The sequence below is a fragment of the Larkinella sp. genome (genome assembly GCF_965227735.1).
GTDB lineage: Bacteria > Bacteroidota > Bacteroidia > Cytophagales > Spirosomataceae > Larkinella.
Window position 1 is genome coordinate 2,652,632 of sequence record NZ_OZ245776.1, and the last position, 57,671, is coordinate 2,710,302.

Below are 57,671 nucleotides of genomic sequence, written 5' to 3' on the forward strand. Positions count from 1 at the left end.
CAATAGGAAAGCTATGATCAGGGATTTGGTGAGCGTTTTCATGGCGTGAGAAGTTTAGTTTGGTTGTCCGTTTTGGATAAACCAAAGGTCCGCTTCCAGGCAAAAAAAACCTGTCCCAGATGAGTCAATCCCTGCTACTTTTGGGAAATGTCCTATAAATCGGTTGATCGGCTTCCTGTTCGAGCGAGTTGGCCAGATTGGCAGAAGCGTTCAGCATCCCCAGAAGTGTGTCGTAAAACCAGACGGTGTAGGCTTTGACCGTGCGGAAATACAAATCGAAGTTGCCTTTGTTTAAGAAAAGCACAAACCGATCAAAGGGAACAGCTTCGCCCTGGTCAATAGCGTAGCGAACCACGGCTTCAACAACCGGGATAAACCGGGCAGGATCGGCGGTGGCAAACCGCTCATTCCAGTAGATCAGGTGATTCCCCTGGATAAACCCGAAGTCGGTGAAGGTTTTCAGGAATTCGTTTAACGCGTCTTCAACTGGTAACTGAATCATGATTTGGTAAAGCCGTTGTAGGTTGCTACGCCCCTGAAAGTTTGCAAAATGCCCGGAAAGCGAAGCCCGGTGAATTTGCAGATGCCTTCGTCAAAGCCCGTGTTGGCACTTAATCGAGAAATTCAAATTATTACAAAAAAAGTGCCAAAAATGGCGACTTGAAAAAACCGCCTGGTGGAGAGAATACGCTAGAACCCTACCCTTTTTGCCGGTCGGAACCGGGCAAGGGCGGTTTTCGTTCAAATCGCTACTCCGCACGCTGAGGTGAGAAGTGTCCGGAAATGATCGTTGCCACAAAATCGTCGTCGTTCAGGTGCGGATAGGCCGCGTATACCCGGTCGATTTCGGCCATCTGCCCCGGCGACAGTTCCTCCGCCGGATTCAGACACCAGCGCCCTTCGAGCAGTCCCTGCCGACGCAGCACCTCGTGAATACCGGCAATGCAGCCGTGAAAACCGTGGGCCGGATCGAAGAAAGCCGCGTTGCTGTCGGTGACTTCGACGTTGCGCGTCAGCAGTTCCGCCAGCCCGTCGTTGCCGTTGTTGAGGCAGGTTTTGATTTCGTCCAGCAGTTCGACGGCCTTTTTCGTCCACACGGCCCAATGCCCCAGCAAACCGCCCACGAACCGCTTTTCAACGGTTTTGCCGTCAACCGTAAACCGGTACGTCGTCAACAAATCCGCCACAATATTGTCGTCGTTGCCGGTATACAACGCAATCGCATCCCGGCGGCTGGAATGACAAACCGCCCGAACCACATCCAGGGTCTGGTAGCGGTTGAAACTGGCGACTTTAATGGCCTGAATGTTGGGAATTTCGGCGAACCGCTGCCAGAAATCGTAGCTAAAAATGCGCCCGCCGACCGATGGCTGTAAGTAAAAACCGAAGACCGGAATCACTTCGGCAACCGCCCGAACCCGGTCCAGAATGGCCGCTTCGGTCCAGTTTTGCAAACCGCCCATGCTCAGCAGTCCCAGATCGTACCCGTATTTCAGGGCGAGTTCGGCTTCCTTCAGCGCCTGTTCGGTGGGGCCGACCATACCGGCGACTTTGATAAACGGACGGTTCAGTTGCGTATGCTCGATTTCTTCAGCAGCTACCTTTAAAACCGTTTCGTAGAGATTGATTTTCGGATCGCGGATTTCGAACTGGGTAGTGTGAACGCCGACGGCCACCCCACCGGCTCCGCTGGCCATATAGTAACGGGTTAAACCCCGTTGCCGGTTTTCGTCAAACTGCCGGTTTTGGTTCAAGGCCAGTGGATGCGCCGGAATAACCGTCCCCGCGTGCAATAACTGCTGAATATCAGAACGTAATGCCATGTGCTGTGGGTTAGAATTTGCCGTCCCGTTCCTGAAAATGAGTCGGTTTGTTCAGAATTGTGCCGCCACCCTGCAACCACGCGACGGTCAGTTCCATCATCTGCCGCAGCGTCACGCGCGGGTAGCCGAACAGCCTGTTTGCCTGCGACGAATTGCTCAGCAAAGCCGTTGGCTGGGCTTCGTTGACAAAAACCGGGGCCTTGCCGAGCATCTTGCCGTACTCCTGCGCCAGCCACTGGATCGAGACGGTTTCGGGGCCGGTGACGTTGAGAATTTTGGCCGGCACATCGCAATGCCGCAGCGACCGGAGGGCCATTTCGTTGGCGTCGCCCTGCCAGATGACGTTGGCGTTGCCCATCGCCAGGTTGATTGGTTTTTCGGCGATGACGGATTTGGCAATTTCCAGCAACACGCCGTAGCGGAGATCGATGGCGTAGTTCAGGCGGTAAATCAGCGTCGGCGTGTTGTTTTTCTCCGCGAAATACTGAAAAATCCGTTCGCGGCCCAGACACGATTGACCGTATTCGCCAACGGGTTCGGGGGCGGTTTCTTCCGTTGCGCCCCCGGACGTTACCGGCGTAAACGGGTAGACATTGCCGGTGGAAAACGCCACAATCCGGGAGTTGCGGTATTTCTCCGCCACCCGACCGGGCAAATACGCGTTCATTGCCCAGGTGAAGGCTTCTTTGCCCGTCGTACCGAATTTGGTTCCGGCCAGATAGAGCACATTTTTTACGGACGGCAAAGCCGCCAGATCACTTTCGTTGAGTAAATCCGCCGAGATGGTTTCGATGCCGTCGGCTTCGAGTTCGCCCTGGAGCTGCGGGTCCGAAAACCGGGAGACGCCGATGACGCGTTTCTGAATACCGGCCTGCTCAATGGCCTGTTTGGCCAGCCGCGCCAGACTCGGCCCCATTTTTCCGCCGACCCCCAGAATGAGAATATCGCCCTCCAGCTCGTGTAAATCAGAAACCAAAGCCGCCGAGGGCCTGACCAGTTCCTGTTCCAACGCGTGTAAATCGTTCATGTCTGTTACTTAAAAAACAATTGGTTGACATTACTCAGCGCCAGCCCGAAAATGACCAGCAAGCCCAACGCGCCAGCCACTTTGACGGCGGTCGAATTCGCGTAGCGGCCCATGATCCGGCCGTCGTTGGCAATCGTATACATCGCCACCCCGATAAAAGGCACCACCAGAATGGTGATGCTTTGGGCAAAAATGATCAGGTCGAGCGGCAACTTTCCGAAAATCATGGCGATCGAAGCCCCAAACACCATGACCAGCGCAATCAGGTATTTGACCCGTTTGGAACCCAACTGACTGCCATAGCCCAGCGCATCGCCGAGGAGCGTTCCGCCGACGGTGGCGTTGCCGACCAGTGACGAAAACGAAGCACCGAACAAACCGATCAGGAACAGCACCGAGGCATATTGCCCGAAAATCGGTTCCAGGGCTTTTCCCATGTCGGAGGCACTGGTCACCTTGATGCCCTTCGGATGCAACACGGCCGCAGCACAAACCAAAACCGTCGCGCTCATCAACCCCATCAGCGTCATGCCGGTGACGGTATCCACCTTTTCATCCCGCACTTTTGGATTGACCCGCACCCGCTCCTGCACCAGATACGACTGGTAAAACGCACCGACAATCGAAAAACAGGAGGCCGTAAACGCAATGACCAACCCCAGCGAACCCGCGGGCAATGACGGCACGAAACCAGTCACGACCTCGCCATAATCCGGCCCCGAAAAGGTCAGCGTGGCGATGAAAGCCACCAGCATCACGCCAACCAGCATGATCATGAGCCGTTCGAGCACTTTATAAAACGACTTCAAAAAAAGCAGACTGATTCCCAGAACCGTGAAAAGGCCAATCCAGATGTTCACCGGGGTATGCGTGGCTTCGGCGATGGAAATCCCGACCCCGACGGAGTTGCCCGCCTGGAACGAGGTGGCTACCAGAAAGACCCCAATGCCCACCGCCACCGCTACCGGATTGCCCCACTTCTGCCGGATCGTCGCCAGCAGGGATTGGTTCGTTGCCAGACCGATCCGGGCGGCCATGGCCGTGAAAACGATCATGAAGAAGATAGCCATCACAATGATCCAGAGCAGTGAATACCCGTATTCGGCCCCCATTTTCGAGGTAATCGTCATTTTGCTGGGGCCAAAAACCAGCGCGGCTGTGATGATACTGGGACCCAGCGACGACAGCCAGGCTTTGACCGTCCGGGGCGATGTGCGGCCCGGCCCCGGTTGCGTGGGCATTTCATTCGGTGAATCAGCGGTTTCAGGGTGCATGCGTTTCAGGAAAGCAAGGTTTTTCGAAGATATACTTCCTGCGTCAATATCCTTCATCTGGCGTCAAAATACCGGGGGTCAACTTTTTGCCCGGCCGAATATCCACTACTTTTGGGGATGGATTACTTTAAAAATCTTCTCGACGTCTTAAAAATTGAACGGGAAGAAGATCGCAATCAATACCGCCGACAGACCGAAAGCACTTCCGTTGCCGAACGCCGGGCCAACGGCCTGACCTGGTATCCCATCGCCATCCGGGGTTCCGAGATGAGCCGGGGCGACTATTTGACGGTGGAAGTGGAACGAACCACGCACCAGGATGTTTCGCACCAATTCCGGTCGGGCATGCCCGCCGTATTTTTCAGCAACCACGATCCGAAAAACGACCGGGTCGAAGGGACGGTTTCTCACCAGAGCGGCAATCGGCTCAAAATCACCCTGCTGACCGACGAACTGCCCGACTGGTCGCGGGATGGAAAACTGGGCGTTGAACTGCTTTTCGACGACAAGAGCTACGACGAAATGCAGGATGCGCTCAAGCTGGCGAATTCGCTGAGCGAGGGGACGCAACACCGGCTGGTGAAGATCCTGACCGGCCAGTCGTCGCCCACCTTTCAGACCGATTTGCCGCCACTGCCGATTCCGCAACTGAATGAAAGCCAGAACCGGGCGGTTGAAAAAATCCGGGCCGCCAACGAACTGGCGATTGTTCACGGTCCTCCCGGAACCGGCAAAACCACCACGCTGGTGCAAGCCATCAAAGCCCTGCTGAAACAGGATAACCGGAAAATCCTGGTGGTTGCGCCCAGCAACACGGCGGTCGATCTGTTGAGTGAAAAATTGCACGAACAGGGGCTGAACGTCCTGCGGGTGGGCAATCCGGCGCGCGTTTCGGAGCGGCTGATGGCGCTCACGCTGGACCACAAAATGGCGGACCACCACCTGATGAAAGAGGCCAAAAAGCTAAAAAAGCAAGCGAATGAGTTTAAAAATATGGCTCATAAGTACAAGCGGAATTTTGGCAAAGCCGAGCGCGATCAACGAAAAGCACTGTTCGATGAGGCCCACCGGATTATGAAGGAGGTGGGGAACACGGAGCAGTACATCATCGACGATCTGGTGGCCAAAGCGCAGGTGATTACGGCCACGCTCGTCGGTTCCAACCAGTACATGATCCGGAACCTGACGTTCCATACCGTGGTCATCGACGAGGCCGGGCAGGCCCTGGAACCCGCCTGCTGGATTCCGATTCTGAAAGCGCAAAAGGTGGTGCTGGCCGGTGATCACTGCCAGTTGTCGCCGACGATCAAATCGAACGAAGCCGCCCGGAAAGGCCTGAGCACGACTTTGCTCGAAAAATGCGTGGCGCTGCACCCCGAAGCGGTCAGTGTGCTGGAAGAGCAATACCGGATGCATACGCACATCATGGGCTATTCGTCGCAGGTTTTTTATGCCAATCTCCTCAAAGCGCACGCGTCGGTGGCGGCTCATTCGCTGTTTCCCGGCGACAGCGCGCTGCGGTTTATCGACACGGCGGGCTGCGGTTTTGACGAAAAACTGGAAGGCACCAGTTCCACCAATCCGGAGGAAGCCGCTTTGCTGATGAAGCATTTAACGCAGTTGGTAGCCGAGCTGGGGCCGTTTTACAGTCCGCAGAATTTCCCCAGCATTGCGATCATCTCGCCCTATAAACAACAGCTCGCCGTTCTGAACGAGCAACTGGCCCACGCCCCGGATTTACAGCAGTATGTGGGAAAAATTGCGGTCAACACCATCGACAGCTTTCAGGGGCAGGAGCGCGATATTGTCTACATTTCCATGACCCGGAGCAATACCGAGGGCGAAATCGGTTTTCTGGCCGACATTCGCCGGATGAACGTCGCCATGACGCGGGCACGGAAGAAATTAGTCATTGTGGGCGACAGTGCCACGCTGGCAAGTCTGCCGTTTTATGCCGACTTCATTGCCTATTCCGAAAAACTCGATGCGTATCAGAGTGCCTGGGAGTGGCTGTGAGGGTCGGTTTTCAAGATTGGTAAATTTTTGGTATGCCGGGCTATCTCCCTGTTTACGGAACAGACACAACCCGAAAGCCTACGCTGTAACTGCCAGCATCGGGCTGCAGGAAGGAGCGAGACGCCACTCTGGCTGAGTGCGGATCATTGGTATTGCCGCCAATGCTACCGCCACGCACGATACGCCACTTATAATCCGTAGCCGGGGGGCCTGTGGGATTACTGCCAGGACTGATGGCATAGTAGCCTTTCTCAAAAAAATCGCTGCACCATTCTGATACATTCCAACTCATATCATGTAAACCCAATTCATTGGGCTTCGTTTGACCCACGGCACGCGTACCGGTTCGCGGGGTTCTATCGGAAATCCACCCCACCTCCTTAAAGTCATTACTGCCAGCGTAGATGGTTCCCCGACTTTGCTGCCCCCCACGGGCCGCATATTCCCATTCGGCCTCGGTCGGTAACCGATACGTTATGCCCGTCTTCAGCGTCAGCCATTCGCAATACGCCACCGCATCGTTCCAGCTCACATGCATGACCGGATGATTATACTCCGAACGAGGACGAATTTTGCCATACGCGTCGCATCGCCAATTCACTCCGGATTGTGTTTTAGCATCACCATATTGCAATCCGGAGGATGGTATAGTAAGACCAGCATTAATAGTATAGCTTCCCTTACCCTTCTCGGCCTCGGTCTTGTATTCGGTCGCTTCCACAAATCGCTCAAACTCGGCCACGGTTGTTTCATACTTGGCCATCCGAAAACTACTGAGCGTCACGCGATGAATGGGCTTCTCAAAATCACTTTTATTGCTACCCATCAAAAAACTTCCTTCGGCTATGCTCACCATCGCTATTGGCTCTAGGTCCACAACAGGCTTGGTGGGCGGTGCAGGTGTCGGAGTATCAGTCCGTTTAAAATAAAAATCATCCGTAATAAAACCGGCCTGATAGGGGGTTTGGCGGGTGTTTTTCACTTTCACCGCCCGGGCGGTGTTTTTAAACATACTGATCAACTCTAAATTGGGTTGACGCAGTTGCTTGAGCAATTCCTGCGTAAAAAGACCGTTCCGCTGCCCCGCGTTTTCGCTGGCGGTCTGGCCGGGCGAGGCCGCAAAAAAGGCAATCGTGCCGCTGGGCGCATTGACAGCTCCCAGGCCGGAAGCCGTATTCCGATCCCACCCCCGGAAGGGATTGTTCCGGCAGGCGTCGACCAGCAGAATATTGGTATGGCTATTGGCCTCTTTCATGCTGCTCATCACGTCGTTGAGACAGAGGGACTTTCGCTTGGCCAGCGTCTCATTGAGGTCGCTTCGCACCTCGACCGACATGAGATAATTCAGGTTGTCGCCAGCTTCAAAACCGTGTCCCGCAAAATAAAACAGGCCCACTTCGTACTTTTTCAGCCGTTGGGTAAACGCGGACACCACGTCCTCCAGTTCGGTTTGGTTGAGATTCAGTTTGAGGATCACCTCAAAGCCCAACTGCCGCAATGTGGCGGCCATGTCCTGGGCGTCGTTGGCGGCATTGGGGAGTGCCTGTCCGGGGTAAGTTGAGTTGCCAATCACCAGGGCCAGGCGACCCTTTTGCGGTTGGCTGGTACTTGCAATGGGCTTAAAAGCCCGTTGGGCCTGCAAGGAAGAAAAACACAACAAAAAAAGGAATAGACAGTATTTCATTGGCGGGTAGAATAACGAATTAGGAGCCTGAAAATAGCCATTTCAAAAATAATCATTGAACGCCACAAACAAAGTAAAAATCGAAGTTGCCCAGCGCATTAGCTCTCTTAGTTTACCAGGACTCATAGGGCCAATTGGGATTATATTTTGCCGTGTATTCGTTAACGACGATTTTAAGGCGTTGCTGGAGTTGAACAAGGTCATAATTCGGATCGTAATCGACGGATACCCAATCGTCGCCCCCGATGTAAGCACCTGTAACCCCTTCGACTTTTTCGATTTCATCGAGTATTCCTTCGGAGAATTTTACCCAAAAACCAGTGTGTAACGCAAAAGAATGATACTTAGCGGAAGAGTTGTGAATGCTCATGCTTATTTTTTTTGAAAGAACCATACTAATTCCCTTTGCTCAATTCATCAGCCGCCACGTTGATCAGCGTGCCGATCATCAACCCCTGCAAATCGTGGCCCAGCGCACAGTCGTTCACGCGTTCCATTCTAAACTGGGGCTGGGTGCCATCGTCGTTAACGTAGAGATAACCCCGGGCTTCCACCTGGCACTCATCGCAAATCCAGCACCCCCGCCCGACCCAGGTCGAGGTCATGTCGATGGTGTAGCGACGGGTATCCGGGTCGTAATTCCACTGGTTGGTGATCCCCTGATAATCGCGGCCCGTGTTCGGATAATACTGGTTCATCAATAGCCCGGCATACTGGCCGACGAACGCATTGGCTTCCTGGTAACTGCCCTGATAAACCGGTTCTCGCGACGTGTTGCAGGAGAATAACGTAAGCAGACCGGCGAAACAGGCGACCGTGATTCCGGTCCGATTGCGAAAGGCGATGAGTGACTTCATACAGAAAAATAGTTTGTGGTTTTCCGCCCCGTCCGAAGCGTTTGACCATCTATTCTGTCTACGGTTTCAAGGTTATCGGTTCCTTTAAATTTTTTTTTAACTACGGGAAAAGCTTCCTTTCAAAAAATACCCACTTTCTGCTATTTGTACTCAAGCCTGCCATGATTTTACAGCATTTAGTTGCAGTGAATGGGTAATTCTGCGTAAACTTCTGGCATTCACAGACGTAGAATCCTCTTTTCAGCCTGATCGTATGCCTTTCCGGTTCTTCCTGCTCCTCCTGTTCCTCGGCATTTGTGCGGCAGACGGCTACGCCAGCCTTCCCGTTCTGCTGTCGGCATCGCAACCGAAATACAGCCTGGGACGGCGGGTGGATTTTCTGGCCGACACGATGGATCATCTGACGATCAACGACGTACGCAAACCGGCGCTGGCCCGCCTTTTTCAACCCAGTTTGCAGGAAACCCCCAACCTGGTTTTTGCCAACAGCAGCTACTGGTTCCGCTTTCAACTTTTGAATCAGGACGTTCGGCCCGAAAGCCGCTACCTGTTCGAAGTGGGCTTTGGTAACATCAGGGAAATCGATCTTTACCTGATCGACCGTACCGGCAAAATGACCCGCTTCCGGGCGGGCGATGCCCTGGGGCGCAACAGCCGGCCGATGTCGTCAAACACCTACGTCTTTCCCCTGCCGCTCCGGCCCGGAGAACCGTATACCGTTTATGTCCACATCGATAACCGCCAGCTTCACAGCTACTTCCCGCTCATCGTCTGGGAAGAAAAGGGATTTCAGGCCCATGCCCAACTGGCCGCCCTGCTGTGGGGATTTTACTGGGGAACGCTGTGTCTGATGCTGCTGTATCACCTCGTTATCTGGCTCTTCACCCGGATTGTCAGCTACCTCTACCTGGCGTTTTACCTGCTTTCCTACCTTTTTTACGAAGCCTGCCGGGGGAGTAACATCGGCATCCGCTACCTCTGGCCCAGTTCGACCTGGCTGGCCGAACACGGTTTGGGGCTGTTTTCGCTGGGCGTGTTCTTTACGTTTATCATTTTTTATTCCCGGGCGCTGAACCTGCGGCAAACGATTCCCCGCCTGTATTACACGCTCTGGATTCTGTGCGGTATTAGCGTGGTTCTGGTTGGCATCAATCTGCTCGAATTGCTACCCTTGTCACTCCAGTTTGTGGCCCTGATGAGTTCCTGTCCGCTGGTTATCGGCATGTTTGTGGCGGGGGTGCTAACGTGGCGGCAGGGGCAGACGTCCTCGAAATTTTACGTCATTGCGTCCATGTGTTACTCCCTCGGTTTTGCGGTTTTTGTGCTCAACCGGGTCGGCATCATTCCCGGAACCGGTCTTCTGATTCACTATTCCCAGAACATTGGTTCGCTGCTGGAATTTACGTTCATGTCGGTGGGGCTGGCCGACTACATCCGGAACGAACGGCGGTCGGTCCGGCAGATGAAACGCCAACGCGAAATCGCCGAACTGGCCGCTTACGAACAGGAGATTCGCAAAAAAATAGAAATGGAAGAAGCCCTCATTGCCGGACAAATTCAGGAACGACGCCGGGTGGCCGACGAATTACACGACCAGTTGGGCAGCGTCTTGTTTAGCATTCGCACCCGCCTGAGCGAACTAAATAACCCTGACAAACAGCCCATTATCGACCGTTCGGCCCTGCATTCGCTGTTGCAATCCGTACAGGACGCCTACGACGGTATCCGGCTGATCGCCCATAATTTCTGGCCCGACGAACTTGATGAACGCGGGCTGGGCAGCAGCCTGCAACAACTGACCAACAGCCTGAACCGCGCGGGCAAAACCAGTTTTGTTCTCCAGTTGAGTGGTGTGGAAGAGCAACTGAACCGGATTGCCAAGTTTCATCTCTACTGCGTTTGCCTCGAACTGGTCACCAACATTCTAAAACACGCCCAAGCCAGTGAAGCCACCATCCGGTTTATGGTCGACGAAAACCGGAAGTTCCTGAAACTGAGCGTCCGCGACGACGGTTTGGGTTTCGACCCTGACCAGTTTCCGCAGGGGAAAGGACTGCGAAGCATCAACGAACGGGCGGGCCTGATGAGCGGCACCATCAACGTATCGAACCTGCCGGACGGCGGAGGCACCTGGGTTCAGATTCGGATTCCGTTGATCGAGATCAATCTGCCAAAACCGCCCATCCATCAACAGCTCAACGAGCCGTTGGTGAGTCCGGCCCGTTAAAATTGGGCTTCCGGCCACCCGGTTTCTACACCAGTCCGTTCCGGATGGCAAAATTGGCCAGTCCGACAATGCTCTTCACTTTCAGTTTCTGGATCATATTCCGGCGGTGCGTATCAACGGTCGCTTCGCTGATGTTCAGCTTGTCGGCAATTTCGGCGGTGGTAAACTCCTGGGCGATCAGCCGCAGCACTTCAATTTCCCGGGCCGTAAGCTGGCGGATTTGCTCGGGTTGTTTTTCTTCCTGCGAATCGACAAACGTTCGCAATACTTCCTGGCTCATGTAAGGCCGGTCGTCGCGAATCACCTCATAAATGGCTTTCCGAACCAGGTCGACGTCCTGGCTTTTGAACAGATACCCGGATACGCCCAGCCGAACGGCAGCATGGATGTCTTTCGGGTCTTCGGACATGCTCAGAATAATAACCCGGGTTCGGGGCGACACAGAGCGAAGCTGCACCACAAATTCCAGCCCGCTGATTCCCCGGCGCATGCGCAAATCGGCTATGACCACATCGACCAGCGGTTCTTTGCCCGTTCCATTCTTAAAAAACTGCAGGGCTTCCTCGCCATTGGTAAACACCTCTTCGATCTCAATTTGCGGGTCATCACGGAGTAAACTCAGAAGACCGTCGATCACCACTTTATGGTCGTCGAGGAGCAACACTTTGATTTTGCCTTTCACGATAGGGAGGAATAATAGATATTCAAAATTAGTCAAACGAGATGATAACTTCTTGTCATAACCGCCATAGATGGATGAAAAATCAAACCATCTGCGATCATGTTACAGACATTTTTGCTCCAGAGCACAACGGATCTTTACCGGTTTATCGACACGTATCGACAACGGAGTCAGGGCATTAGCGTTGACCCGGAGTTCCTGAAACACACCACCGTGCGGGTTTTTCAGGATAGCGATCAACCCGGCGAATGGACAGCCGGTTATTTTGTCAACGCCCGCCCACCGCATCGGTATTTCGATGTGCTGCCGGCCGCCATCAAAGCCCAGATGCTGGAAGACAGCCAAATTCGGGAAGAAGACGTGGCCGAAATCGGCGCCATCTGGATGGACGTCAAAGCCCTCGGACGGCTCGGACGCTGGCAGGTGTATCTGTTCATGCTGGCCGATGCCTACGCCACCAACCAGCCCTTCATCGTCGGCGGAACCGTTCACGCCCAGATCCGGGACTTTCAGATGCAGGTGGTCAAACACCCGCTGTTCGAGGGCGAGGTGGAACTGGCGGGCCAGGTGCAGCGGATTTGGGAATACTACGCCAACCGCGAAGAAATGTGGTTCGACTTCCTCAATTTCACCGTGCCGGAAATGCGCCGACATATCTCACGCGACACCATAAGCCTTCGTCCGGCACCGTACCGCCAAAGTGCCTGATCTGAAAATTTAGTTAACTACAAATGGTCAGATGGAGAGATTTTAGTAGTTTTAACTGCTACTTGGCCTCCATTTGACCCGTTTGTATGTATGTTTAAATTTCTACAGAAATCTTCCTCCTCTGTCCCGACTAACCCCTGCCTTCACCTTGAGAACAATCCCGATCTGTTTTGCCGAACACTGGTTCAGGAAGATCCGCGCAACGAAACGGCCTGGATGTGTCTGACGAAGCGTTTGTATAAATTTTTCTTTCATTACGCCCAAAAATACGGCACCAGTGAAGACGACATTCAGGATTTGATTCAGGATACACTGGTCCAGTTTATGGATGATATTTATTCCGGAAAATTTGTTTGTCAGGGCTATAAACCCATCAGTTATGTCGGTCGGATCTGTATTAATAAATGGCGGGGCTGGTGGAAAAAACAAAAAAAAGAAATGTCCCTCAAAGTCGATTGGGATTCGCTTTTCCGGGAATTCGACGACCGGCCGCTGGGCCCCGAACCTGCCACGGATGAGGCTGCCGAAGAAGATGACTGCCTGCGGATTGCGGCCCGCAAGGCCTATGAAAAACTAACACCCGTTCAGCAGAAACTGATGTGGGAGCATTATGTCAATGGAATGAAATTGAATGACTTTGAAACAATGGAAGAAAAATCAGATGGATACGGAAAATTACTCCATCACCGCGCCAAAAAAGAATTCGTCAGACTGTTCAAACAATACCTTTCCGATTGTCAATCATGGAAGAACTGACGGAGCAACAGCACGACGATCTTGCGGCTTATCTGTCAGACCAGATGACGCCCGGCGAAAAAACCGCCTTTGAAGAACAACTCCGCCAAAACGAAGCCCTGCAAAGGGAACTGCAAGTTCAGCAACGGGTTCGGCGGGGCATGAGGCTTCTGTCTTTCGAGCAGGAAGCTGCGGCCTTCTACGCCAAAGCAAAGGAGGAACTGGCCACGGAAAAAGAAGCCCAACCCGCCGAAGTGACCGTCCGCCCGCTCTGGGAACGCCCTGCCGTCTGGCTGGCCGCAGCCACGGTGCTGCTGACCCTCGGGCTGTTCTGGCGATTCTACAAAACCGGCGGTTTGGACGGCCCGGAAACCCCGATTGCCCAAAAAGACACCAACGCTACGCAACCCCGACCCGCCGACACCCTTCGGTCATTACCCCCCGCGCCAACGCCCGCTCCTCCCGCCGATCCGGGTCTGCTGCTGGCCGACGCGCTTTTCAAACCCACGCCCAAAGCCGCCCCGTTGCCCATCGAACCGCCCGATGAAACCGATGCCGCCGGTACGGCCGACACAGCCGCCGTGGCACAGGATTCGCTGGCCGTCTGGCAGGGCGCCCGGCTATTGCAGCAACGGCAACTCCGCGAAGCCATCCCGATTTTGCAGAAAACCGTGCTGGAAGGCTATCCCGGCCACTGGCGGGCCTGCGCCGAGTGGTATCTCAGTCTGGCGTATTTACGAAACCGGCAGCGCCGGGAAGCCCGGTCGATCCTGACGCGCATTGCCCGAACGGATGGACACCCGTATCAGGAAGAAGCCCGAAAACTACGCAGCCGTTTAAACGAATAACCCGTTCCCTGCCATGAAAAGGTTCTTTTGGTTGATCAGCCTGCTGGCCCTGCCCGGTTTGGCTCAGGTCACGGATTTGTCCAAATCTCCGCTGGCGGGGCATGTAAACGAAATAACCACCTTGGCCTATCATCCCAATGGAGATTTGATAGCGTCTGGCAGTCAAGACAATATCATTAAACTGTGGGACATTAAAAGTGGCAAAGTAATACGAACGTTAACCGGACATGCTGGAGCTATCGCTTCTGTGCGGTTTACTGCCAGCGGAAAATTTCTGGTGTCTGGATCGGCTGTTACTTCCACAAAATCTGTCATTATATGGGATGCGCAAACAGGACAATTGATTCGTAAGATATCGGCATACCCAACTAGTTACGTGGAAGTAGTTGACCAGGATCGACTACTTGCCTTGGTATCTCCCGCCAAACCGATACAATTGATTGACATGCAGACTGGAAAGCTGCGGTTTCTTCTTGATCAGGTTAAAGTGTTTGGAACGAGACACAGTACATGCACCTCTATAAGTTACAACTCAAAAATGAACCGACTAGCGGTGGGATACGGAAATAATACCATCGGAATCTGGGATGTAGCGACCGGAAAACTTCTTCGCATCATCAATAAAAAAGAAAATGAATATACCCCTGTCGAGTCGGTTTCATTCAATGAAGATGGGCAGAAGATAGCCTCCAGCCACAAAAATGTTATTCATCTATGGGAAATCGCTACTGGTAAAATCCTGCAAACCCAAGTATATTCTGAAAAAAACACGATCAGCCAACTATGTTTCGCCAACAATGATCAATATCTGCTATTCAGTAGCAAAATAAATAAGAACAGCGCAGGTACGGTTGATTCATTAAACATCTGGAATCTTCAGACGGGGACCCTGCACCAACGGTTGCCTATAAACATTAACTATCAAAAATCTTCCTTTATAGTTAATTCAAATGGAAGCCAGATCGCGGCAATCGACAGCAAAAAGCAAACAGACATCAACATTTGGGACATAGCATCAGGACAACTTCAGCAAACCGTTTATGGACTGGGCCAAATCGGGGATCAGGATGCGAGTGACTTTAACACCGATGGAAAGCAGATTGCGATAGCCGGACGATTCGACGTAACTTGCTGGAATACCCAAACCGGGCAATTCCAGCAACACTTTTATGATCAGAAAGTTGGAAACTTTGAATCTATCGCGTTCAGCCCATCAGGAAACCAGTTCATATCGGCCATCGATCGAAAGAACGATAAAGGAGGACCTGCGTTAGCACTATGGGAGATAAACGCAGACAAGTTCCATAAACGATTTGAAAAACCGTACGCAGGCAACTCGATTACCTTTTCGAACGATGGGCTTCACATTATAGCGGGACACGCCAGAGGCTTTATCATTTGGGATAATCAGTTGAGTAAAGTAACCTATTCATCACCAACACTTCCTTCAGTAATGGCAATTGGTATGGGTACCAATTCCAATCAGCTTGTTTTCGCAACGTGGTGGAAAGAATCGCTCCAGTTATGGGATATAGCCCTAAATAAATCCGTTGTTACAATTCCAATTACTAGCAATGTCTGCAAGATCACCTACACCCCCAACGACCGCTACGTGCTGGTTCAAGGTTTCGACAACCTGATCGAAATTCGCGATGCCAAAACCCTGAAACTGATTCAGACGCTTGACCAGGTCGGTTTTTTCACGGATGCGAACTTCAAAGCGCCCAAAACACCCGACGGTCTTTACGAGATTTATCCCTATTTCCGGTCGGTTTTCCTGAAAAAAGTGGCCGGGTCACCCGTGGTGGCCGCTCTGCCCAAAACCGCTCAGCCCCCGACGATTTCCTGGGAACTGCCGGGCCGGTCGGACGAAACCGTTGCCAGCAATGCCTTCGGGGTGAAGGCCTGTATCACCGGCGACGGCATAACCGCCCACCAGCTTTACCTCAATGGCGAACCGGTCAGCCTCCGGGGTTTCAAACGGCTCGGCTGCCCCCTGGGCATTGACCAGGTGCTTACGCTCCGCATCGGGCCGAACGAATTGTATCTCACCGCCACCACAGCCGCCGGCACGGTTTCGTCCGAACGTCGGTATGTTACCTACCAGCCGCCTGCGCCATCGCCCCTGACGGTGCAAACCGCTCCACAGCAAAAGCGGCTGGCGCTGGTGATCGGAAATGCCCGGTATCAACACGCCGGGTCGCTCGCCAATCCGGTCAACGACGCCCTGGCCCTGAAAGCGGTTCTGGAAGAATGCGGTTTTACGGTGCTTTATTACGCTGATCTGGACAAAAAAGGCATGGTTACTGCCTTTCAGGAATTTGGCCTGAAGCTGAAGGCGTACAATGTCGGGCTGGTATTTTACGCCGGTCACGGCCTGAGCATTCGGGGCATGAATTACTTTCTGCCCACCGACGCCAATCCGCAAAGCGAGGACGAGGTGGAGTTCGAAGGCATTCCAACCACCCGGCTCATCCGCAAGATGGAAGAAGCCAACCGCCTGACCAACATCATTTTGTTCGATGCCTGCCGCGACAATCCGTTTGCCCGCACCTGGGGCCGGGGCCTCGGTGATTCGGGCGGTTTTGCCCTGCTGCCTCCGCCCAAAGGCACGCTGATTGCCTACGCGGCCTCGGATGGCGAAGCCGCCCGCGACCGGGCCAAAACCGGCACCAATAGCCCGTTTACCAAAGCCCTCGTCAAATACATCCGCCAGGGCGGACTGTCGCTGTCGCAGATTTTGCAACGGGTTCGAACCGAGGTTGAGAATGAAACCGCCGAACGCCAGACGACGCAGGATGTGAATATGATGCGCGATGATTTTTATTTCCGATAACTTCTTCTGTCCATGAAACAACTCCCTGTTCTGTTCTTCCTCCTGCTAACGCGGTCCCTTTTTGCTCAGGATGCGTTTAATTACGGACTCATCATGGACGATGACAGCTACCTTCGGATTCCGGCCAAACCGCCGGTTATTCGAAAGTTCGGGTTGCAGCAACTTCCGGCGAGGGTATCCTACGAAGCCTATTGCCCCCAACCCCTCGACCAGGGGAAACACGGCACCTGTCTGGCCTTTGCTCTGGGCTACTACCTCCGCACGATCATGGAAGCCCGGCGGCTCAACACCACCAATCGGGTGGAAATCAACAAGCTGGCCTTTTCGCCGACCTATCTCTACGAAGAAGCCAAGCTCAGGAACGATCCGTATTGTCAGAATGGATTGCGGATCGATTCGGCCACGAACGTCATTCAGCACAAGGGCATCATCCCGTTCAGCTACCTGGGATATCCCGCTTGCAGTCAGGCCGATATACGAAAATTCAGAACACTGGCGATGCGCTACCGGGTGGCCGAATCGCAGCGGTTTCTGCGGCTGGACGATCCCGTCAGTGAAAAAGTATCCAAGCTGAAAAATGTGCTGGCGGAGGGATTGCCGGTGGTGGTCAGCATTCTGATGACGCCATCGTTCGACCAGTTGAACCAGGAGGTCTGGCAACCCGGCCAGGAGGATCTTACGCTGGTGGCGAATAAACAGAAGCAGTTGCAAACCAAAGGCCAGTCGGGCATGGGCCACGCGCTGTGCATCCTGGGCTACGACGACGAGCAGTTTGGCGGAGCGTTCCGGGTGGTCAACAGCCGGGGGCCGGGCTGGGGCCAACAGGGATTCTGCTGGATTCGGTACGCCGATCTGGCGACATTCACCCGCTACGGTGTGCAGCTCTACCCGCCGATGCAGCAACTGGCCACCTACCAGATTGGCGGCTTCAAGGCGGCTGTGCAGTTTGAGCAGAAGGGAATGGGCGAAATGGGGCTTCACATCGACGAAGCCGCTTCGAAAACCGCCGGGATGCTGGTCTACCGCATGAACAAACCCAATCTGTCGGGCGACGAATTCAAATTTCTGATCAACAACGACCGGCAGGCCTACCTGTTTGCCTTCGGTACTGACGAACGACCCAACTCCGATTTGACCCGGCTTTTTCCGTACAGCGAAAAACGACCGGACGGTAAGCTTGTGGACTACAGCCCGTTGCTCGGTGCCAACACCACCGTGGCCTACCCGCCCACCAACACCATTGAGCTGGATAACAACACCGGGACGGATTATTTTTTGTTGCTGTTTGCAAACCGGCCCGTCGACAGCGGCCGCATGAACCGAACGCTGCGGAGTGTGCAGGGGGGGCGGTTGCTCGACCGGCTTCAGAAAACCCTGAGCGCAGAGAACCTGATCGATTTCACCAAAATCCGGTATGAACCGAACCGAATCGCGTTCCAGGTGGAGGGCCAGGCCACCGGGAGCATCGTGCCGGTGCTGGTGCTCATCGACCACCGCTGAGAAACGATCGGTTGGTCTGCAGGCAAGTCAGCGGGTCAGATTTGCATCCGGCATACGCCGGTAGGTTTCAGCCGGAAACCGTTTTCCATACAATTCGTGAGGCAGCATATCCAGAACGATGTGGAGATGATCCGCCGTAGCCTTGTCGACGGAAATGTAGTAGCCAAAATCAAAAGTTCCTTGTCTGGGGGTATGGTTGTCCAGCGTATGGGCATTATCCTCGAAATAGGCACACTGACAGCCCCGGTACTTTCCTGTTCCCCGAAACGTATCGGGATGGTGGTACGACGATCCCGTTAGTTCTTGCTTCCATTCAACGGTTTCTGATTCAGCCGGCATTTTGACCGGGCAGTAGTTAAAGGCATTCCGGTTGTAATGGATGTTCTTTTTTAAGGCATAAATGGTGATTAAGAACGAGCCCGTGTTGTTATCCGGATCGGTGTCGTTCAGATCGAACGTTAATGGTCCGGTAGCAGGCGACAAAAAATAAGCGCCCGGAATGTAACTTATTCCGCGCGTATGAACCATCCGCCGGGTATCGACCAGCCATTGAATGCCCGCATTAGCCCTGGGATTGGCCCAACCGTCGACAATCCGGAACATTTCTTCACAAGGCATAGCCCAATCACCAATCCGGCACACCAGCGCACCGTGGTAGTAGTCCTTATATTTGTTAAACCGGAGTGCCGCCAGGGCCGGTTTTCCGGTCGCGTCGGCAGCTCCCGTGAACGGCCCCAGATCCACATCGCCGGAGACTTCGATGTAGACGTATTCGTCTTTTTCCACCACAAAACTGGTCGTTAGTGGCGTTTTCGAGTTCCCATTATAGATGTAACTCGTATGACGGACGTACTCTTTCGGCGATTGCGCCAAAGCAGCCATCGGCAATGTCAGAATCAGCAACGCGGAGAGAATGGGTTTCATGAGTGTCAAAGATTTAGATCGGTCGAACACCCATGAATGGCCCATTCCATCGAAACGTTATCAGGCATGGCACGACCCAACATCAATTCAGTTTTTTAGCAGGCGGTGCGTTGTCACAACGAGGGTCGCCCGCAGGCAATGACACCTGACTTTGAAGCCCTCCACTTGCATTGTAAGTTTCAATGACACATCCTACCCCCGGTCGTATTACCACATACGGTATTCCCGGTTTGAAAACAGGTGATGGGGGCGATGGCTTCCAGCCACAATCCACACTATTTACCTTATTGACTTTCTCCGTATAGCCGCCTTTTCCATCACATAGTTTTACATACTGGGTCGTTCCTTTACAGAACGTATTGACCACCGTTCCGGCGGCACAAGGGGAAGGAGGAGGAGCACAGGTTCCGATTTTCTTTCCTTTGTCAAAACCACCTTTTCCATCGCAGATCACTTGGTATTTGACATCATTTATACACGTATCTTTTCCCGCAATCACTTCACCCTGTTTGCAAACCGGAGCAGGAGCGGGAGGTGATTTTCTGAACCAAAACCAATACACAAGTCCCGCAATCAGGAGCAGTAGGACTGCCAGAATAGCCCACCAGTATTTGCGATACCAGGGATTATTCTCTGTAACAGGTGGAAAAGGAGGAGGAGGAGGTGGTGGTGGTGGGGTAGTGGGCGGTGGCACCAGCTTCAACTGGCTTTTGCAGAGCGAACAGTAGTGATCGTCGAAGCTGCTCAGAACTTCATTTTTGAAATCCGAAGGCTGCAAATATTCCGGCATCGACTTATACGGGCAATCCGTTCGTTTTCCACAGCCTTCCGGTACGGGCAAATAATAGGGATTGTATTTTTGAGGTGGAGTAGACGGTGGCTGCATAGAAATATTTTCGGAATAAGATGATAACCTTCGTAGATAAGCGGCATAAATTAGCAAATCCCAGGAGCCGACGCGTCAATATTACACAATATGTCTAAAAGGTTGGTGATCCATTTGTAAAATCATGAATACCCTTAGAAAGAATCATGGAATATGGTATTGCGAATGAAGATGTAACCACCCAATTTTAGCAGTTTTAAAAATTGATTTACCCCGGCTGATTATCCCTGATAAATTCCATCCTTTTCCAAAAACGTTGACTTAAAACGGAATCCATTTATGCCACAAGTTATCTGGGAGCAACCAACCCAAAACCCAAAAAAAGTAACCCTAACCTTTCCGCCCGTAAACCAGCAATTTGATCTGGTTCAGGAAGAAATCATCAACCAGCTGGCCGGCAGTGCCAGCAAATCCGTCCGAATCCATCTGGACGGTTCTCCGTACGAGGCCGATTTTACCAACCTGCAATCCGTTCCGCAAAAAGTAGGAATTCCGTTGAAAAAACCGGGCAGCGCGGCTCCGCTCATCAGTGGCGATGTCTGCACCATCGAACAGAACGGCCAGTGGCTCAGCCTCGACGGCTGGCAGCCCAATCAACAATACATCCGGCTGAAACGCCTGAACGGAACACCCCCGCCCCCACCCGACTACAAAAAATGTAAAAACTGCCATACCCCGAACCGGCTGGAAGCCGTCGTCTGCCGCCAGTGTGCCGGCACTGATTTCGAGATCATTTACAAAACCGTTTAACCGGTCTTTTCCCTACCACTCATGAACATGGTATCTCTGATCGCCAATTCCGGCATCCAGTTTATAGATATTCCTCTTAACCTCGGCGACACGAGCGCGGCCCCCAAACTGCGGTTCGAGTATGCCGAACAGGAAGACCCCGACAACGACCGGGTGTATCTGATCATCCCGTATATGCTCGAAAACGGGAAGTACATCAGCCGCCTGGACATCAACGCCGAAGCTTTCCGCCCCGACCGCTCCATCGACGAAAGCAAAATCAGGCCCGAAAACCTGAACTACATCCGGGAAGATCACCTGATCAATCTCCAGGGTCGCTATGCACTCGATGTTCTGGAGGGCGTCTGGCTCCCCCTGCCCTATTTCCGCACCGATCACTACGACGCTGGCAAACTGATGCCCGGTCCGCAGTCCTGGGCGCGCATGTACCTCGGCCGGATCAGCTCGCAGGAAAAAGCCGAGGGCAGCCCATATACCCACAAACTGGTGCTGGCGTTCGATACGCACTGCGACGACAAATATGACCCGCGGCTCAACCACACGTATTACGTCGTGCCGGATTCCAGCGATCCGGAAGGCGGCAACACCCGCTTCAAGTGTGCTACCCACGAAGATACCAACGGTTTTTTTCTGTCGCAGAAGCGCGTCAACGACTGGCTGGAAGAAGTGATCACGAAACGCAAAAACCGCATTCCGCGCCAGCTTACCAGCGAACCCCACCACCTGCTGCACCTGGGGCTGTATATGACGCTCCTGAAAATGATCGAGCAGACCACAAGCTGGCCCGTCGTAACGCTGCAACAGGACGCCCTGGGCCGGAGCATCGACGTCAACCTGGTGCTCGACGTCGGCAATTCGCGCACCTGCGGGCTGGTGCTGGAGAGCAGTGCCCGCGAGCGCGACGCCGAACTCGCTCTGACGGATGCCAAACGCCTGAAAATCCGGGAACTCCGCAATCCGACCCACACCAGCAACAAACCGTTCGAGATGAAGCTGGCGTTTATGGAAGCGTCTTTTGGCAAAAAAGAAGGGCTGACCGACGACTTCCTGTTCCGCTGGCCCAGCATGGTTCGGGTCGGAACGGAAGCCACGCGATACGGGGTCATTTTCGGCGACAACCAGGCCGTCAACGACCAGTATGAAATGACCTTTTCCAGCCCCAAACGGTATTTGTGGGACGCCAAAAAGCGCGAAAAGCCCTGGGGTTATTTTTCCGAACACACCGAACTGATGCAGAATTCGGCGTCGAGCCTTCCACTCGCCAACCTCTTTACGAGCGACGGTATGCTGGTCGATAAAGCCAACAAACTGGCCAGCGCAAACGGTCCGGGACTGATCTACCGGAGTGGACAGAATCCGCTCTACGCCCGCAGTGCGCTGATGACCTTTGCGCTGACCGAAATTCTGCTCCAGACGCTGAGTTACATCAACAGCTACGAGTTCCGGCACGAACGGGGCGAAGCGGGGGTGCCCCGGCGGTTGCGCCGGATCGTGCTGACCTGCCCGACGGCCATGCCAAAAACCGAGCGGGTCAAGCTGCGCGAGTGTGCCGCCGACGCCCTCCAGGCCCTTCGTGACTACTACGGCGACAAGTACAAACTGATTTCACCCGACCTCGAAATCATTCCCGACTACAGCAAACTGGCTGAAAACGACCCGGTTGAAAACCGCATTCCGAAAAACCTGAAAGACCTGCGGGAAAACCATGATCCCGTTCGGCTGCGCACCTCCTGGGGCTACGATGAAGCCACCTGCAGCCAGTTGGTCTTTATGTACAACGAGATTGTTCACCGGTTTGGGCCGGAAAATGCCCCCCGGTTTTTTGAGACCATGGGCCGTCGGCGCACCGACGACCTCGACCCATCCCGCAAATCGCTGATGATCGCCAGCGTCGACATTGGCGGAGGAACGACCGACCTGATGATTGGTCACTACGAATATGAACCGGGCGCGGTCACCAGCCTCTACCAGAACCCGGTTTTCTGGGAAGGATTCAACCTGGCCGGTGACCACATCATCAAGAAACTCATTGAAGAGTGTGTGTTGCCGCAAATTGCCCGCGAAGCCCGCCGACTGGGTTGTGGCCGCGCGGGGCAGGTTTTGTATTCGCTCTTCGGCCCGTTCCAGAGCACCGATACCGACCACAAACGCACGCTCAAGAAACATTTTGCCAATCAGGTGGCCACGGTTATTGCGCAGGGCATGCTGGGACAGATTACCGCCCATCCCGATCAAACCCGTCAGGTGGCTTTCGATGAGTTTTTTCAGGAACACGAAGCACCGATTCCGAGCGTGTTGCAGTATGTGAACGAGGGATTCCGGCGCGAAGGAGCCACCGGTTTCGACATCCGGCTGATGAGCTGGGAAGTGTCACCGGAGGAAATCAACCAGAAAGCCATCCGCAACGTCATCGGAACCATGCTCCGCGATTTGTGCGGCATCATTTCCCAGTACCAGTGCGATTACGTTCTGCTGTCGGGCCGCCCGTCGACCCTGCCGGTGGTGCTGGATCTCTTTCTGGAAAACATGCCGGTTTCGCCCGACCGGATTGTGCCGATGAACCGCATCCGGGTCGCCACCAGCGAAAAATTCTGGTATCCCTTCAGCGATCCGCACGAATACACCATCAAGGATCCCAAAACCTGCGTTTCGGTCGGGGCCGCCATCGCCCTGCTGTCGGAACTGGGGCATCTGAACGGTTTCCGGCTCGATACGCGTCTGCTCGCAGCCCGCATGACCTCCACCGCCGACTACATTGGGTTGCTGACGGACGGCCAGCCGCCCCGCATCAAAAACGAGCATGTGCTGGCCGTTCCCGACGATTCATCCATCGAGCCCATCGACGAAATTGAGCTGACCGGTGCCAAAGATACGTTCCTGGGGATGCGCCAAATGGCGAGTGATCAGTGGATTGCCACGCCTTTATACAAAATCGAGTTCGACAGCGAACGGGCCAGAACGCTGCTCATGCCCAGACTGCCGCTCAAAGTCCGGATTGGTCGCCCGAACCTGCGCGACAAGGAAGGGTTGATCCTGCGCAATAACCTGACGGTGATGGACCCGCAAACGGGCCGCGACATTCCGGCGCTGAAGCTGACGGTTTGCACGCTGACTGATCCGCACGGCTACTGGCTCGATACCGGAAATTTCTATCTGGACCCTTATTCGAACTGACAATCAGGCTGCTTTCCCATGATTTGATTGGCTTTTTCAACCCGTATGCACGCTCAATCCGACTTTACGCCACCCGATCCATTGCCCACTCCGCTTGATTCGTTTGTCAATCACCTCCGCGACCTGCTGGGCGCGGAGGTGATTATGCGTCTGCGGCAAAACCCCAATCTGGCCCTGCCCTACGCCGACGAAAACAGCAGCGACGGTGACTGGCTCCGCCGGGGGTTGCAAACCATTCTGTCGTCCGACGATCTCGAAACCGTGGGCAGCCGGGCCAGGGATTTGCCGCTCGCGATCAGCCGGCCGTTGCAGCAGCAGATTGAGAATTTGCGCTGGGAGCAACGGGAACAGCAACAGGCCCTGACGCTGGCACTGGAGCAGAAGCAAACCGCCGAAACCGGTCGCGAGCAGGCCGAAATCGAGGTATTTCGGCTTCGGAAAGAGCGGGCGGCTATGCTGCCGGCGGCTGAGTTTGTGCGGTTATTTTTCAGTACTGCCGCCGAAACCGGCATCCGAAACCTGCTCACCGAAGCCACGGAGTCGCCCACGCCCGACCTCAACGGTTTTCTGGCGGCTTTTGTGGGCGGGTGGACGGCCTTGCGGGCGTTGGAGACCACCCCGAACGAGTCGCCACAGGATGCGGTTCGGCAATACCACCAGGCGCTGACCGATTTGCTGAGCGCATTGACGGGCCTGTATATTCCCCAGCGTCGCGCCCTGCTGGACAAGGTGGCCCAATGGGCGTCGAACCACTTTGAGGATTTCGTTTTTGTATCACCCGAAGAAACCCGGCAGGTGGACCCGGCCCTTCACAACGTGCAGGGGTTGGGGGGAAATACCGTCCGCGAAGGCCGGTCGTTTGCCGTCATCCGGCGGCAATCACGAACCGTGGTGATTTATGCAGACATCGTTACCGAATAAAGATTTTTGATAACCTGAACGGGTGTTCAGGCATAAATACTCGAAACCATCCCGAAACCCATTCACTATGTTTCCTACTCTATCTCAGGAAAGTCTGCAATTACAGGAAAGCATTCGGCGCGGCACCGAATGGTTGAGTTTATACGAAGAACCCGAAAAACGGCTGAGCACGCTCGATGAGCTGGGCAAGCTGCGCCGACGGGCCAAACGGCTCGAACAGGCCGCCAAAATGCGTCCGGCACTCGCCCTGTTTGGCATCAGTCAGGTTGGGAAATCGTATCTGGTTTCCAATCTGGCCCGCATTCCCGGCCACAATCTGTTGCAGATCGAATCGGCGGGCATACCGGCCGAAACCGTCCGGCAAATCACGGGACACGACGGGCCGATCAGCTTCATCGACGACATCAACCCGGTGGGGGGCGGAACCGAGGCCACCGGCGTAGTGACGCGCTTTACGACCTACCACCAGAACAACGAGGGCGGTTATTTGCTCCGGCTGCTGAATCAGTCGGACATCGTGAAAACCATGGCCATTGGGTATCAATACAATATTATTAATTCGAAATACCCCGAAAAACTCACGTTCGAGCAACTGGATCAACTGCAAAACCGCCTGGAACGGCAACGGCAGGCCACGATTCAGCCGGGAATGACAGAAGACGATATACTGGATTTGCGTGATTATCTATCGAAATATTTTCAGGGAATGGACCTCATCGGCACCTTGCGCCGATACAATTACTGGGAGAAAGTGGCCGCGATTGCGCCCTATTTACGGCCCGGCGACCGCTGGGCCATTTTCGCCCCGCTCTGGCACGAAGACGAGTTCATGACCAACTTGTTCAACAAACTGAGTCAGGGGCTGGTCGAACTGGGATTTGAGTCGGAAGTATGGGTCGGTCTGGAAGCTGTAGCGCCCCAGAAGCAAACGATTGTCGACGTCATGCGGCTGTATGAAATGGACCATACCGACAATCAGCTCAACACCGTAACGGTGGTCACCCGCGACAAAAAGCGGATTCCGCTCACCCGGAGTATTCTGACCGGGCTGACCTCCGAGCTGGTGTTGCCCCTGCCCAAAGCCCTCGAAAATCACCCCAGCCGCCGGTTTTTGCAACACGCCGACATCCTCGATTTTCCGGGTGCGCGGAGCATGGAAGGCTCACCGGAAAACGTTTTTCAGCAGGAAACCGACGTTTCCAAGAAAATGGACCCGTTTCTGCGCGGAAAAGTCTTTTACCTCTTCAATGCCTACAACGATTCGTTCGGCATCAGTAGCCTGCTTTTCTGCATGCACAATATGCAGTCGGAGGTGAAAGGCACGCTCAACATCAACAGCATGATCAGCCAGTGGATCGGCATGAACGTGGGCCGCTCGGCGGAGGAGCGCGAAAAACGCGAACGCGTTCTGAACAACCTGGTGCCACTCGATGCCCGCGCTGGCGTCGACCGGATCAATCCGTTCTTTCTGGTGCTGACCAAGATCAACGTCGAGATCGACGAATGCGACCCCACCCGGGTGGGCCGGACCGACCTCTACGATCACATCTGGGAAAAACGGCTGGAGCGGTTTTTCGACAAGGAATTCGACAAGGTTTCGACCGATAAATGGACGCGAAGCTGGAACGGCCCGAACGACAGTTTCAAAAACACGTTCATGATTCGCGACCCCCGGTATTGTAAGGTCTCGTACCAGATTACCGATGGCGTCGAGACCTACAACGAACGCTACACCCCGGCGTTTGCCGACATGGAACGCTCGTTTGTGAACAATGAACACACCAACCGGCATTTTCACGATCCGATGACGGCCTGGTATGAAGCCACGCAGCCGGGCCGGAACGGGATCGATTACCTGCTGAAATACCTGCTACCGGCCTGTCATCCGGCCATCAAACAGGAACAAATCCGGGAAGCCCTGAATCGGGTGCGGCAGGAAGTGGGGGACGCTTTGTGCCACCATTACGAGGGCGGATCGGTGGAAGAAAAACTCATCCGCGCCCGCGAACGCCGGGATCAGCTTCGGAAACCGGTCGGACGGTTGATCAAAGAGAAAAAGTTTGGCCGCTTTCTGGCTTCCTTCACCGTCGCCGAGCAATTTGTGAACGGCAAAGAAAACAGCTTTTGGGACCGCGAGCTGGTTCGCCAGGTGATGAGCCAGCCCGATCTGTTTCTGAAACAGGCCGAATCGACCAGCGCGGTTACCAATGCTTCGGCAGGCTCCGCCGAGCTGGATAGTTTTCTGGATGGCCTTCTGAATTTTGAACCCGTCAGCGCAGCACCCGCCCCCAAACCAGCACCGGGCTCGGTTTTGGCCACCCGCTATGCCGAAAGCCTACTGGGGCAATGGGTGACGCAGCTCAAGCAACTGCGCAGCGACCGGCAGTTTCAGGGGCAGTTTGGCCTGGCCGAAAACGAAGTAACGATTCTGGTCGATGAAATGGAGCGGAGCATGGAACGCGACAGCCTGAAAGTCCGGGTTGCCGAAGACGTCAGCCCCTACATTCACCAATCCGATAACCTGGAAGTGGTTCTGACGCTGGGCCGGGCCGCCATCAACGACTTCGTCAATACGCTGGGCTGGTCGCGGGTAAGTGCCGACGACAAACTCAGCAACAAGGCCGTCTACCAGTCGGCGCCCAACGTGGTGGCTCCCATTTACGGCAATCCGTTGGCCGACGTGCCAGCGAAAAACCAGTTGACAACCACGGTGGATGATCCGTCGCGGGTCTTCTACAGCCAGTGGTTCAACGGTTTCGACAAGTCGTTTGAGTACAACGTTTTGCGCGAAGCCAACCTGACCGACCCCGAAAAAGCCCGGGTGAATGGCCTGCTCGACACCATCATTAAAGAACTTGGTTATCAGTGCCAGTAATCGGTTAGCCCGTTATTCTCATGCCCGCCCACTATCCTATCTTCAGTACGTCGCTCTCCGCTTACCGGCCGGTTATCTGGTTAGCGCAACCGGTTTACACGCGCTACAACCAGCTTCGGGATCTGCTCCGCAGCCGCCTGGGCGAAAGCTACGCGCAGCTTCTGGCCGAGCCGCTCATTCCACCGCCCTACGAACAGACGCGCACCGAAGCCCGCTGGTTTTCCGATAGTTTTCGGCAGGGAACGCCCTTACCCAACCTGATCCCCCCGGATCGCGCCCGCGTCAGCCAGTTGCTGGATGCACAGCTCTCCGCCATCCGCCAGTTGGCCGATGAACTCGAACGGACTTCGCAGACGGAAAACCAGCAACTGGGAACCCTGCTGCGACTCGCCATCGAAATACCGGGGCCGGAATGCGTGCTGACCAATGGCGATCAGGCGGTTTTGGTGCTGTGGGGGTTTGAATCCGATCGCAGTCGGCAGGAACGGTTTCGGGTCAATCAGTACCTCAAACACCAGCTTCCCGAACCGCCAGCCGTGCCGCCGGTGGTGCCGTTGGCAACGTCCACGAATCCGGTGCTGACCTCCAATCCAGTCCCGACCCCGCCCCCGGTTCAGCCGGTACCGGACATCGTGAAAACCCGGCGGTGGTGGTGGGACTGGCGGTGGCCGCGCTGGTTCTGGTGGCGACGGCAAACCGATGGGCCGGTGGGTTGTGGGTGCATTGGCTGGCTGCTGGGCCTGCTCCTGTTGCTGCTCCTGCTGGGATTGTTGTACTGGTTCTGGCCCGCGCACTGGGGTCGGCCTGTTGGGGTGGGCGCACCGGGTGTCGAAACCGGGCGGGGCGAGATGCCCGAGTCGGGCCGAACCCTTAGCCCCCACTTGCCGGATCGCCCGCAGGGAATTGTGGCCCCCGTTGACTCGGCCCAGATTATTACCAACCCGAAAGACTCCCTGCAACGCCCGATTATTGGCAACCGGCTGAACGTCTTTTTGAAAAAAGAGGTCAATCTGGTTGCGTTTGTCAACAAAGTGAAAGCCAGTTATACCGACAATGAACTGCAGATCGTGGCCTTCGATACCACCCTGAACGCTCTGCAAGTCCAGATTCCGACCGATCAGCGGGATGTCTGGCGCGACCGGCTTCAGAAAATGCCGGAAGTATACCTGGTTTTCGACGAAAGTCTGTTCCAGTCGAGCGGTCTGCCCAACGACCCGGATCTGGCGAACCGGACAAAAAACTGGTATTTCGAAGCCATTGGTGCTTTTGAAGCCTGGAACATCACCCGCGGCTCCGATCAGGTGACGGTGGCCGTGCTGGATGGCGGTTTTGATACGGGCCACCCCGAACTCCAGAACCAGATCGTGCAAGCCCGCAACATGACCGCCGAGTCGGGAAAGATCAACACCGATAGCCCCGTCGGTGGCCGACACGGTACGCACGTCGCAGCCACCGTAGCCGGGCGGGCGGGCAATGCAGCGGGCACTTCCGGCATTGCCCCCAACTGCCGGGTCATGGCTGTTCAGGTAGGCACCGACAAACCGAGTACGCTAGCGATTGTTTTTGGCCTTCAATATGCCATTAAAAACGGTGCCCGCATCATCAGTTTATCGCTGGGCCGCAGTATTCCGGCTGCCGCAGCGGCAAAACTGGCGGCTATGCCCGAAGCCCGGCAAAACGCCCTGCTGGCGAGTTATCAGCAAAGCCCGGCCTACCAAACCGAACGCCAGTTGTTCGAGACCCTTTTCGGCGAGGCTTCGCGCAATGGCGTCGTCATCGTGAAAGCAACCGGTAACGAAAATATTCCGGCCGGTTTCGATCCGATGAACGATACGCCGTATACCATCAATGTGTCGGCCGATGGTCTACCCAACCAGGCGGGCAAGGTCGAACGCGCATCGTTCAGCAATTACGGTCCGCTGTCGACCGTGTCGGCACCCGGTGTTCAGATTTACAACGCGGTGCCGGGCGGAGGCTACGACTACATGAGCGGCACGAGCATGGCCACGCCGATCGTGGCCGGTGGCGTGGCGCTCATGTGTTCCCTGCGTCCGGACCTGAGTCCCAACCAAATCCGGGCTATTCTGGTAAAAACCGGCAATCCGCACCTGGGCGGGAGCGGCAAATCCATCGGGCCGCTCATTCAGTTGCACAAAGCCCTGGAAGCCTGTCGGCTGGAGCCGAAGGATGCCTGTGCTGCGACGCTCGACAGTCTGAAACGGGAAATCGCCAAACTCAAACGCCAGCCCTAACGCCTATGCCCCGGCAACTGATTGCCATTACCCCCACTGCCGGCCTGCGCCCCGTTTTCGGATCGAACGTTGGCGAAGGCGTCAAACGATATCAGACCCTCCGGGAGTTGCTGACGGTGGGCAGCGGCCATGCGGTTTTTGCCGAGCCCGTTATCGAACCCGGTCAGATTCGCTGGTTTAGCGATCTGCCCGGCGCCATTCAGCCGTATCAGGAACTGTCGCCCGAGTGGCAGGCCAAATCCCGGGCGGTTTTGCGCTATTATACCGATCTGGCGTATGACCAGATTCAGCGCTACCACGACGCGGACGACCTGCACCGGATGCTGGCCGACTGCCTTGAAATTCCGCAGGTTAAAAACCTGTATCTGATTGGCAAACGCCCGGTTTTAATCCTGTGGGGTTTTCTGAGCAGTGATTTCAACCCCACCCGTGGCCTGGTTCGCAAGCTGACCCAGCAGGCCGTTGCGCCCCGGATGATGCTCAACGCCAAAGTGGTGCAAGCCACTGACCAGAAGCCGGTTGCCAACGCGACGGTTGCCCTGCACCACGGCGGGCAGACGTATAAACTGACGACCAGCACCGACGGCAATGTCAGTTTCCAGCAGATCATTCCCATCGATCCGCTGGTGTTTCAGGTGGAGGCCGCAGCCGACGCGTATGCCGTGGCAACTACGACGCTGACCAGCGAAAAAACCGTTGCCGATCTGATTTTCGACGGTTTTTACCCCCTCATCACTACTTTAACCCTGCACCCGCGGCTGGAAGAACACGCCTTCCCGCTCCAGCTTATCGATCTTGCTACGAAAGAACCGGTCAACGGTGCCACCGTGCGGCTCACGACCACCAACTCCGACCTTACCCAGACCAGTTCGGAAACCGGCCAGGTTTTCTTCGACCCGGTTTTACTGTTGGCCGGAGAAACGGCGGTGGTGTATGTGACGCATCCGGATTTTGCCGACGAGCGAATGGAACTGGCGGCCGGGGACCAAACCCACATTGTGGAACTGAATCCATCCGGGCTTCGGGGTCGTCGCGGGGCGTTTAGCGTCAATCTCCGCTGGTTTTCGACCGACGACCTGGATCTGTTTGTTTCCGATCCCGGCGGCAACCTGCTCAATTACCAGCAACGGGAAGTGAATTTCAAGGATTATCTCGGAATCCTGGATCTGGACGCCAATGCCGATGACGATTCGGCCACGACCGAGCCGCAAGAAAACGCCTATTGGGAGAAAGCGCACGCTGGGTATTACACCATCGAGGTTTCGTTTTTTAAACGCCGTTCGCCGAAAGGGCAGGCTGTTCCTTTCGAAATCACGGTTCAGCACGGCAACCAGCAGTATGTGCTGCAACGGGAGACGTCCAAAGAGGGCGAGCGGGTTTTTGTGGACCGGTTTCACCTCTGACCGCTCAAAAAACAACCGACCGTGATAACCTTTTTCATGGGCGGGCATCAATAGACATCCGGGCGCTCCCGGCGCTTTACCAAACCATCAGAAAGCCCTTTCCGCATGAAACGCGAACTCCTTACAACCCCCCTGAAACGCATTCGGCCGGTATTTTTTAATGTGGGTGAAAACGTTAAACGGTATGAACAGGTGCGCGGCCTGTTTGTCAACGGCCACGACCGGTTGTTTGCCGAGCCGCTCGTAACGGGGGCTGGTCGCGACGAAATTACCTGGTATGGCGAGTATCCCGGCGATTTTCGGACGCTGGCGTCGTATTCGCCCGAGGAACAGCAGCAGCTTCTGCCGATCCTGAACGAGCAGGTCAACTACTTGTTTCGCGACATCATCCGGTATATCAAAAAGGGGCCGGGGCAATATGACCGGGCCAGCTACCGGAACTTGCGCCAAAGTGTCGAGAGCTTTCTGGAAGTACCTTCGACGGAACACATTCTGGTGTTCAATACGCCCGACGGCCCCCGGTTTACGCTGACCAATTGGGGGTTTATGTTCGAAACGGAAAAGCCCGAGCGCAACATCATCCGGAAACTGGTGCCGTTTGGGGTCACGCCCGTGGTGATCAGAGCCACGTACCGGCCGACGAACCTGCCCGCAGCCAACGAGCCGCTGGCGGTTGAGTTTGAAACCCATAAACGGACACTGACTACCGACGAACAGGGTCTGTTAACGATTGCGGAGGTTCCTTATCTGAGCGAAATAACGGTGCATCAGCAGGACGCGGGCGGGCAACCGGTGAATCGGCAAACCGTCTTCGTGGATGAGCGAAATCCGGCGGAACCCTATCCGGTTTTGCTCGAACGACTGCCGTTTTCCATGTTTTTCCGGGTGGTAGACCAGCACGGGCGGGCGGTTCCCAAACACCACATCCGGCTCGATTATCAGGGAATGCAACTGCCCGCCCAGGCCGACGAACAGGGACGGTTGCTGCTCAACAATACCTACTATGGCGAAAGTGTGCAGTGTTACGACCTCGTCGATAAAAAAGAGCCGCTGGTCAAAACCTACGTCCACGAACGCGGCCAGGCCGACTACGTGATTCCGGTTTTTATTCCGGATCCGCTCAAACCGGTGAAGCGTGGTCTGGGCTGTCTGGGACTGCTGCTGGGATTGCTGGTGCTGCTGGTGGCCGGGCTGATTGCCTACTACTACTTCGCGTATGACGAAAAACCGCTCTCGCAGGATCAGCTGAACGCATCGGTCCGGGGGCATAAAAACCGCCTTTCCCCACCGGACAGCCTGAACGCAGTGTCCCCCGATTCGACCGCCGTATCCCCGGATCCCTTGAATAACGAAGCCGGTCCGGAAATTCACGACGACATCGCCCTGTCTCAATGCAATGGCGGGCAGGACGGGCAGGATTATCAAAGCCCGGACATCAAGGTCGTGATTGCCGAATACGACCTGGGCAAGGAAGATGCCACGTTCGCGCTGGACTACTACACCGATGCCGTCCCGGATCAGATCGAGGTGTTTGAGGGCCGCAAAGATGACATCGATGAGGATTCGAAACCGCTGTTTATCTACTACGGCAGCACCATCTACGACAGTTGGTCGCGGGCATCCATGCAGCAACTCATCCAAACCAAAAGCCAGTATGTAACGGTGCGGGTGACGGGGCAAACCATCTGGAATTACCGGGTCAATTGCCCACTGAACTGAGCCTTCTTAGTACAAGTCAAATTACTGTCTCGTGACCCAATTCGGTCAACAAGGCTGGCTTTGCCGTGCCATTCATACTCTGTCCTGTTTACCTAAACCCTTACGATCATGCATAATTTACTCTCAAGTATTGAAATAAACTTTGATATCCGCCCCCTGGTTGATGCCATATCGAGTCAGAAAGCGGTGGTCTATGTTGGCGCTGGTGCTTCAATATCGGCAGGCCTTCCAGACTGGAAAGCGTTGTTAGTCAGCAGTCTTATGAAGGCGAAAGCCAACCTGAAAGAATTCGACAATGACAACTCCAACTTTTCGAAATCATTCAACTTGGCGGAAAAATTACTAAGAGAAGGCGATTTTTTGATGTCGGCGGAACTGCTTCAGCAAGTGCTTGGCAACGAACTTGGAGAACACATTTGGGAGATTTTCAAGAAAACATCACAACCATCTCAAATTCATAAAGCAATCTCCAGAATTCCTTTTTCCACAGCCATCACCACCAATTACGATAAACTGCTGGAAATGTCTTATAATGAAACCCACCCCGTCTATACCTGGAGGCTGGCAGAGAACATATTCCGATCAATCAAGAAGAACACCTTTGCCATCATAAAAACACATGGTGACATTGAAGACTTGAGCTCACTGGTGCTTACGAGAACACAGTATAGAGATTTAATGCAAATCAATAAGTCATTTAATGACGGCTTGACCATTCTGCTTTCTTTGAAAACATTTTTATTTATTGGATCCTCATTAAAAGATTTCGATTTACTGAGGCTAATGGATGATGCAAAACTAACGTATAAATCAAATTTTGGACCTCACTATGCGGTCCTTTTTGAAAATGAAGTTGATGAATCTTTTATAAAATACCTAAAGGATTCATATAACATTAACGTAATACTTTGCCGTATTCCGGAGAATTACACTGGAGATATATTAACCGATATTGTATGCTCGTTCCTGAAGACCCTTTCGGGTAGTGTTTCCCAAAAACTCGTGACGAACAACAAAATTGTTAATATAAATTCAGCATCTTTTAGCTTTAACGACATTATCCACAATTTATTAAGGGAAACGCTTAAGTTAACTGGTGCCGAGAGGGGCATTGTCTCTTTCGTTGAGAGCAGAAATATTCCTGGACTGGAATATATTTTTAAAGATGATTTATACCAAAAAAATGAATACTACAAATCTGAGAACTACGCTGAAAGAATCAGTCATGACACCATTCTTGGATTCATTTATTCTCTGGGTGGTAGAGAGAGAAAATATTTATATTATAGCGATATTAGTAAGAACCAAAAGATTTCAAATATTGATACCATTCCGGAAAAATACCAGTATAACCCTCTAAGTCCGGAAACCAAATCAGTGTTAATCACGCAAGTATTCTCCGATGGAAGCCCCGTCGGTGTTGTTTCGATCGAGAGTTCTATGGTGGATGCCTTTACGCTTGAACACCTCAAAACAATTGAGAGTCAGTCAAGCTCATTCGGTGCAATTTTCAAAGAACTTGAGCTGCGCGAAAAATCAGTCAAAGAAATCGACTTGCTCAGCAATGCAGTAGCCCTGCAGGGATTAATGGATAATTGTTTCCGTTTGAAACGCTTCAAAATTTCGTACCTTTTTTACGAAATAAACTATAGGAAGGGCGAATTAGTAGCCCAGTACGACCCTGAAATTTTATCAACTTTGAATGAAGTAGAATTCAGTTACAAATTTGACGAAACTAGTTTGGCAACCCATATTCTTAAACAACAAAACGAGAAGTATATTGATGATATTATCATGAAGGACAATAATGAAACTATCATCTCACCGAAAGGTATAAAATTTTTCAACATCGAAGGCTCCATCTATGCAACGCCTGTAAAGGTCGGCCACTATACTTCGTTTATTCTTGTTGCGTGGTCCAGAGATTCTCAACAACTTGTTGAAGTAACCAGCAGAATATCAAGGATGGCTCACTTCATCACCAACTCTCCTGATCGCGACTTTTCAAACAATATAGCAGGAGAAAAATATAAGGCTAAAAGATTTATTATTGAGATTAACGAATCAATAAAAAGATTAGACCAAAATATTAACAGAAAATCGTGGGTTGCTTTCTTGCAGAATGAAAATAATAGATTTGGCTTCATAAAAGCCTTATTAAAACCCCTAACGGGTTCAAATTGCGAACTGGCCCGTATTAGGCTTTGGGTCTATAACGAAGAGGCAGAAGTTTTTACGTGCATTTATTCGTATTCTACTCAAAGTGCAACGTTAAAGGACTGTAAAAAAGACAATGAATACGTGGGAGTGACGTCCAGGGCTGATGATCCTTACTGCAGCTTCACCATTAACCGGTTTAAAGACAATCCGTATGCCATGCATCAGCACAGAAAAATGTTTCCTGCTGAAGACGTCAATACAAAACGACTTCATAAAGATCCGGATGGAAAATGGATTGTGGGACCGATTGTTTCACGGCGCACCAAAGAACCCGTTTTACTGGGATTCATTTCGGCGGATAACCACTATCCGGAAGGAGATGTAATCAAAGAAAAAATTCTATCTGAGAAATATGATGCCTACCAGCGGTATGCTATCGATTTAATAAACGATATTCTCCGTGAAGTTTTATCTGTTAAACCCATCATAAAAAGTATAACAGGCACAGCCCCAGTGAAAGATTCCCCTGAGGAAGTTAGTGCGTAGTTAAATTTCAACGCCGAAAATAAAACTCGTCACCCGTCAGCGAAGTCGACTCCCAGGGAATCTGTTCGTTGTTTGTTTTCTGCATCACATCCGTGCGCACCAGCCGGAAAACGGATTCGATCGAGACATTGGGCTTCTGGATGTGTTGCAGCAAACTTTCGGTGTAGGTGCCGTTTTTACCGGTTCCGTCGGCGGCCGTACTGCCGGGCGCAGTAGCAAAGGCAATGAGCGTGCCGGTTGGGGCTTTGATCGACGCCGGGCCGCCCGAATTGCCGACATCCCGTTGCTGAACCGGTTTGACGAACGGATCGTTTCGGCAGGCATCCATCACCAGAATGTTGACGCGGGTGTTGGCGGCTTCCATTTTATTCAGAATATGCTGCAAGCCAACGCATTCCGACTCAACATCACTCTGCTTTGTCACCTCCACCGGCACCAGGTAATTCAACCCGTTGCGCTGAACGCCATGACCGGCATAATAGACCATTCCTACCGTGTAGTTTTCCTTGCTCAGCACCTCGCCAAACGCATTGATGGCACTGATGAGGGCAATCCGGTCGACATTTGTGCATTTGATCACCCTGAATCCCAGGCTGGTCAGCGAACTGGCCATCGCGTCGGCATCGTTGACCGGGTTGCCCAGCGCTGGCACGCCCTTGTACCCGCCGTTTCCGATCACCAGCGCCAGCCGTTTATCGACCGCCGACTTCGCAGCCGCAATCCGCTGGGCCATCTGGGGCGTCAGCGTAAATTCCAGTCGGCTGACGTTGCCCACTGCGTCATACGCTTCCATCAGAATGGGGTAGTCGCCCCGGTCGGTCAGTTGCACCACCGGCTGAAACGTCCCTTTCTCGTCGAGCGCAACCGACTGGCCGTTGAGCGTGAGCCGGTCTACTTTTGAGGGATCGGTGACCCGCCCGATGATGGTAACCTCACCCGTTTTAGCCTTGGCCAGCCGGGCCATGCCCCGGGTTGCTTCCGGCAGCGAAGGGCTGATCACATCAATTTGCGGGCCAACGGTATCCCGCACGGCCAACACCGGTTTTGCCGCCTGTTTTCCGGAGAAATGAAAGCCTATCTGCCGAAAAAACGCTTCCCGGTCGCGTTCATAGGCCCCCCGGCCTTTGAAAAGAATCGTAACCGCCTGGGAAGCCGCCTGATCGATCGATTGAACACTGCAATGGGGGGCCCTGACAACGGCCACCGGCTCCGACAAGTCGGGGTCGAAGGCTTCCAGTTTGACAACTACCCGCGGCACCGACGCATCCAGCGGGCATTTATCCGTCAGACAGCTCAATTCGATCCGCCACCCGGCCTCGCCAGCCTGCGAACCCGCCACAACTGAATATTTCCGCTCGCGGAGTAATCCCTGCAAAACCGGAAGGACGGACGTCAGGTCGTGGGTACTCCCCGTCTTCACAACAACCGCGACCGGCGGTTCGGCCAGGGCCCCAAAAACCGGCACACACAGCAGCCAACTCACCATCAAAACCGATAGCATACTCAATCGGAGTTTCATCATCGTCCCTTCTTTAGTTGGTGGTTTTAAGCATCAGCCGGGCTTGTTTATCCCACAATTCCTGCAGCTTCTTTCCGCCTTCGGTCACCGTGCACAGAGCCGTGCCGCCATCTTCTACCTTCTTAATTTTAGCAAAAGCAACTTCCTCATTCACAATCCGTTTGGTTCCGTCGGGCCGGGCTACTTCGCGTTGATTGGTAATGATGATGCGCGTGCGCATCCCCGGCAGCGGGAACGGAAGAAGGTCGTCGTCCGATGCCGATGCTTTTGAGGTCAGTCCTTCGCCTTCGACCCGAAAACTGATGATGCCTTTCTTCTCGCTTTTTTCTAGCACTTCCAGAATTTGCATACTGGCCGGAAATTTTCGGCGGGCAAAACTTTCCGCTTTGGACATCAGGGAACTCATGGCGATGTTGACCAGGTAATCTTGATCCGAATTGCTGCTGGAACTGGACGAACTCTGAAGCGTTTCGAACTCGCTAACGCCCGTTTCGAGGTCGGTCACCTGCACTTTGGCTTCTACATTGCAATTATTATAGGTCACATTTCCGATCCGCTGGTTGCTGAAATTCACCGCTGTTACCTCGCCGTTGATCATAAACTGAGCCCCGGCCAACTGCCCGGCCTGAATGGCGTTGGTCTGATCGTATTTGTCGTCCAGCGACTTTTTCTGCTGCTGAACAATCTGATCCAGGGTGGAAGAGTCGACGGTTTTGACCCGCCTTGAACTCGTGAGGCCCGAAAAAACCGCCGAAGTAACCCGGTCACTGTAGTTTCCTTTGAACGGAAACACGCTCACAACCGGCTGCGACGAAACCTGAGCCATCGTCAGGGGAACCATTAAAAGCCATCCAGCCAACGTAAAAAGAACTTTCATAGTAAACGTGATTTGTTTTAACGAGAGAAAAATTGATGTTGAGTGCGCGATTATTTATCCAGTTTTTCGAGAATTTCTTCCAGCCGACGGATGAGCGAGGGCAATTCGCTTCGGGCCTGGGCCACGAGTTGCTGGGGTTGTTTACTCATTTTGACCACGATCTGATACCGCCGGATGATTTCCGTCGTTTTGGGTTTTACCCAGCGCGTATCCTGTTGAAAGCCAGCCCGACAGCGTTCCGGCATATCGGCCTGATCGTAGAAAAGCATCTGGTTCAGGGAATCATAGAAATTCTTCTGGTTGCGGTAAAACGTGTCGAATTTTTCGGCAAACTGCTCGGCATTGTCCGTGCTGATTTCCTCGTCCATCCGCTTCAACAGCGGCAAATCTTCCCGAATACCGGCCAGGGCCGTCTCGTTTACGTAGCTGTCTAAAGGCGGGCAGGGCGCCTGATCCGGTGGCACGGGCGGAACGGGTGGTTTCGGCGGAACACCGCCCCCTCCTCCCTGGACGGGGCGAATAGCCATCTGTAGCTGCGGGTTCTGGTTCTGGTTGTTCTTCGCAGCCGCACTTTCGGTCAGTTTGACAACGGTTTTTACAAACTGGTCCCAGGTCGGTTTTTCCTTTGTTTTCGACGACAGCAGCCGGTTGGTCGCCACCTGCCAGGAAACCCCCAGCCAGCCGCCTTTCGGATCGCTGAAGGAGTACTGGTTGCGTTTGCAACTGCTCAGAATCAGGCTCCCGGCATAATGCCGAAACAAGGCGTTGTATTTGGCGGCATCGGCACTTTCCGGCGCATCCATCGGAATGGCCTCGCGTTTGCTGGTGACGGGCGGCTCATCGCTCCGTTCTTTGTTGCAGGCTTCGCCAATTACCAGCGCCAGACGCGGTTTTTTGGCCAGAATCCGTTCGTAAATCGTCTGCAGATTTCGGGAACTGGTTTCCAGCGTGGCGCGGTCGGCGTTGGCTTTTCCGAAAATCAGGGATGGGTACTCATTCTGGCGGTTGTTCCAGCCGTGTCCGATAAAATAAAACAGTACCACATCGTCGGCGTCCACTTTCAGCGCGTCCAGCTTCTGGTCCAGTTCGGTGGCCAGGCATTTGGCCCCGCTGTAAGCCGCCATTTCGAGCGACAAACCGGCGTATCGGGCCACGTTGGGGCCGTAATTGCCGGTGAGGTAATTGTACGTTTTGCGGTTGGCGTCGCCGAGGGTCGGATCATCCGTGTCGGCAAAAACGATGAAATGCAGTTTCGCCTGCCCCAAAGACAGTGACGTCCCCGGGCCGGCGAAACAGAGTAGACAGAGAAGGGCTACGATGCGCATAGGGCTACTGCGGTTTTACGAATGTTTTTCCCCGGTTGTTTCCGGGTTTGGTCCCCGGTTTTTTAGGATTTTTCTTGTTATCACCGGGCTTGTCTGGTGTTTTTACCCCCGGTGCGGGCTGAACGACGATTTTCTTAAGCTGAGTCTGCACCTTTTTGAAATCAGGCTCGTTGGTTTCCAGCGTATTAAAATCCGTGTAGGCAAAGGCCGTCGAAAGCAGAAAGTTCACGTGGTTGAACCGGTCGAGGGAACGCGGGTGTGACGAATACACCGACTCGCCTTTTTTGGAGGCCACATTCCGGAACGCGAGCATGGCGTAGTTCTGGCTTCTCAACGCATAGCCCGTGGCCGCCAGGTCGGAGGCCCGCTGGCTGTTGTCGTGCCGTTGTTCGCCGGTCTCCGAAGCGTTCATGACGTATTGCAGGGCCGCGGCTTCCTCCGGCGATTCACCGGCTTCCTTTTCATCCTTGGCCAGTTTACTCCAGACTTTGGCCGCCTGCCGGGGGTCATAGCCTGCCATGAACATATATTGCAGCCCGATGCGGTCGGCCTGGGTTTCCTGTTCGCGGTTATAACTGCTGTGGTACATGTCTTTGGCGGCCTGAATCAACTTGGCCGGCACATCGCTGCCAGTTTGGTAGCCAGTCACGGTGCTGCCGAAATCCGCCAGTGCCTGCCAGTCTTTGCCCGTTCGGTAGCTTTTGGTGTGGTGACGCTGGGTAACGTGGGCAATTTCGTGTCCGAGAATGGCCGCCAACTGGGCTTCGTTTTCCAGTTGTTTGATCAGCCCGGTATGCACAATGACCGTTCCGTTGGGATAGGCCGACGCGTTGAACGTATCGTCGTGAACCAGATAAAACTTGAAGTTGATAAAATCAGGGTGGTTGGGGTCGAGTGATTTCAGGTATTCCGGAATCAGTTTTTGCCCCACATCATTGACATACGCAAACAGGTTTCGCTCGGTCACGAAGCGATACGACATGTCTTTGCCGATCTGTAAAACGTCTTTGTTCATGAACAAAGCCTTATTGATGGCCCGTCGCATCAACAGGTCGTCCTTACTGATTTCAACCGGGCGCATGGTGCCGGATTTGACAAAAATAACCCCGCTCGTATCGCGCCGACCCGTTACAGTCAGTTCGGCTCCTAACTGCATCTGGTTAAACGTCGTAAAGGTTTTGTTTTTCCATTCGTCCAGGCCCTTCACCTCGGCTTTAGGGTCCATCCGCACTTCCTGTCCGTCGATAACGGCCCGGTTTCCATCCCGGAATTCAAGAATACCGCTGACTTTGGCCTTCCCGAAATACTCATCGTCCAGGTAGATTTCTTTGGCGGTGTTCTGCAATGTCCGCTGGCGGTGGTCGAAATGGAAGGTAATTTCCATACCGGCCCGGAACGAAGACGGCGTCAGTAAATCCTGGGGTTTCACTTTTCGCCGGACTCCCTTCGAATAGCTCACCCTGCGTTTCGGAAACAGGGTTGAATCGGTCATGAACACGTGGCTATACCGCCCCTCTTCATCGTTTTCGGCCAGCACCAGCATGTATTTATAGGGCGGTTTAAACTCGATGATAATCCCTTTTCCGGTTTTATCGAGAGGCACTTCATCCACCGGCGTGTCCGGCACCACCGGGGCTACGGGCTTCGGGGCCGTTGTTTCCGGCTTCGACTCCTCCTTCTTTTTCTTGCCCTTCTGGGCCACCAGGGTCAGCGGCAGCACGAGCAGCATCCCCATCAACAGGTTAATACGCATGATTTTCATAGGATCAGGGATAAAGTAAAGGTATAGGCCGGGTCAACGGCGAATTCAAAACGTCATTTCGTGCGTTGGGCCACCGCGCTGCGGGTCGTCAGCACCAGCCGTGTCTCGGCCAGTTGGGGCAGCCGGGCCATGCCCCGATCCACACACCGGGCGTTTTTCAGCGCATCTTTCAGCGTTCCCACGATGATGTCTGCGCCGTGTTCGTTCGGCTTGGTTTCGACCGGACAAAACCGGGTGGTCGATGCCGCAGCAATCAGGGTTTCCTGACCAAAAGGCGGAATGCACTCAAACTGATCCGGAAACACAATGTCCTTGTTTTCCTGACCCGGTTTAATCTCGAAGTCGTTCCAGAGCAGGGCAACCTCCCCGTTGGTCTGCACGTAGAGAAGCCGGACGTGGCCGGGCTTATTGACCCGGATTTGCACCGTCATGGTGTCTTTTTCCCAGAATTCCAGGTTTTTCCGCGCCGTCCCGGACGCCTTCATCGTAATCTGGAAGGGTTCGGCTTTGGCCTCCACGGGCGGAGCCGAAGCCGGTGGCGCTCCGGCCGTAATGGTCTGCTGGGTGGCAATCACCTCATCGTTCTGTTCCGGTTTCAGTTGGAGGCCCTTCTGCTGCACCCAGGTAACGGGCAGGTCCAGATTCGGCGTGAGTTTGGCGAAACTGTTGTCCGTAGCCGGATCAAAGAGCTCGGTCATGATTTCAACCTGACCGCCCCGTTGCCGGTAGCTTCCGCGAATTCCCAGCCCCTGGGCCGGGTCGTCGGCCACCACATTCAGGCCTTCGTCGGTTTTTAGCCGCTGGCGAAGCTCGTTCACCAACTGATCGGAAAACGCATTGGTGAGCTGGCTGTTGTCATACGAAAATTTTCTTACCACCACCGGTTTCTTCTTGTCCGGCAGTTTTTCCGTGATGCTTTTGGCCAGGCGATACACCGCCCAGCTCAGGCTGCGTTCACGCTGGCGAATTTCGGTCAGGTTCACATCCACCGGAAAAGAAACGGCCTGGGGCGGAATGACGGCGGCTTTTTCGATCTTGACAATCCGGTAGTTCTGTGGCTCAAAACCGCTCGATTCGGTGAGGATATCGAAGGAAAAATGGATCGCCAGCGGGGTCGCCCGTTTGGTCCGGGCCGTCCCCGGTTTGTTAAACGCTGTCGTTTGGGTTACATAGGCGACCATCACCAGTCGCCCTTCCCTGTTGCGGCTGAGCAGGTATTTCTCCCGGTCCAGATCGGTTTCCGCATCGCCCTTGAAAAGGCGAAACTGTTGGGAATACTGCTCAACGGGATACGACTCGCCCATCAGATCGCTGAACACAAACGTCTCTTTGCCGGCAAACGACTGGGCAATCAGAATCTGTTGTTTGCTGTTGAACTCCCCCTGCGACTGGCAGTAAAAACCGGCCGCGTTCAGGGCGCTGGTATAGTCTTCCAGGGCCGTACGACAATTGACGATGAACGCGGTGCTATCCCCTCTGGTAAAGCGTTGCTGCGCCCAAACCGCCGGAGAACCACCCCAGAGCGACAGGAAAAGCAGACATACAGTAGCCGTATATTTTTTCATAAATTTTATTAGCGTTACAGAACAAGAGGCTCAACGGTTCGGTCGATGTATTCCGGTTGTTGGGAAAATCCATTTTTCTGGGTTTGGGCAATCACTTCACTGCGTACGTCCTGAAAAACATCCCCGATCCGCCGTCCCCGCCGAAGGTGCGCGAGCAGGGCCGCCGTATAGTATCCGTTCTCCTTCGGGCCATTCCGGGCGGTGGAGCCGGGCGCGGTGGCCAGGGCCACGTAGCAGTTATTGATGCTGTTTTCGACATGAATTCGCTTGAATCCGCGGCTCAGCCCACCCTGAGACACCGGGCGGGGCTGCTCGCCCGCAACCACCGAAAGCCGAACCGACCGGGTACTGTCCTTTCGGGCCGGAGCCGTAGTTCCGGCGGGTTTACTGAATGGGTCGTCGCGGCAGGCATCGATGATAATGATGCAATACCGGGGTTCCTGTTTTTGAATGGCGTCGATCAGGTTCGTTACCGAAATAGCCTGCAAATCCATGTCTTCCGGGTTCTTAAGCTGCGCATCGACGGGCAGCAGATAGTTTTCGCCCCGGTGCTGCACGCCGTGTCCGGCATAAAATACCAGCGCGACGTCGGCTTTACTGGCTTTTTTGTAAAATTCCAGCAGCGTTTTATCAATGCCTTCCCGCGTCACATCAGTAACGAGCATGGTTTCGAAGCCCAGGTCGGTCAGCCGTTTTTGCATGGCTTTGGCGTCGTTTCGGGGTTGACCATCCAGACTATTCACGTTCTTGTAATCGGAGTTACCAACCACCAGCGCCATCCGGCGACCGTTGAAATTGGAAGCCGACAGCGCACCGGTTTTGCCGCCAATTTTCAACTTCTGCTCCAGTTGTGCCTTGCCCACCAGCGCATCCGGAAAATCCGGATCGATGTCCAGCGACTGCTGGTAGTAGTTGAGTGCCTGTTTCAATTCACCTTTCTGTTCATAGGCTTCACCCAGATCGCAATACACCCGAAAAAGCTGGCCGTGTTTCAATTTCAGACTCGTCTGAAAATCGGCGATGGCCACATCGACCTGGCCTTTCCGCAACCGCGCCCGGCCCCGGTTTCGATAGGCGTAAGGCGAGTTTGCGTTGAGGTCGATGCCTTTCTGGGCCGTGGTTTCGGCCTCGTCGAACCGGCCGTGTTTGGTCTGGCAATAGCTCAACCCACTGTAATAATCCGCTTTGGAGGGTGCGCGGTTGATGGCCTGCTGGTAATCACGGGCGGCCCGTTCATACTCGCTCAACTGAATATAGATGTACGCACGCTGGGCGTAGTATTTGGCCGGTCCCTCATCCCGGCGGATGGCCTGATTGACGTCCTCCAGGGCCTCCCGGTACGCTTTCACGGCGGGCAACGAGCGAACCACCGCGCTCCCGTGGTAGGCTTCGGCGGCCGTCAGGCCGTCGGGCTGGATTTTCAGGACTTCCCGGTAGTAGCCAATGGCCTTCTGCGGATCGGTTTCCCGGTCGGCCAGTTCCATCCATTGCAGCGCCGTCCGGGCCGACTGAGCCTGAATCGACGGGCCGTGAAAAACGGCCAGACTCAGCAGCAGTACGAAAATTGACAGGTGTTTCATCGCAATTGACTCGATTGATTCCAGTGAACGACCAGGTTGGATGCCTGAACCCAGGGTTCCCGGCGACCGGCCGGAAACGGAACGGCATCCGTTCGTTTGCGCCGGTAAATCTGCGGGCTTTCGACCGAAACCGTGACGCCTTCCAGCACAATGAGCTGTCCGACCACGACCTTATCCGGGTTCTCGATAAAGTCATCACAATATTCCAGGTCGAACGATTGAATCTGGAACCGGGCGATGGCTTCGGGCCTCAGCCGCAGGGCCAGAAGCTGGGCCAGCGTCAGCGTATCGGCTTTTTCACCGGTCATGATCACCACCGTATCCGAGCGCATCAGTTGTTTCAGTTTACCGAGGGCCTGGGTTTGCCGGGTTGAGTCGGCCAGAAACCGCACAAACCAATGCTGCATCTGCTCGTGGTAGTCGGCCACTTTGGCAATGGTCAAACCCGGTAGCTCAATCGAGTCGGCTTTCCGCCGGATGCGGTGAATGACCAAATCCTGGTAGGCCCCCTTCCGCTCCGTCGCATCCAGTTCAAGCACCCACTCGTCGAGTTGCCGCAGCGGCTGCCGGCCTTCGCTCAGGATGCCTGTCAACGCTACCGACGCGGTCACTTCAAGGCGGGTGCGGTTCTTCTTTTTGGCCACTTGCCGCATTCGGGTCGGCTGAAGCTGGAAATGAAAGACATCTTCCCAGAACAGTTGCGAAAAACCGTTGGCCCAGTTCCGGGCGGTCGTTTGGGGCGAAACGTGCTGGTAAATAACCGCTGGCTGGCGCAAATCCGGAATCTTCACCGTGTCGGCCACAAAAAATTCCTGCCAGGAAGCCCGTTTCCGGGTGTCCATCTCTGCCGAATCGACCCGGCTGCTGAGTCGATTGACCCGGTTTTCCCACTTCGCCAGCCAGTTTGCCACGGCCGGATTCACCAGATTCAATCCGGCGGGTTTATCGGGGGCGGCCCAACTGGTCGTACTGGACATCCAGCCACCGATCAGAATCCCTATCAGTATGTTTTTCATGCTATTCATGTCAGTCAGACTTTTTAGACGATGCAGACCATTTCATATACCGGCTCAGGGCGGCAGGCAGGGGCGTTCGGTACTCGACGCTGTAGAGGTCGGTAATGAGCCAGCCCGCATTTTCTTTTTCCCGGTGAAAATCTTCCAGTTTGAGCAGCCAGCCCCGGCGAATGTCCAGATACAGATGCACCTCCTGGGTTTGTTGTAAGGTAAGGCTGCCCTCCTGAACAGCCTTCGACAGCCGAATCAGCGTTTTACTAACCGGATAGGCCGAAAGCGTAAAGGCCAGGAGGTTTTCGCGGTTGCGCAAAAGATTATACAGATTCAAAAACCGGGTTTCGTGCGTTTCAGAACTGATAAACAGCGAACGATCGTTGCGTCGGGACGTATCCAGTCGCATGGTATCCGTCCGCGAAGCCTTCAGAAAAGGAGCCTCCGCATCGATGATCTTCCAGTCCGAATAGGAATCCGTCCGGTTTCTTTTCAGAAAAAAGGTAACCTTCTGGGGCGTATTTTTGTACAAAACCGCGTATTCCACTTCGCCAAATAACTCCTCTGTATCCTTCGGCAGCAAAACGGCGGCCGTGTCGTTTGCAATCGTCGACACAAACTCATCCACCAGGGTTTGATAGGCCGGGCTGTGTCGGCCCGAGCGCACCTTCAGCCGCGGGTCGTCTTCGTTGAAAAGCATCCGCAGGTAGCGTTCCCGTGGGTAGGTCAGCCGACTCAGGGAGTCGAAAGGCTGCTGCGTCGGCGTTTGCTGGTAATTGAGCCGGTGCAGAAAATCACTCACAAAAGCCACGCGCTGAATCATGAACGGTTCGGCGGGTCGGCTCACCACGGACAGATAGGCCGGCTTCGCCACCGAATCCGCAACGAGCCTGGTCAGCGAATCCGTCGCCGGTTTTTTGAGCGTATCCGTCACCCCGGCTTGCCGGAGCGTATCGGCCGATTCCATCGTTCGTGGCCCCTCGATAACCGTCGGCGTCTGGCCCAAAACCGCCAGCAGCGGAACGGCTCCCATTACTATTTGCCAAATTGTCATTCGCGTTGTGTGCAATTAGTTATCGTCCCGAACGGTGGCATCCACCGTGATATTTCCCAACAAAACCATCCAGTTTTTCTCCTTATAGAAGGGGTCTTCCCGCACCCGCAGGTCCGCTTCTATCTTTTTAGTGGTTTTATCCTGATAAACCGGGACGCCATTTCGCCAGGCTTTGAAGGCCTGAAAATACTGCCCGGTTGCCTGGTAGGACCCATCGGGCTGCTTTTTCCAACTATCCAATCGGACCGATTCGAAGTTGGTAATCTGCACTTTATCGTACTTGAGTGCCTTGATCTTTTCCAGGTATTGCCGCAATGGCAAAGTGGTGCGCGTCCCCGTGTTGATATTGGAAACCTCGACGCTGACATCTTTTTTGAACATCAGCAGGGCCTGCCGGATGGCTCCGTTACGCTCATCGAAAGAGCGGTCTTTGTCCGCAATGATTCCTAGAAAATCCACGAAGGCCTTGATCCGGATTTTAGCTTCTTCGCCAAAGTCCTGAAGTTGCTGCTGGGTCAGCGTATCCGGATTAATTGCAGTGGTGGCGTTGGCCCCCGATACCGATTGGACTCCGGTCAGCATCAGACTCAGCAAGACGGGTAGAAAAAAGAATTTCATAGCGAGGGGATTATTCGGTTTGCGCGAAAAATGATTATTTATAATTTTAATCCCGGAGGGTGACACTCATAGTGGCCTTCTTAAACAGAACCACCCAACCTTTTTCTTTATAAAAAGGGGATTCCTGAACACTGAGAACCGGCTCAGCGCTGATAACCTGCATGTTTTCGTATTTGAGCAATTTAACTCTTTCAAGATATTGTCGCACCGGCATTGTGTGTGTCACCCCAGTCATTCTATTTAAAATCAGAAGGGTAGCTTCTCTCTCAAACATCCCAAGGGCCTGCCGGATGGCTCCATTGCGCTCGTCAAAGCGACGGTCTTTGTCCGCAATAATTCCCAGAAAATCCACGAAGGCCTTGATCCGGATTTTAGCTTCTTCGCCAAAGTCCTGAAGTTGCTGCTGGGTCAGCGTATCCGGATTAATTGCAGTGGTGGCGTTGGCCCCCGATACCGATTGGACTCCGGTCAGCATCAGACTCAGCAAGACGGGCAGAAAAAAGAATTTCATAGCGAGGGGATTATTCTGTAAAGGTTTATCAATCAGCACCGTACCATTCATTTACTGATTCCAGATCTCCTGAACGGCGACTTCGGTGTAAAACCGGCCCGATGGATCCAGTTTGGAAAGCCGCTCCACGATGTTGACCTGCCGGATGCTTTTTGCCAGCGTCGAATAGCGGCTCATCAACTGATCCAGCGGTATGAGTGCCACCTGGGTTGCGTTGACGTATACTTTTACCCGGGCATTGTGAACAAAATACTGCCCGGCCTGGGTCTGTTTCGAGGTGCGAACGGCATAGGTGAGCGACTCATCCGCCAGCGTGTTCAGAAAACCGTTTACGTCGCTGAAATCCGGTCGTTGAGCCGATGCCGGGGCCGCGGGTTGTGGCGCTCCGGCAACCATCGCTGGCTGGGCAGGAGCAACCGCATTGGAATCGACCGGGGCAACCGGGGCGGCAGACGGCGGTGTTGATGGCGGTACCACTGCCACCTGGCTGTCTGGCACCGTTGTGGTAGAATCACTGGCCAATCCAACCGTGAAGATCGACTCCTGTTTGGCCTGGCGGGCGGCCTGAATGCTCCACATCCGGGTTTGCGTATCGTCGAGCAACTGCTCCCAGGTCACCCGTTCGTTGTAATGGCAGGCATAATCGATCGATTGCAGGAGCGACCAGGTATAAAAACTCCCGCCCGGAGCAGCCCCCGAAACCTGCCCCCGTTTGCTGCTGGCGGCAATGACGCCCCCCCGCTGCTGCAGGAACAACTGACGAAAAATAGCCGGATTACACGCCGTGCCTTTCACCATAGACCGGTCCTGGGGGACGTTCTCATCGATCACTTTGTTGCAGCAATCGCCAATGGTGAGACAGAACCGGGCCTTCTTTTTCATCAATTCTTCATGAATGAGCATGAGGGGGAAGTTTCCGTCGCCGGTCGTATCGATCGCCATGATCGGAAAATTCCCGGCATATTTGGTCAGGTTGAAACCGTGCCCGGTGTAATAAAAAACGACAATGTCCTCCGCACCACAGGTCAATCCCAGGATCGACTTCCGAATCGCATCGTTGCTAAAATTTTCTTTCACCAACACGCCCGGCTTATACACGTAGCCGATGCTTTCGGCAATTTTACTAAACTGCTCGTGGAAGCGAAGAATATCCAGTTGACAGGCCCGGGCCAGGGTTTTATCTTCGGTAGCCCCTACCATGATGACGTGAAAAGTGGGTTGAGATTGAGCCCGAAGCGTAGTCAGGCTGACAAGACAAATGCAAAACAAGACGATCGATCGCATATAGAATTTGATTTTGTACCCATCCATGTCCGCAACCGGACTCAGGTTATCACCTTTTTTGAAAAAATGTGAAAATAAAAACCGCCCGCGACCGAAGGCCGCTTCTGGCCAGGCCACACCCCCTTATATTACTTAATTCGCATTTTGGTAAACAAGGTAAAATTAGCCATACCAAATAGGCTAACAATACCTACTTTCGGGTATTTCTACTAAGGAAAACAGGACATAATCGCGGTTATCGGCAGGAATGTTGATGGACACGCGGATTTGATGGGTACCTGCTCTTTCCGGCTCACTTCTCCCGTTCTGATTCTGAGGGTTATATCTCGTTTAGCATGACTAAAAACTACACCATGTATCACTACAGGAAGGCCATCGGCTTTCGCCTGCACCAACCTGCGCGCTTCTTTCATTGTCTATTAGAGATGGAATTGTTACGGGAATTCTGACTGGAAGTGTGTGGAATGAAACTACGAGTAAAGAGCAAAAATACGTGGTATTCTTACAAATAAATACGGTTTTCGATTAAAATTAATCAGGAATTTTTATTCCCTTTCCGGCTGGGTTATAAAGTCCGGCTGGTCAGAATTGCCGTGGAATTAGCGAAACAATACAAACTGATAATCAAATTCTTCGTAAATAATTTCATAAATCGCGGCCAAACTATAAAACAGGAGCGTATGGTTGTTACTTTTCCAACAGCGATAGAATAAAAAACACCAAACCGCCAATGAAGAGGATGGCCGAAAATAAAACCGCAAAAATCATCAGAAACCCCTGACTACCGGTTTTGGGCATCACCATCAGGGAATCTCTCTCTTTAAACCGACCAGTTTGCGGATTCGTCAGCTTAAAACGACCTTCCTGTTCGATGGTAAATTCGGCAATGGGAACAATCCGGCTGCCCGACCCATCTTTCCGCTGCCCGAGCAGGTTGACAAACGAATGCACGGCCACGGTCTTTCCCGTCATTAAATCGGACACTTCAAACGGAATATCCGTCGGAATTATACCGGTTAACGAAGGGCGTTTGACCGCGATTTCGTACGCGCCGGGCTCTTTTAACGGAAATTCAAAATCCGGCACCAACGCCGAGTCTTCAATTTTTGTTCCGGCTGTATAAATGCGGATCAATTTGCCAATGCTTTTGAAGAGCAGCAGGAAACCAGCCACCATCAGCAAAGCGAATAAAACCGTTGACCAAAATGGAAACATGGGATAAGAAATGTTAAAATTCCAGAAGCGATCCCTGTTCGGGAAAAATTAATTTTAGTTTCAGCGCGTTGCTTTCCCGAAGCTGCTTTTTAATCGCGGCTTCGTTGGTTCCGGCCGGTTTGATGTGTGTAATCACAACCGGCAATCCGTCCAGGGCTGTTGCACCGGTCAATTTGCTCAAAACCGTCAATTCGTGCATCAGCCAGTTCGGTGTTAAATGCCCATACAACTGGTTATCCGGTTGCTCGTTCGGATACGAAACTTCGATCAATAATCCCTTAAGCTTTTTCGATTGAATCAGTGGAGAAATCGCCTGCCAGAGTTGCGACAGATGCGTCGATTTCTCGATTAAATCCGGGCCGGTATCACCCAGATACAGCAGGTAATGTTCGCCGTTTCGGATCAGAAAAGCCGCACTCTGGTACGAATTGCCGTGGCTCAACGGAAAAGTTCGCACGCTCAGACCCGTCGCTTCGATGGGAATTTCGTTCGCCGGCGAAAGAACCGTGTAGCGGTATTTGCTCAACGCTGGCTGATCGCCCTCATTGGCCAGATTGGGCCAGCTTTTCCAGTTGAAATAATTCTTTTTGAGGACATCAAGGCAAGCCGCCATCGCATAAATCGGCTTCCGGGCATCTTCCGTCGAGTTGATGATCAGACCCGACAAATGATCCAGATGGGCGTGGCTGATCAGGTAGGCTTTGATGTACTCTTTCAGAACGGTTTCGGAACTCACTTTAAATACCTGATTCTGAACCGCTTTCTCAATCCCGGCGTGAAGCGTTCCCGCATCCAGACAGATGTACGCATCCGTTCCCTGCGGAGCCAGCAGATAGGCCGAAAGATTGCTTTCGTCGATACCGCCTTTCACCCCCAACGGAACTACCTTGAAGGTTGACCCGGACGGTTTTTGCGCGAAGGCTCCGGAGAATACGAAGAGAAAAAAGAAGACGGGTAGAAATCGGACAGCCATGGAGCAAACGGGTTAACCGTTTAAAACTACACGATTTCTGCCACCAATTCAAGGCTTCACCCGATCCCACCACTTCCGGACCGGCGCCATCCAGTCGGGACCGTTCAGCAAAGCCGGGTGATGCAGGACCTCCAGCACCTGCCGGGCGGTCATCCGGCGGTCGGGCGACACCGTCAACAGCCGGTCGATGAGCCGCTCACTGGCCTTCGACAGCCCGGGATTCAGCTTGTGGGGAGCGAGGTAATCGCCTTTCTGAATCCGGCGGCCGATGTCGCTCTGCGTGTTTCCGCCAAACGGGGGCTGCCCCGTCAGCATTTCATACAGCAGAACCCCCAGCGCCCAGCAGTCGGACGCGGAACTGCTCCGGCCGGAAAACTGCTCGGGAGCCATCGAAGACGCCGTACCGATCAGGTGGCCCTCGTGCGTCAGTTTGGGTGAAGTAGCCGCCCGCGCCAGGCCAAAATCCAGCAATTTGGCTTTTCCGGGTCGGGCAATTTTGATATTTCCCGCTTTCAGATCCCGGTGAACGATGTCGCGGCTGTGCAGATACTCCAGCGCCGAAGCAATCTGGGCCAGCAGTTTCCAGGCGGTTTCTTCGGGAAAAGGCCCATTTTTTCGGATGTACTGCTCAATCGTCGGCCCTTCGATGTATTCCAGCACCAGGCAGGAGAGGCCGTTTTCCACAAAAAACTCGTACACGAGCGCAATGTGCGGATGCCGCAGCGAGGCCTGTACGGCGGCTTCGTTCCGAAACCGGTCGGCCTGCTCCATCCGGCTCAACAGCTTGACGGCCACCGTCCGCTGCGTCGCGGTGTGGTAGGCCTGGTACACCTCGCCCATCCCGCCCGACCCCACCCACTGGGTCAGCGTGTATCCTCGTATCGATTGGTTCATGGCTCACATGCGGTTTTTCTCACCCCAGAACCGTGGCCGCCAAACGGGTCAGGTTCATCGAGCGGGCGTTGGAATCAATGATGTCGCGGTACAAACCGCCTTCACGGTAGAGCGATTCGTGGGTTCCCTGCCCCACGATTTTCCCTTCCTGCATGACATAAATCTGGTCGGCGTCCATGATCTGACTGATGTTGTGCGAAATGATCAAAACCGTCCGGTTCTGCTTGATGGCGTCCAGGCTGTCCTTGATCTGTTCGGTCGTAATGGCGTCGAGGCTGGCGGTGGGTTCGTCGAGCAACAGCACCGGCGGGTTTTTCAGGAAAAGCCGGGCAATCGCAATCCGTTGCTGCTGACCACCCGACAAAGCGCGGGCTTCGGTCTGGTAGCCCTGCGGCAACTGCAACACCTGATCGTGCAGACTGGCCTGGCGGGCGGCTTCCACCACGGCCTCAAACGGCGTGTCGAGCTTGCCGTAGCGGATATTCTCCTCGACAGTTCCGGCAAAAATGTGGTTTTTCTGCAATACCAGCCCGACGTTCTCCCGGACAAATTCGCTGTTGTAGTCCGATAACGGCTGACCGTCGAGCAGCACGCTGCCCCGCGTCGGGTCGTAAAAACCGGCCAGCAGATTCAGCGCCGAGCTTTTCCCGGCCCCCGACAAACCCACCAGGGCCGTCACCTTGCCGGGTTGCAGTTCGAGGGTGATGTTCCGCAATGCCTGTTTGCCGTTGGGATAGACAAAATCCACGTTTTGCAACGCAAAATACCCTTTCCAGGTGGGCGATTTCAGCGAACCGCGCTGGAGCATGTAGGTGTTGTTCTCGATCATATCGAAAAATCCTTCGGCATACACCAGGGCTTCGGTATACTCGTCGTAGATGCGGTGCAGGTGCCGAACCGGTGCCGACACGTTGTTGAACAGCATGATGTGCAGCAAAATGGCACCGACGGACATCTGGCGATTCAGGACGAAATAGATCGTTACGACAAAAACCAGCACGATTCCCACCTGCTCGGCCACGCTTTTTAGTCCGTCAAACAGGTAGTTGGTGCGGTGGTGTCGAATTTCGTTCTCGGCCAGCCGGTGGTTCAGGTCGTGCTGGCGGCCCTGTTCGTAACCTTCCCGCACGAAGGATTTGACAACAAAGATGGATTCGAGCAGACCAAACAGCGCATTGGCCTTGTTTTCCCGGATTTCCTGAATATTCCGGCGAATCTGCTTCTGGCGATTGGTTTGTTCGCGGCTGATGTAGGCATAAACCGGCAGCACGAGCGTGGCAACAATGCCCACCCCGACGTTTTTGTTATAAATCAGAATCAGCGCAAAAGCGGCATTGGCCAGCATCGGCACAATGTCTACGAACAGGTTTTTGACGGTTTTCGTCAGGCTCTCGATGCCTTTGTCGATGCGTTTTTCGAGCTTCCCGGTCTGGTTCTGCCCCAGCGCAAAAAAGGACAGGTGGTACGAAACAATCCGCTGAATGGTGTAATCGTAGAGGTCGGCGGCCATGCGAAACCGAATGCGGTCGCTCAGGAATTTTTGCCCCAGTTGCACCAGCAAACTCAGCACTTCCTTGGCCAGCAGAATCACGACCAGCGTTCCGACCACCCAGCTTACTTCCTGTTTGTCAATGGGTTTTTTCAATAACTTCTGGACGGTATTGACGGTGTGTTCCATCACCAGGGGCGTCACCTGGGCCAGCAAGGCACCGATGGTCGTCAGCAGGAGCGCCAGGGCCAGACTTCCCCGGTAGCGCCGGACGAAGGGCCACAATTTTCGGATCAACAGGAACGTATTCATCAGATCATCTGGCGGATAAATTCCTGGGTGTTCAGTTTGCCGTCGGTCTGGTAGTCGTAGAAAAGCTCGGTCATCGAGGCCACGATGTGCGGGTCTTCGGTCAAAAAAGCCGTCAGTTTGGTGGCCCGGCCGCTCGTGCTGGAGCCGCTGCCGAGAATACAGACGCACAGGCCCCGGTAAATTCCCGGTTTGTTTTCGCGGGGGGCGCTGATGAACAACTGAACGGGCAGCGTCTTGTTGGCTTTCGTAATCCGGATGCCCAGTTCCTGCATTTCCCGAATCGCCTGGGTGTGTTCGGCATACAATTGGTTCACCAGCAGCGCTTTGGGGTCGGCTGGTTCGGTGGCCGACGACGGAATCAAAAACCGGTTGTGGTGCGGAACGCTGTCGGTCTGGCTCAACAGGGCGTTGCTGCCGGGGCGGTAGGTTTCCACCAGAACGTGTTCATTGATGACTTTGCCAAGGTATTTCAGAAAGGCGTGACTCGCTCCTTCGTTCTGGTCGTTGAGGGTCACAAACTCGACGTGGGCGTCGCTGCCCATGTTCTGGAGATAGATGGCGGCTCCTTTCAGCTTGTTTTCCACGTCCGTACAATCGCGTTGCAGCCCTTCGGCTTTGCGGGCGTAGTCGAACTGGGTCGCATTCCGGAGTTCGTGCGGTTTCAGGTCGGCGTGTTTGGCGACGTAATCCATCCGAAATGGCGCAATGCCTTCCACCCGGGCGGTATTGGACAGAACGAGCAGATCATTGCCCTGCGACTGCGCCGATTCCACCACCCGGCCAATGCCTTTCAGCACCTCGTCGGAGCCTTCCATCAGCAACACTTTTTCGTTGACTTTGCCGCTCACATCGATCATGAGCGTGTTGAGCGACTGCGTAGCCTGCACCAGCAAATGGGTCTGGGTTTTGATGTGCTCCATTTCCTGCTGGTTCAGCCGTTCCTTCAGGCGGTTGGCTTTCTCCGTCGTAACGGTGACGTACAAACCGATGAAGATTCCGACAATCCCGCCGAGCAAACCGGCTATATCGAGTTCACGGATGTATTTGTCGAGCCCCGGATTGAAATACGCCCGGGCATCCGTCCACTTCCCGGTTACGGGATCAACCTGAAAATCAGACAAATAATGCGTTGTATCGTGAAAGACATAGTACCATTTCAACCCCAGTGAAATCAGCAATGCCAGGAAAGGAATCATGAAAAACGCCGTGAAGAGCAGCGGGTGATTCCGGATGATGTCGTAGAGTACCGCAAAAAAACCGTCATTTTTGGGATCGGATTCGGCGGTACGAACCGGTTGAGGAGCGGGGGTAGAAACAGCGTGCATGAGAGCCTTTGTTAGATGAATTGACCGTAACAAAGGTCTCGTTCGGGACTCCCCTATTCAATCCGCAAAGACCTACATTTTGGGTACAGGAAAACCTATAGTTTCCGTGTACCGACCGAAAGCATAAAGTTGTGGAGATACCCTACCGCCCCCCGGAAGCAACCCCCAAATTGGCTAATTTTTTATACAGCTTTGTAAGTAATTCCTGGGTTGATCCCAACCAGAATTCGCTCCAGCTTACGGAGGTCTGCGCCTTTTTTCCCAGAACGGTTTTCAGTGTATTATTCCGACGTTTGAAATAGACCAGATAGTCGTCACAGACCCGAACGATGGACAAAGTATCATCTTTACGTACCTGATTAGTAGTAATCAGCGCAGCGAGATAAGCGCGGGCGTCTTCTTCCGTATCGGTGTAGGTAAGATTCGTGCTGTTGCCATCATAATGGACAACGATATAGTCTTTCATGGTTGATTGGGGCATCTTTCAAAGAAGTATACAATAGTAACAAAAATTGAGTATTTGTACGCAATAAAACTTGATAAAAATTAATATCCCCGGAAAAAATATTATTTAAAGGTTGCTGTTACCGTCGACTGGTTGTAACCGGCGAAGCAACCCAGCCCCCCCGTGATCGTATTGGGTAACAACACCGGCTCCGCAAACGGGTTTCCATCCGATTTTTTTTGCAGTTCGAGAGCCTGGTGATACTTGTAATAAGCCTCATCCACATGGAGTAAGCTCGCCTTCACGGTGGCCTTGTCATACAGATTAACGAACGTCATTTTATCAGACACCGTCTGGCTTGTCGTGGCACTCTGGTTCAGAAGCCCCCGGTACGATTCCAGCAATTTTCCGTCTCTGGCACCGTCCGACAACAGCGTGTTGACGGTTCCCAGCGATTCGAAAAGAACCGGTGTGGTTTCTGCTTTGGGCTTCGTGCCTGCTTCCGCTTTGCAGGTAGGGCACGATTTCGCATAGGCAAAGACCCCAATTGTCTGGTAATAGTTGGTTACGGACGGCGCATCCTGCCAATAATACCGGACAAAGTATTCTTTCTGGCGGTTGGCATCCTCCGATGAATCGAGCCGGACCTGTTGCAGGCGCAGGGCCTGCGGAATCGTACAGACACCGGAAGCACTCAGACCGTCGGGCGTTTGCGCCGTGAGCTGATACGTCTCGCCCGCCCGAATCGGAAATTTCTTCGGATCAGCCTGATAATAATCGTTCTTGCCGTTATAGGTGAGTTGAATCGACCGGCCACCCGCCGTAAGCGTTACTTTGGCATCCCGGACCACGCCGTAATTGGTTGTGTAATTGGGGTCGGCAACAGGACGGGTGCTGTTCACTTTGATGGCCAGAACCGTGTCCTGCGGGGAAATGAATCCAATCAGGACCAGCTTTTTAGCGACTTGCGTTAACCCTTCGGGCTCAATTTCCTGACGCATATTCTGGCAACCGGTGGCCAATAGCATAACAAGCAGAGATACGACGTATATCCGTTTCATGGTAATAAGTGGGTAAGACAGAGAGTTATTCACTAAAACCGCACAAGGAGTACTCCATTGCACTCCTTGTGCTTCAGAACCCGCACAACGGTGCTCCATTGCACCGGTTGTACTTTAAAAAACCGCACAGGGCTGCTCAATTACACCCACTGCACTTTAATAATCGTACAGGGCTGCTCCATTACACCCACTGCACTTTAATGATCGTACAGAAATGCGCCATTGCATTCGCTGTACGGGATTGTATTCACTACTCGGTTTAAAACTTGAACGTGTAACTAACCGTGGGAACGACCGGAAAAAGCGAATACCGATAGAGCACCGACTTCGACGGTTTATTGTCGATTTCTACTTTCCCTTCCAGCGAATAATAAAAGGGATTCCGCCGGTTATAGGCATTGTAAACACTTAGTTCCCAAATACTTTCGCGCGATTTTCTCTTGGTGTGGTATTGCAGGCTGAGGTCCATCCGGTGGAAGGCTTCGGCCCGAAAACTGTTCTTCTCGCCGTAATCTTTCACGTTTCGGGTGTCTATAAACGGGCTGGCACTGGGGTTGGAATGATCCGGATTATTGGCACTCACGGCGTACCGCGACAGCGGAACCGTCAGAGCCTGCCCCGTTCCGTATACCCACGTTCCCGATACCGTCCACCGCTGACGGAGCTCATATACGCCCACCACCGAGAAGTCGTGCCGACGGTCGTAGCGCGGAAAAAATTTCCGGCCGCCGTTCAGGTCCGCAAACTGCCATTGGGTCCACGACAGCGTGTAGCCCAGCCAGCCGGATAAGCGACCGGTTTTTTTCTGGAGCATTACCTCGCCCCCGTACGACCAGCCTTTGCCCGCCGTTACGTTATCTTCCCAGCGGGCGGGTGCTCCCGTAGCCGTGGTGTTGGTCAGCAGAAAACTGGCGCCCTCCTTATAGCTGATGTTGTTGGTCATCGTTTTGTGATAACCCTCGACGGTAAGCGCAATGCCGGAGTTGAAATCTTTAACGACGCCAATGGCCAGTTGTTCAGACTGTTGC

The 57,671-nt window shown here is 53.8% G+C and carries 45 protein-coding genes and 1 pseudogene (2 of these 46 running past the window's edge); 16 read left to right on the plus strand and 30 right to left on the minus strand.

The window, feature by feature from the left end; genetic code table 11:
- The 5 genes from ACO064_RS10265 to ACO064_RS10285 all read right to left on the minus strand — a co-directional run.
- Positions 1–42 carry the start of a hypothetical protein gene (locus ACO064_RS10265; protein ID WP_421827283.1) on the minus strand. The gene continues 357 nt to the left of window position 1, outside the view, so 42 of the gene's 399 nt are visible here — the first part of the coding sequence; it begins with the start codon at positions 40–42; the stop codon falls past the left edge of the window.
- A gap of 82 nt (positions 43–124) precedes the next feature.
- Positions 125–502: a hypothetical protein gene (locus ACO064_RS10270; protein WP_421827284.1), complete on the minus strand. Its 378-nt coding sequence runs from the start codon at positions 500–502 to the stop codon at positions 125–127.
- 247 nt (positions 503–749) lie between these two features.
- The gene (locus tag ACO064_RS10275) at positions 750–1,823 is read right to left on the minus strand and encodes a dihydrodipicolinate synthase family protein (RefSeq protein WP_421827285.1); all 1,074 of its coding nucleotides are present in this window, start codon (positions 1,821–1,823) and stop codon (positions 750–752) included.
- Positions 1,824–1,833: 10 nt separating this feature from the next.
- The gene (locus ACO064_RS10280; RefSeq protein ID WP_421827286.1) at positions 1,834–2,850 is read right to left on the minus strand and encodes an NAD-dependent epimerase/dehydratase family protein; all 1,017 of its coding nucleotides are present in this window, start codon (positions 2,848–2,850) and stop codon (positions 1,834–1,836) included.
- Positions 2,851–2,855: 5 nt separating this feature from the next.
- Positions 2,856–4,124: an Nramp family divalent metal transporter gene (locus ACO064_RS10285; RefSeq protein WP_421827287.1), complete on the minus strand. Its 1,269-nt coding sequence runs from the start codon at positions 4,122–4,124 to the stop codon at positions 2,856–2,858.
- Positions 4,125–4,241: 117 nt separating this feature from the next.
- Between ACO064_RS10285 and ACO064_RS10290 the strand changes: the two genes are divergently transcribed.
- On the plus strand, positions 4,242–6,140 hold the full coding sequence (locus tag ACO064_RS10290; RefSeq protein WP_421827288.1) for an AAA domain-containing protein: 1,899 nt from the start codon (positions 4,242–4,244) through the stop codon (positions 6,138–6,140).
- A gap of 52 nt (positions 6,141–6,192) precedes the next feature.
- Here the strand turns inward: ACO064_RS10290 and ACO064_RS10295 are convergent, their stop codons facing one another.
- The 3 genes from ACO064_RS10295 to ACO064_RS10305 form a co-directional block, all read right to left on the minus strand.
- Entirely contained in the window at positions 6,193–7,824 is a 1,632-nt protein-coding gene (locus ACO064_RS10295; protein ID WP_421827289.1) for an SUMF1/EgtB/PvdO family nonheme iron enzyme, read from the minus strand.
- 112 nt (positions 7,825–7,936) lie between these two features.
- A complete protein-coding gene (locus ACO064_RS10300; protein ID WP_421827290.1) occupies positions 7,937–8,194 on the minus strand; it encodes a hypothetical protein in 258 nt (85 codons plus the stop codon).
- A 25-nt stretch (positions 8,195–8,219) separates the two neighbouring features.
- Positions 8,220–8,681, minus strand: coding sequence for a hypothetical protein (locus tag ACO064_RS10305; RefSeq protein ID WP_421827291.1), 462 nt, complete (start codon positions 8,679–8,681; stop codon positions 8,220–8,222).
- 253 nt (positions 8,682–8,934) lie between these two features.
- On the opposite strand from ACO064_RS10305, the gene ACO064_RS10310 reads away from it, so the two are divergent.
- Positions 8,935–10,908: a sensor histidine kinase gene (locus tag ACO064_RS10310; RefSeq protein ID WP_421827292.1), complete on the plus strand. Its 1,974-nt coding sequence runs from the start codon at positions 8,935–8,937 to the stop codon at positions 10,906–10,908.
- Positions 10,909–10,933: 25 nt separating this feature from the next.
- On the opposite strand, the gene ACO064_RS10315 is transcribed toward ACO064_RS10310, so the two are convergent.
- Positions 10,934–11,590 (minus strand): LuxR C-terminal-related transcriptional regulator, encoded by a 657-nt coding sequence (locus ACO064_RS10315; protein WP_421827293.1) that lies wholly within the window; start codon positions 11,588–11,590, stop codon positions 10,934–10,936.
- 99 nt (positions 11,591–11,689) lie between these two features.
- Here ACO064_RS10315 and ACO064_RS10320 point away from each other — a divergent pair, with 99 nt between their 5' ends.
- The 6 genes and pseudogenes from ACO064_RS10320 (at position 11,690) to ACO064_RS10345 (ending at position 18,217) form a co-directional block, all read left to right on the plus strand.
- Positions 11,690–12,298 carry a hypothetical protein gene (locus ACO064_RS10320; protein ID WP_421827294.1) on the plus strand — a complete coding sequence of 203 codons (609 nt, stop codon included), beginning with the start codon at positions 11,690–11,692 and terminating at the stop codon, positions 12,296–12,298.
- Positions 12,299–12,388: 90 nt separating this feature from the next.
- On the plus strand, positions 12,389–13,054 hold the full coding sequence (locus ACO064_RS10325) for an RNA polymerase sigma factor (RefSeq protein WP_421827295.1): 666 nt from the start codon (positions 12,389–12,391) through the stop codon (positions 13,052–13,054).
- On the plus strand, positions 13,042–13,881 hold the full coding sequence (locus tag ACO064_RS10330; protein WP_421827296.1) for a tetratricopeptide repeat protein: 840 nt from the start codon (positions 13,042–13,044) through the stop codon (positions 13,879–13,881). Before ACO064_RS10325 ends, ACO064_RS10330 begins: the two co-directional genes overlap by 13 nt.
- 13 nt (positions 13,882–13,894) lie before the next feature.
- Positions 13,895–14,905, plus strand: a pseudogene (locus ACO064_RS10335) (WD40 repeat domain-containing protein); the annotation flags it as partial.
- A gap of 441 nt (positions 14,906–15,346) precedes the next feature.
- Positions 15,347–16,717: a caspase family protein gene (locus ACO064_RS10340; protein ID WP_421831008.1), complete on the plus strand. Its 1,371-nt coding sequence runs from the start codon at positions 15,347–15,349 to the stop codon at positions 16,715–16,717.
- Between the two features lie 12 nt (positions 16,718–16,729).
- Positions 16,730–18,217: a C1 family peptidase gene (locus ACO064_RS10345; protein ID WP_421827297.1), complete on the plus strand. Its 1,488-nt coding sequence runs from the start codon at positions 16,730–16,732 to the stop codon at positions 18,215–18,217.
- Between the two features lie 27 nt (positions 18,218–18,244).
- On the opposite strand, the gene ACO064_RS10350 is transcribed toward ACO064_RS10345, so the two are convergent.
- Positions 18,245–19,141 (minus strand): hypothetical protein, encoded by an 897-nt coding sequence (locus ACO064_RS10350; RefSeq protein ID WP_421827298.1) that lies wholly within the window; start codon positions 19,139–19,141, stop codon positions 18,245–18,247.
- Between the two features lie 82 nt (positions 19,142–19,223).
- Positions 19,224–20,027, minus strand: coding sequence for a hypothetical protein (locus ACO064_RS10355; RefSeq protein WP_421827299.1), 804 nt, complete (start codon positions 20,025–20,027; stop codon positions 19,224–19,226).
- 279 nt (positions 20,028–20,306) lie between these two features.
- Here ACO064_RS10355 and ACO064_RS10360 point away from each other — a divergent pair, with 279 nt between their 5' ends.
- The 8 genes from ACO064_RS10360 to ACO064_RS10395 all read left to right on the plus strand — a co-directional run bounded on the left by ACO064_RS10360 (position 20,307) and on the right by ACO064_RS10395 (position 35,827).
- Positions 20,307–20,777: a hypothetical protein gene (locus ACO064_RS10360; RefSeq protein ID WP_421827300.1), complete on the plus strand. Its 471-nt coding sequence runs from the start codon at positions 20,307–20,309 to the stop codon at positions 20,775–20,777.
- 21 nt (positions 20,778–20,798) lie between these two features.
- Complete coding sequence (locus ACO064_RS10365) at positions 20,799–23,951, plus strand: virulence factor SrfB (RefSeq protein WP_421827301.1); 3,153 nt, start codon at positions 20,799–20,801, stop codon at positions 23,949–23,951.
- Between the two features lie 45 nt (positions 23,952–23,996).
- Positions 23,997–24,872 carry a hypothetical protein gene (locus tag ACO064_RS10370; RefSeq protein WP_421827302.1) on the plus strand — a complete coding sequence of 292 codons (876 nt, stop codon included), beginning with the start codon at positions 23,997–23,999 and terminating at the stop codon, positions 24,870–24,872.
- A gap of 67 nt (positions 24,873–24,939) precedes the next feature.
- On the plus strand, positions 24,940–27,747 hold the full coding sequence (locus tag ACO064_RS10375; protein ID WP_421827303.1) for a virulence factor SrfC family protein: 2,808 nt from the start codon (positions 24,940–24,942) through the stop codon (positions 27,745–27,747).
- Between the two features lie 20 nt (positions 27,748–27,767).
- Positions 27,768–29,999, plus strand: coding sequence for a S8 family serine peptidase (locus ACO064_RS10380; RefSeq protein ID WP_421827304.1), 2,232 nt, complete (start codon positions 27,768–27,770; stop codon positions 29,997–29,999).
- A gap of 5 nt (positions 30,000–30,004) precedes the next feature.
- The gene (locus ACO064_RS10385; RefSeq protein ID WP_421827305.1) at positions 30,005–31,402 is read left to right on the plus strand and encodes a hypothetical protein; all 1,398 of its coding nucleotides are present in this window, start codon (positions 30,005–30,007) and stop codon (positions 31,400–31,402) included.
- 105 nt (positions 31,403–31,507) lie between these two features.
- The gene (locus tag ACO064_RS10390) at positions 31,508–33,121 is read left to right on the plus strand and encodes a hypothetical protein (protein WP_421827306.1); all 1,614 of its coding nucleotides are present in this window, start codon (positions 31,508–31,510) and stop codon (positions 33,119–33,121) included.
- A 108-nt stretch (positions 33,122–33,229) separates the two neighbouring features.
- Positions 33,230–35,827, plus strand: a complete 2,598-nt coding sequence (locus tag ACO064_RS10395; protein WP_421827307.1) for an SIR2 family protein — start codon at positions 33,230–33,232, stop codon at positions 35,825–35,827.
- Between the two features lie 7 nt (positions 35,828–35,834).
- On the opposite strand, the gene ACO064_RS10400 is transcribed toward ACO064_RS10395, so the two are convergent.
- The 19 genes from ACO064_RS10400 to ACO064_RS10490 form a co-directional block, all read right to left on the minus strand.
- On the minus strand, positions 35,835–37,349 hold the full coding sequence (locus tag ACO064_RS10400; RefSeq protein ID WP_421827308.1) for a caspase family protein: 1,515 nt from the start codon (positions 37,347–37,349) through the stop codon (positions 35,835–35,837).
- A gap of 10 nt (positions 37,350–37,359) precedes the next feature.
- Positions 37,360–38,223, minus strand: a complete 864-nt coding sequence (locus tag ACO064_RS10405; RefSeq protein ID WP_421827309.1) for a CsgG/HfaB family protein — start codon at positions 38,221–38,223, stop codon at positions 37,360–37,362.
- A gap of 50 nt (positions 38,224–38,273) precedes the next feature.
- On the minus strand, positions 38,274–39,548 hold the full coding sequence (locus tag ACO064_RS10410) for a caspase family protein (protein WP_421827310.1): 1,275 nt from the start codon (positions 39,546–39,548) through the stop codon (positions 38,274–38,276).
- A gap of 4 nt (positions 39,549–39,552) precedes the next feature.
- Entirely contained in the window at positions 39,553–41,301 is a 1,749-nt protein-coding gene (locus tag ACO064_RS10415; RefSeq protein ID WP_421827311.1) for a M48 family metallopeptidase, read from the minus strand.
- 62 nt (positions 41,302–41,363) lie between these two features.
- Positions 41,364–42,875, minus strand: coding sequence for a DUF4384 domain-containing protein (locus tag ACO064_RS10420; RefSeq protein ID WP_421827312.1), 1,512 nt, complete (start codon positions 42,873–42,875; stop codon positions 41,364–41,366).
- Between the two features lie 14 nt (positions 42,876–42,889).
- The gene (locus ACO064_RS10425; protein ID WP_421827313.1) at positions 42,890–44,455 is read right to left on the minus strand and encodes a caspase family protein; all 1,566 of its coding nucleotides are present in this window, start codon (positions 44,453–44,455) and stop codon (positions 42,890–42,892) included.
- Positions 44,452–45,471, minus strand: a complete 1,020-nt coding sequence (locus ACO064_RS10430) for a hypothetical protein (RefSeq protein WP_421827314.1) — start codon at positions 45,469–45,471, stop codon at positions 44,452–44,454. Before ACO064_RS10430 ends, ACO064_RS10425 begins: the two co-directional genes overlap by 4 nt.
- Positions 45,472–45,481: 10 nt before the next feature.
- On the minus strand, positions 45,482–46,516 hold the full coding sequence (locus ACO064_RS10435) for a hypothetical protein (protein ID WP_421827315.1): 1,035 nt from the start codon (positions 46,514–46,516) through the stop codon (positions 45,482–45,484).
- Positions 46,517–46,531: 15 nt separating this feature from the next.
- Positions 46,532–47,134: a hypothetical protein gene (locus ACO064_RS10440; protein WP_421827316.1), complete on the minus strand. Its 603-nt coding sequence runs from the start codon at positions 47,132–47,134 to the stop codon at positions 46,532–46,534.
- 46 nt (positions 47,135–47,180) lie between these two features.
- Positions 47,181–47,645: a hypothetical protein gene (locus ACO064_RS10445; RefSeq protein ID WP_421827317.1), complete on the minus strand. Its 465-nt coding sequence runs from the start codon at positions 47,643–47,645 to the stop codon at positions 47,181–47,183.
- Positions 47,646–47,696: 51 nt separating this feature from the next.
- Complete coding sequence (locus tag ACO064_RS10450) at positions 47,697–48,929, minus strand: caspase family protein (protein ID WP_421827318.1); 1,233 nt, start codon at positions 48,927–48,929, stop codon at positions 47,697–47,699.
- A 687-nt stretch (positions 48,930–49,616) separates the two neighbouring features.
- Complete coding sequence (locus ACO064_RS10455) at positions 49,617–50,144, minus strand: hypothetical protein (protein WP_421827319.1); 528 nt, start codon at positions 50,142–50,144, stop codon at positions 49,617–49,619.
- A gap of 13 nt (positions 50,145–50,157) precedes the next feature.
- Positions 50,158–51,117, minus strand: a complete 960-nt coding sequence (locus ACO064_RS10460; RefSeq protein WP_421827320.1) for an MBL fold metallo-hydrolase — start codon at positions 51,115–51,117, stop codon at positions 50,158–50,160.
- A gap of 48 nt (positions 51,118–51,165) precedes the next feature.
- Positions 51,166–52,011, minus strand: coding sequence for a serine/threonine-protein kinase (locus ACO064_RS10465; RefSeq protein ID WP_421827321.1), 846 nt, complete (start codon positions 52,009–52,011; stop codon positions 51,166–51,168).
- Positions 52,012–52,030: 19 nt separating this feature from the next.
- Positions 52,031–53,812, minus strand: coding sequence for an ABC transporter ATP-binding protein (locus tag ACO064_RS10470; RefSeq protein WP_421827322.1), 1,782 nt, complete (start codon positions 53,810–53,812; stop codon positions 52,031–52,033).
- Complete coding sequence (locus ACO064_RS10475) at positions 53,812–55,137, minus strand: hypothetical protein (RefSeq protein ID WP_421827323.1); 1,326 nt, start codon at positions 55,135–55,137, stop codon at positions 53,812–53,814. The genes ACO064_RS10470 and ACO064_RS10475 overlap by 1 nt, the downstream gene beginning before the upstream one ends.
- Positions 55,138–55,279: 142 nt before the next feature.
- Complete coding sequence (locus ACO064_RS10480; RefSeq protein ID WP_421827324.1) at positions 55,280–55,603, minus strand: hypothetical protein; 324 nt, start codon at positions 55,601–55,603, stop codon at positions 55,280–55,282.
- 101 nt (positions 55,604–55,704) lie between these two features.
- On the minus strand, positions 55,705–56,643 hold the full coding sequence (locus tag ACO064_RS10485; RefSeq protein WP_421827325.1) for a DUF4249 domain-containing protein: 939 nt from the start codon (positions 56,641–56,643) through the stop codon (positions 55,705–55,707).
- A 259-nt stretch (positions 56,644–56,902) separates the two neighbouring features.
- On the minus strand, positions 56,903–57,671 hold the 3' end of the coding sequence (locus tag ACO064_RS10490; protein WP_421827326.1) for a TonB-dependent receptor. 1,544 nt of this gene lie beyond the right edge of the window; 769 of the gene's 2,313 nt are visible here — the last part of the coding sequence; its start codon lies off the right edge, out of view — the gene reads right to left on this strand; its stop codon occupies positions 56,903–56,905.

Coding starts and splice junctions, on each gene's coding strand:
- ACO064_RS10270 (WP_421827284.1), bottom strand. CDS start 502: ATGATTCAGTTACCAGTTGAAGACGCGTTAAACGAATTCCTGAAAACC.
- ACO064_RS10330 (WP_421827296.1), top strand. CDS start 13,042: ATGGAAGAACTGACGGAGCAACAGCACGACGATCTTGCGGCTTATCTG.
- ACO064_RS10305 (WP_421827291.1), bottom strand. CDS start 8,681: ATGAAGTCACTCATCGCCTTTCGCAATCGGACCGGAATCACGGTCGCC.
- ACO064_RS10360 (WP_421827300.1), top strand. CDS start 20,307: ATGCCACAAGTTATCTGGGAGCAACCAACCCAAAACCCAAAAAAAGTA.
- ACO064_RS10355 (WP_421827299.1), bottom strand. CDS start 20,027: ATGCAGCCACCGTCTACTCCACCTCAAAAATACAATCCCTATTATTTG.
- ACO064_RS10365 (WP_421827301.1), top strand. CDS start 20,799: ATGAACATGGTATCTCTGATCGCCAATTCCGGCATCCAGTTTATAGAT.
- ACO064_RS10390 (WP_421827306.1), top strand. CDS start 31,508: ATGAAACGCGAACTCCTTACAACCCCCCTGAAACGCATTCGGCCGGTA.
- ACO064_RS10455 (WP_421827319.1), bottom strand. CDS start 50,144: ATGTTTCCATTTTGGTCAACGGTTTTATTCGCTTTGCTGATGGTGGCT.
- ACO064_RS10405 (WP_421827309.1), bottom strand. CDS start 38,223: ATGAAAGTTCTTTTTACGTTGGCTGGATGGCTTTTAATGGTTCCCCTG.
- ACO064_RS10425 (WP_421827313.1), bottom strand. CDS start 44,455: ATGAAACACCTGTCAATTTTCGTACTGCTGCTGAGTCTGGCCGTTTTT.
- ACO064_RS10345 (WP_421827297.1), top strand. CDS start 16,730: ATGAAACAACTCCCTGTTCTGTTCTTCCTCCTGCTAACGCGGTCCCTT.
- ACO064_RS10320 (WP_421827294.1), top strand. CDS start 11,690: ATGTTACAGACATTTTTGCTCCAGAGCACAACGGATCTTTACCGGTTT.
- ACO064_RS10465 (WP_421827321.1), bottom strand. CDS start 52,011: ATGAACCAATCGATACGAGGATACACGCTGACCCAGTGGGTGGGGTCG.
- ACO064_RS10460 (WP_421827320.1), bottom strand. CDS start 51,117: ATGGCTGTCCGATTTCTACCCGTCTTCTTTTTTCTCTTCGTATTCTCC.
- ACO064_RS10375 (WP_421827303.1), top strand. CDS start 24,940: ATGTTTCCTACTCTATCTCAGGAAAGTCTGCAATTACAGGAAAGCATT.
- ACO064_RS10310 (WP_421827292.1), top strand. CDS start 8,935: ATGCCTTTCCGGTTCTTCCTGCTCCTCCTGTTCCTCGGCATTTGTGCG.
- ACO064_RS10280 (WP_421827286.1), bottom strand. CDS start 2,850: ATGAACGATTTACACGCGTTGGAACAGGAACTGGTCAGGCCCTCGGCG.
- ACO064_RS10485 (WP_421827325.1), bottom strand. CDS start 56,643: ATGAAACGGATATACGTCGTATCTCTGCTTGTTATGCTATTGGCCACC.
- ACO064_RS10480 (WP_421827324.1), bottom strand. CDS start 55,603: ATGAAAGACTATATCGTTGTCCATTATGATGGCAACAGCACGAATCTT.
- ACO064_RS10275 (WP_421827285.1), bottom strand. CDS start 1,823: ATGGCATTACGTTCTGATATTCAGCAGTTATTGCACGCGGGGACGGTT.
- ACO064_RS10370 (WP_421827302.1), top strand. CDS start 23,997: ATGCACGCTCAATCCGACTTTACGCCACCCGATCCATTGCCCACTCCG.
- ACO064_RS10445 (WP_421827317.1), bottom strand. CDS start 47,645: ATGAAATTCTTTTTTCTGCCCGTCTTGCTGAGTCTGATGCTGACCGGA.
- ACO064_RS10395 (WP_421827307.1), top strand. CDS start 33,230: ATGCATAATTTACTCTCAAGTATTGAAATAAACTTTGATATCCGCCCC.
- ACO064_RS10285 (WP_421827287.1), bottom strand. CDS start 4,124: ATGCACCCTGAAACCGCTGATTCACCGAATGAAATGCCCACGCAACCG.
- ACO064_RS10400 (WP_421827308.1), bottom strand. CDS start 37,349: ATGATGAAACTCCGATTGAGTATGCTATCGGTTTTGATGGTGAGTTGG.
- ACO064_RS10475 (WP_421827323.1), bottom strand. CDS start 55,137: ATGCACGCTGTTTCTACCCCCGCTCCTCAACCGGTTCGTACCGCCGAA.
- ACO064_RS10440 (WP_421827316.1), bottom strand. CDS start 47,134: ATGAAATTCTTTTTTCTACCCGTCTTGCTGAGTCTGATGCTGACCGGA.
- ACO064_RS10350 (WP_421827298.1), bottom strand. CDS start 19,141: ATGAAACCCATTCTCTCCGCGTTGCTGATTCTGACATTGCCGATGGCT.
- ACO064_RS10385 (WP_421827305.1), top strand. CDS start 30,005: ATGCCCCGGCAACTGATTGCCATTACCCCCACTGCCGGCCTGCGCCCC.
- ACO064_RS10435 (WP_421827315.1), bottom strand. CDS start 46,516: ATGACAATTTGGCAAATAGTAATGGGAGCCGTTCCGCTGCTGGCGGTT.
- ACO064_RS10420 (WP_421827312.1), bottom strand. CDS start 42,875: ATGAAAAAATATACGGCTACTGTATGTCTGCTTTTCCTGTCGCTCTGG.
- ACO064_RS10380 (WP_421827304.1), top strand. CDS start 27,768: ATGCCCGCCCACTATCCTATCTTCAGTACGTCGCTCTCCGCTTACCGG.
- ACO064_RS10325 (WP_421827295.1), top strand. CDS start 12,389: ATGTTTAAATTTCTACAGAAATCTTCCTCCTCTGTCCCGACTAACCCC.
- ACO064_RS10295 (WP_421827289.1), bottom strand. CDS start 7,824: ATGAAATACTGTCTATTCCTTTTTTTGTTGTGTTTTTCTTCCTTGCAG.
- ACO064_RS10470 (WP_421827322.1), bottom strand. CDS start 53,812: ATGAATACGTTCCTGTTGATCCGAAAATTGTGGCCCTTCGTCCGGCGC.
- ACO064_RS10410 (WP_421827310.1), bottom strand. CDS start 39,548: ATGCGCATCGTAGCCCTTCTCTGTCTACTCTGTTTCGCCGGCCCGGGG.
- ACO064_RS10300 (WP_421827290.1), bottom strand. CDS start 8,194: ATGAGCATTCACAACTCTTCCGCTAAGTATCATTCTTTTGCGTTACAC.
- ACO064_RS10340 (WP_421831008.1), top strand. CDS start 15,347: ATGGGTACCAATTCCAATCAGCTTGTTTTCGCAACGTGGTGGAAAGAA.
- ACO064_RS10450 (WP_421827318.1), bottom strand. CDS start 48,929: ATGCGATCGATCGTCTTGTTTTGCATTTGTCTTGTCAGCCTGACTACG.
- ACO064_RS10430 (WP_421827314.1), bottom strand. CDS start 45,471: ATGAAAAACATACTGATAGGGATTCTGATCGGTGGCTGGATGTCCAGT.
- ACO064_RS10290 (WP_421827288.1), top strand. CDS start 4,242: ATGGATTACTTTAAAAATCTTCTCGACGTCTTAAAAATTGAACGGGAA.
- ACO064_RS10415 (WP_421827311.1), bottom strand. CDS start 41,301: ATGCGTATTAACCTGTTGATGGGGATGCTGCTCGTGCTGCCGCTGACC.